The organism is Propionibacterium cyclohexanicum (genome assembly GCF_900111365.1).
GTDB lineage: Bacteria > Actinomycetota > Actinomycetes > Propionibacteriales > Propionibacteriaceae > Propionibacterium > Propionibacterium cyclohexanicum.
The window spans coordinates 57,079-114,500 of the sequence record NZ_FOGZ01000001.1 but is presented as its reverse complement, the minus strand read 5'-3'; the positions used below and the strand labels follow the sequence as shown (position 1 = coordinate 114,500).

At 68.5% G+C, this 57,422-nt stretch carries 53 protein-coding genes, 1 tRNA gene and 1 pseudogene (1 of these 55 running past the window's edge); 12 read left to right on the top strand and 43 right to left on the bottom strand.

Annotated elements, in window-relative coordinates:
• Positions 1-2 precede the first annotated feature (2 nt).
• The 3 genes from coaE to rpsA all read right to left on the bottom strand — a co-directional run bounded on the left by coaE (position 3) and on the right by rpsA (position 2,969).
• Positions 3-611 (bottom strand): dephospho-CoA kinase, encoded by a 609-nt coding sequence (coaE, locus tag BMX93_RS00520; RefSeq protein WP_091966575.1) that lies wholly within the window; start codon positions 609-611, stop codon positions 3-5.
• Positions 612-614: 3 nt separating this feature from the next.
• The gene (locus tag BMX93_RS00515) at positions 615-1,391 is read right to left on the bottom strand and encodes a nucleoside phosphorylase (RefSeq protein WP_091966573.1); all 777 of its coding nucleotides are present in this window, start codon (positions 1,389-1,391) and stop codon (positions 615-617) included.
• A gap of 129 nt (positions 1,392-1,520) precedes the next feature.
• Positions 1,521-2,969, bottom strand: coding sequence for a 30S ribosomal protein S1 (gene rpsA / locus BMX93_RS00510; protein ID WP_091966571.1), 1,449 nt, complete (start codon positions 2,967-2,969; stop codon positions 1,521-1,523).
• A gap of 286 nt (positions 2,970-3,255) precedes the next feature.
• Here rpsA and BMX93_RS00505 point away from each other — a divergent pair, with 286 nt between their 5' ends.
• Entirely contained in the window at positions 3,256-3,915 is a 660-nt protein-coding gene (locus BMX93_RS00505; RefSeq protein WP_143052763.1) for a class F sortase, read from the top strand.
• A 16-nt stretch (positions 3,916-3,931) separates the two neighbouring features.
• Here BMX93_RS00505 and BMX93_RS00500 read toward each other — a convergent pair whose 3' ends face one another.
• From BMX93_RS00500 to BMX93_RS00490, 3 genes are all read right to left on the bottom strand, one after another.
• Positions 3,932-4,282, bottom strand: coding sequence for an MGMT family protein (locus BMX93_RS00500; protein ID WP_177170000.1), 351 nt, complete (start codon positions 4,280-4,282; stop codon positions 3,932-3,934).
• A complete protein-coding gene (gene polA, locus BMX93_RS00495) occupies positions 4,266-6,950 on the bottom strand; it encodes a DNA polymerase I (protein ID WP_091966565.1) in 2,685 nt (894 codons plus the stop codon). Before polA ends, BMX93_RS00500 begins: the two co-directional genes overlap by 17 nt.
• Before the next feature lie 174 nt (positions 6,951-7,124).
• Positions 7,125-7,742 (bottom strand): ANTAR domain-containing response regulator, encoded by a 618-nt coding sequence (locus BMX93_RS00490; protein ID WP_091966564.1) that lies wholly within the window; start codon positions 7,740-7,742, stop codon positions 7,125-7,127.
• A 139-nt stretch (positions 7,743-7,881) separates the two neighbouring features.
• On the opposite strand from BMX93_RS00490, the gene BMX93_RS00485 reads away from it, so the two are divergent.
• A tRNA-Leu gene (locus BMX93_RS00485) sits at positions 7,882-7,964 on the top strand.
• A gap of 118 nt (positions 7,965-8,082) precedes the next feature.
• Here the strand turns inward: BMX93_RS00485 and pyk are convergent.
• From pyk to BMX93_RS00360, 25 genes are all read right to left on the bottom strand, one after another.
• On the bottom strand, positions 8,083-9,564 hold the full coding sequence (gene pyk / locus BMX93_RS00480) for a pyruvate kinase (protein ID WP_091966562.1): 1,482 nt from the start codon (positions 9,562-9,564) through the stop codon (positions 8,083-8,085).
• 116 nt (positions 9,565-9,680) lie between these two features.
• Positions 9,681-10,601 carry an RluA family pseudouridine synthase gene (locus tag BMX93_RS00475; RefSeq protein WP_091966560.1) on the bottom strand — a complete coding sequence of 307 codons (921 nt, stop codon included), beginning with the start codon at positions 10,599-10,601 and terminating at the stop codon, positions 9,681-9,683.
• A complete protein-coding gene (locus tag BMX93_RS00470) occupies positions 10,598-11,185 on the bottom strand; it encodes a signal peptidase II (protein WP_091966558.1) in 588 nt (195 codons plus the stop codon). Before BMX93_RS00470 ends, BMX93_RS00475 begins: the two co-directional genes overlap by 4 nt.
• Positions 11,158-11,586 (bottom strand): TraR/DksA family transcriptional regulator, encoded by a 429-nt coding sequence (locus BMX93_RS00465; protein ID WP_091966556.1) that lies wholly within the window; start codon positions 11,584-11,586, stop codon positions 11,158-11,160. The genes BMX93_RS00470 and BMX93_RS00465 overlap by 28 nt, the downstream gene beginning before the upstream one ends.
• A gap of 72 nt (positions 11,587-11,658) precedes the next feature.
• Positions 11,659-12,663: a DivIVA domain-containing protein gene (locus BMX93_RS00460; RefSeq protein WP_091966554.1), complete on the bottom strand. Its 1,005-nt coding sequence runs from the start codon at positions 12,661-12,663 to the stop codon at positions 11,659-11,661.
• A gap of 118 nt (positions 12,664-12,781) precedes the next feature.
• Entirely contained in the window at positions 12,782-13,075 is a 294-nt protein-coding gene (locus BMX93_RS00455; RefSeq protein ID WP_245725639.1) for a YggT family protein, read from the bottom strand.
• Between the two features lie 4 nt (positions 13,076-13,079).
• Positions 13,080-13,574 carry a cell division protein SepF gene (locus BMX93_RS00450; protein WP_091966849.1) on the bottom strand — a complete coding sequence of 165 codons (495 nt, stop codon included), beginning with the start codon at positions 13,572-13,574 and terminating at the stop codon, positions 13,080-13,082.
• 65 nt (positions 13,575-13,639) lie between these two features.
• Complete coding sequence (locus tag BMX93_RS00445) at positions 13,640-14,437, bottom strand: purine nucleoside phosphorylase YfiH/LACC1 family protein (RefSeq protein ID WP_091966550.1); 798 nt, start codon at positions 14,435-14,437, stop codon at positions 13,640-13,642.
• Positions 14,438-14,444: 7 nt separating this feature from the next.
• Positions 14,445-15,659 (bottom strand): cell division protein FtsZ, encoded by a 1,215-nt coding sequence (ftsZ, locus tag BMX93_RS00440; protein WP_091966847.1) that lies wholly within the window; start codon positions 15,657-15,659, stop codon positions 14,445-14,447.
• A 255-nt stretch (positions 15,660-15,914) separates the two neighbouring features.
• Positions 15,915-16,637: a cell division protein FtsQ/DivIB gene (locus BMX93_RS00435; RefSeq protein ID WP_091966548.1), complete on the bottom strand. Its 723-nt coding sequence runs from the start codon at positions 16,635-16,637 to the stop codon at positions 15,915-15,917.
• A complete protein-coding gene (gene murC / locus BMX93_RS00430) occupies positions 16,634-18,079 on the bottom strand; it encodes a UDP-N-acetylmuramate--L-alanine ligase (RefSeq protein WP_091966546.1) in 1,446 nt (481 codons plus the stop codon). Before murC ends, BMX93_RS00435 begins: the two co-directional genes overlap by 4 nt.
• Entirely contained in the window at positions 18,076-19,176 is a 1,101-nt protein-coding gene (gene murG / locus BMX93_RS00425) for an undecaprenyldiphospho-muramoylpentapeptide beta-N-acetylglucosaminyltransferase (protein WP_091966544.1), read from the bottom strand. The genes murC and murG overlap by 4 nt, the downstream gene beginning before the upstream one ends.
• Position 19,177: 1 nt before the next feature.
• On the bottom strand, positions 19,178-20,458 hold the full coding sequence (locus BMX93_RS00420) for a peptidoglycan glycosyltransferase FtsW (RefSeq protein ID WP_091966542.1): 1,281 nt from the start codon (positions 20,456-20,458) through the stop codon (positions 19,178-19,180).
• 119 nt (positions 20,459-20,577) lie between these two features.
• Positions 20,578-22,077, bottom strand: coding sequence for a UDP-N-acetylmuramoyl-L-alanine--D-glutamate ligase (murD, locus tag BMX93_RS00415; RefSeq protein ID WP_091966540.1), 1,500 nt, complete (start codon positions 22,075-22,077; stop codon positions 20,578-20,580).
• Positions 22,059-23,135 carry a phospho-N-acetylmuramoyl-pentapeptide-transferase gene (mraY, locus tag BMX93_RS00410; protein ID WP_091966538.1) on the bottom strand — a complete coding sequence of 359 codons (1,077 nt, stop codon included), beginning with the start codon at positions 23,133-23,135 and terminating at the stop codon, positions 22,059-22,061. The genes murD and mraY overlap by 19 nt, the downstream gene beginning before the upstream one ends.
• The gene (locus BMX93_RS00405; protein WP_245725657.1) at positions 23,132-24,592 is read right to left on the bottom strand and encodes a UDP-N-acetylmuramoyl-tripeptide--D-alanyl-D-alanine ligase; all 1,461 of its coding nucleotides are present in this window, start codon (positions 24,590-24,592) and stop codon (positions 23,132-23,134) included. The genes mraY and BMX93_RS00405 overlap by 4 nt, the downstream gene beginning before the upstream one ends.
• A 25-nt stretch (positions 24,593-24,617) precedes the next feature.
• Entirely contained in the window at positions 24,618-26,177 is a 1,560-nt protein-coding gene (locus tag BMX93_RS00400) for a UDP-N-acetylmuramoyl-L-alanyl-D-glutamate--2,6-diaminopimelate ligase (RefSeq protein ID WP_091966534.1), read from the bottom strand.
• Positions 26,177-27,958, bottom strand: coding sequence for a peptidoglycan D,D-transpeptidase FtsI family protein (locus tag BMX93_RS00395; protein WP_091966845.1), 1,782 nt, complete (start codon positions 27,956-27,958; stop codon positions 26,177-26,179). Before BMX93_RS00395 ends, BMX93_RS00400 begins: the two co-directional genes overlap by 1 nt.
• Positions 27,959-28,227: 269 nt before the next feature.
• Positions 28,228-28,908, bottom strand: coding sequence for a cell division protein FtsL (gene ftsL, locus BMX93_RS00390; protein ID WP_091966532.1), 681 nt, complete (start codon positions 28,906-28,908; stop codon positions 28,228-28,230).
• Positions 28,905-29,918: a 16S rRNA (cytosine(1402)-N(4))-methyltransferase RsmH gene (gene rsmH / locus BMX93_RS00385; protein ID WP_091966530.1), complete on the bottom strand. Its 1,014-nt coding sequence runs from the start codon at positions 29,916-29,918 to the stop codon at positions 28,905-28,907. Before rsmH ends, ftsL begins: the two co-directional genes overlap by 4 nt.
• Before the next feature lie 135 nt (positions 29,919-30,053).
• Positions 30,054-30,491 carry a division/cell wall cluster transcriptional repressor MraZ gene (mraZ, locus tag BMX93_RS00380; RefSeq protein WP_091966528.1) on the bottom strand — a complete coding sequence of 146 codons (438 nt, stop codon included), beginning with the start codon at positions 30,489-30,491 and terminating at the stop codon, positions 30,054-30,056.
• Positions 30,492-30,657: 166 nt separating this feature from the next.
• A complete protein-coding gene (locus BMX93_RS00375; protein WP_091966526.1) occupies positions 30,658-31,050 on the bottom strand; it encodes a DUF3040 domain-containing protein in 393 nt (130 codons plus the stop codon).
• Between the two features lie 42 nt (positions 31,051-31,092).
• Positions 31,093-32,340, bottom strand: a complete 1,248-nt coding sequence (gene dinB, locus BMX93_RS00370) for a DNA polymerase IV (protein WP_091966844.1) — start codon at positions 32,338-32,340, stop codon at positions 31,093-31,095.
• Positions 32,337-35,954, bottom strand: coding sequence for a DNA polymerase III subunit alpha (locus BMX93_RS00365; protein WP_091966524.1), 3,618 nt, complete (start codon positions 35,952-35,954; stop codon positions 32,337-32,339). The genes dinB and BMX93_RS00365 overlap by 4 nt, the downstream gene beginning before the upstream one ends.
• Position 35,955: 1 nt before the next feature.
• On the bottom strand, positions 35,956-36,243 hold the full coding sequence (locus BMX93_RS00360; protein ID WP_091966523.1) for a DUF6504 family protein: 288 nt from the start codon (positions 36,241-36,243) through the stop codon (positions 35,956-35,958).
• A gap of 240 nt (positions 36,244-36,483) precedes the next feature.
• On the opposite strand from BMX93_RS00360, the gene BMX93_RS00355 reads away from it, so the two are divergent.
• Positions 36,484-38,691 (top strand): HelD family protein, encoded by a 2,208-nt coding sequence (locus BMX93_RS00355; protein ID WP_245725637.1) that lies wholly within the window; start codon positions 36,484-36,486, stop codon positions 38,689-38,691.
• Here the strand turns inward: BMX93_RS00355 and BMX93_RS00350 are convergent.
• On the bottom strand, positions 38,648-39,586 hold the full coding sequence (locus BMX93_RS00350; RefSeq protein ID WP_342734558.1) for a methylenetetrahydrofolate reductase: 939 nt from the start codon (positions 39,584-39,586) through the stop codon (positions 38,648-38,650). The genes BMX93_RS00355 and BMX93_RS00350 overlap by 44 nt on opposite strands.
• Before the next feature lie 40 nt (positions 39,587-39,626).
• Between BMX93_RS00350 and BMX93_RS00345 the strand changes: the two genes are divergently transcribed.
• From BMX93_RS00345 to BMX93_RS00335, 4 genes and pseudogenes are all read left to right on the top strand, one after another.
• Positions 39,627-40,706, top strand: coding sequence for a polyprenyl synthetase family protein (locus tag BMX93_RS00345; RefSeq protein ID WP_177169999.1), 1,080 nt, complete (start codon positions 39,627-39,629; stop codon positions 40,704-40,706).
• Between the two features lie 155 nt (positions 40,707-40,861).
• Positions 40,862-41,931 (top strand): annotated as a pseudogene (locus tag BMX93_RS13195) (protein kinase domain-containing protein); the annotation flags it as partial.
• A 133-nt stretch (positions 41,932-42,064) separates the two neighbouring features.
• Positions 42,065-43,147 (top strand): PASTA domain-containing protein, encoded by a 1,083-nt coding sequence (locus BMX93_RS13190; RefSeq protein WP_245725655.1) that lies wholly within the window; start codon positions 42,065-42,067, stop codon positions 43,145-43,147.
• Between the two features lie 86 nt (positions 43,148-43,233).
• Positions 43,234-44,208 carry a DMT family transporter gene (locus tag BMX93_RS00335; RefSeq protein ID WP_091966516.1) on the top strand — a complete coding sequence of 325 codons (975 nt, stop codon included), beginning with the start codon at positions 43,234-43,236 and terminating at the stop codon, positions 44,206-44,208.
• Here the strand turns inward: BMX93_RS00335 and BMX93_RS00330 are convergent.
• The 4 genes from BMX93_RS00330 to BMX93_RS00315 form a co-directional block, all read right to left on the bottom strand.
• Positions 44,162-44,812: an MBL fold metallo-hydrolase gene (locus BMX93_RS00330; protein ID WP_091966514.1), complete on the bottom strand. Its 651-nt coding sequence runs from the start codon at positions 44,810-44,812 to the stop codon at positions 44,162-44,164. The two genes, BMX93_RS00335 and BMX93_RS00330, sit on opposite strands and share 47 nt — an antisense overlap.
• 18 nt (positions 44,813-44,830) lie before the next feature.
• On the bottom strand, positions 44,831-46,216 hold the full coding sequence (locus BMX93_RS00325) for a class II 3-deoxy-7-phosphoheptulonate synthase (protein WP_091966512.1): 1,386 nt from the start codon (positions 46,214-46,216) through the stop codon (positions 44,831-44,833).
• 100 nt (positions 46,217-46,316) lie between these two features.
• A complete protein-coding gene (locus tag BMX93_RS00320; RefSeq protein WP_091966509.1) occupies positions 46,317-47,183 on the bottom strand; it encodes a lysophospholipid acyltransferase family protein in 867 nt (288 codons plus the stop codon).
• Complete coding sequence (locus BMX93_RS00315) at positions 47,180-47,947, bottom strand: lysophospholipid acyltransferase family protein (RefSeq protein WP_091966507.1); 768 nt, start codon at positions 47,945-47,947, stop codon at positions 47,180-47,182. The genes BMX93_RS00320 and BMX93_RS00315 overlap by 4 nt, the downstream gene beginning before the upstream one ends.
• 85 nt (positions 47,948-48,032) lie before the next feature.
• Between BMX93_RS00315 and BMX93_RS00310 the strand changes: the two genes are divergently transcribed.
• Positions 48,033-48,302 carry an Lrp/AsnC family transcriptional regulator gene (locus tag BMX93_RS00310; RefSeq protein WP_091966505.1) on the top strand — a complete coding sequence of 90 codons (270 nt, stop codon included), beginning with the start codon at positions 48,033-48,035 and terminating at the stop codon, positions 48,300-48,302.
• Between the two features lie 40 nt (positions 48,303-48,342).
• Here BMX93_RS00310 and BMX93_RS13380 read toward each other — a convergent pair whose 3' ends face one another.
• Positions 48,343-48,465 (bottom strand): hypothetical protein, encoded by a 123-nt coding sequence (locus BMX93_RS13380; protein WP_281245624.1) that lies wholly within the window; start codon positions 48,463-48,465, stop codon positions 48,343-48,345.
• Between the two features lie 134 nt (positions 48,466-48,599).
• Positions 48,600-49,112 (bottom strand): peptidylprolyl isomerase, encoded by a 513-nt coding sequence (locus BMX93_RS00305; protein ID WP_245725636.1) that lies wholly within the window; start codon positions 49,110-49,112, stop codon positions 48,600-48,602.
• 390 nt (positions 49,113-49,502) lie between these two features.
• Between BMX93_RS00305 and BMX93_RS00300 the strand changes: the two genes are divergently transcribed.
• From BMX93_RS00300 to BMX93_RS00290, 3 genes are all read left to right on the top strand, one after another.
• Positions 49,503-50,720, top strand: coding sequence for a sunset domain-containing protein (locus BMX93_RS00300; RefSeq protein WP_091966503.1), 1,218 nt, complete (start codon positions 49,503-49,505; stop codon positions 50,718-50,720).
• Positions 50,721-50,836: 116 nt separating this feature from the next.
• Complete coding sequence (locus tag BMX93_RS00295; RefSeq protein WP_218139160.1) at positions 50,837-52,036, top strand: GNAT family N-acetyltransferase; 1,200 nt, start codon at positions 50,837-50,839, stop codon at positions 52,034-52,036.
• Between the two features lie 33 nt (positions 52,037-52,069).
• Positions 52,070-52,750: a prepilin peptidase gene (locus tag BMX93_RS00290; RefSeq protein ID WP_091966499.1), complete on the top strand. Its 681-nt coding sequence runs from the start codon at positions 52,070-52,072 to the stop codon at positions 52,748-52,750.
• Between the two features lie 70 nt (positions 52,751-52,820).
• On the opposite strand, the gene trpD is transcribed toward BMX93_RS00290, so the two are convergent.
• On the bottom strand, positions 52,821-53,870 hold the full coding sequence (gene trpD / locus BMX93_RS00285) for an anthranilate phosphoribosyltransferase (RefSeq protein WP_091966497.1): 1,050 nt from the start codon (positions 53,868-53,870) through the stop codon (positions 52,821-52,823).
• Complete coding sequence (locus tag BMX93_RS00280) at positions 53,870-54,397, bottom strand: DNA-binding transcriptional response regulator (protein WP_091966495.1); 528 nt, start codon at positions 54,395-54,397, stop codon at positions 53,870-53,872. Before BMX93_RS00280 ends, trpD begins: the two co-directional genes overlap by 1 nt.
• Positions 54,398-54,521: 124 nt before the next feature.
• Between BMX93_RS00280 and BMX93_RS00275 the strand changes: the two genes are divergently transcribed.
• Positions 54,522-55,985, top strand: a complete 1,464-nt coding sequence (locus tag BMX93_RS00275) for a GuaB1 family IMP dehydrogenase-related protein (protein ID WP_091966493.1) — start codon at positions 54,522-54,524, stop codon at positions 55,983-55,985.
• Positions 55,986-56,129: 144 nt separating this feature from the next.
• On the opposite strand, the gene BMX93_RS00270 is transcribed toward BMX93_RS00275, so the two are convergent.
• The 3 genes from BMX93_RS00270 to BMX93_RS00260 all read right to left on the bottom strand — a co-directional run.
• A complete protein-coding gene (locus tag BMX93_RS00270) occupies positions 56,130-56,480 on the bottom strand; it encodes a HesB/IscA family protein (protein WP_091966491.1) in 351 nt (116 codons plus the stop codon).
• A 159-nt stretch (positions 56,481-56,639) separates the two neighbouring features.
• A complete protein-coding gene (gene pspAA / locus BMX93_RS00265; RefSeq protein WP_091966489.1) occupies positions 56,640-56,930 on the bottom strand; it encodes a PspA-associated protein PspAA in 291 nt (96 codons plus the stop codon).
• Positions 56,931-56,932: 2 nt separating this feature from the next.
• On the bottom strand, positions 56,933-57,422 hold the 3' portion of the coding sequence (locus BMX93_RS00260) for a PspA/IM30 family protein (protein WP_091966487.1). 320 nt of this gene lie beyond the right edge of the window; only the last 490 of its 810 coding nucleotides appear in the window; its start codon lies beyond the right edge, outside the window — the gene reads right to left on this strand; the stop codon is at positions 56,933-56,935.

Genomic DNA, 57,422 nt, shown 5'->3' with positions numbered 1-57,422 from the left:
GCTCAGGTGCGGGAGGAACGGCGAACCAGGCTGTGCCACAGGGCATCGACCTGATCGCGGGTGTGCTGTCTGGTTCCCGCGTTGTCGATGACCACATCGGCAGCCGCGAGGCGGATCGGCCGGCCGACCTGGGACTCGATCCGGGCGCGGGCGCCGGCTTCGTCGAGCCCCTCACGTTCGACGAGTCGCCTCAGCTGCAGCTCTTCGGGCACGTCGACCACGACCAGCAGGTCGAAGTCGCCGGCCTGACCCGATTCGATGAGCAGTGGGATGTCGTGGACCACCACCGCATCCTCGGGCATCCGGGCCTCGGCCTCGGCGGCAGCCCGGCGCACCAGCGGATGCACGATGGCGTTGAGCTCCTCGAGCGCCGACGCATCCTCGAAGACGATCGCAGCGAGGCGGTGCCGATCCAGACTGCCATCCGCGGCGAGGACAGCTCTCCCGAAGCGCCGCACGAGCGCTGCCAGGCCGGGCGTGCCGGGCTCGACCACCTGCCGGGCCAGCACATCGTTGTCGATGACGACGGCGCCGTGAGCGCGCAACATGCCCGCCACCAGGCTCTTGCCGCAGGCGATGCCCCCGGTGAGACCGACCCGCAACGCCGGCATCGCTCAGGCAGGAATCGTGGACATCGCCGACAGGGCGAGATCGAGTGCCATGCCCCGCGACCCGCGTCCCCAATCGCGGACGTCGTGACCGGCGGGGTCCGCGAGGCTGTCGGCGGTATAGAAGAGCTGGGCGAACTGCGCACCGCGCAGCGCGGCGCAGGCCGCCATCGCGGAGCACTCCATGTCGACGATCGCGCAGCCCTCGGCACGCCGGTGGCGGATCATGGCCAAGGTCTCGCGATAGAAGGCGTCATTGGTCCACACCGGGGCGCTCGTGGCCCGGTAGCCGGCTCTGGTCACGGCGCTCACCAGATGCTCGCGCAGCTGCGCGTCGAGATCCAGCCAGCGCGATGCCTTGAGATAGTGGTAGCTGGTGCCCTCGTCGCGCAATGCCTTGGCCGGCACCAGGAGCTCCCCGGCCGGTAGATCCTGCAGGGCTCCGCACGAGCCCACAGCGATCGCCTTGGCCACTCCGTGGCGGAACAGGAAGTCGGTGACCATGACGGCTGCCGGCGCGCCGACCGGCATCATCGTCAGGGCGAAATCGCCGGCCTCATCACAGTCGCGGTACACCGGATAGATATTGCCCACGAAGTCCAAGGTGTCGATGACCGGCAGCTTGCGCCGGTGGGCGTAGTCACCGACGGCCTCGCCCAGGAAGGCGAGGAGAGCGCGGCTCGGAAACAGATCTGCCGGATATTTCTCCACCTCACCGTCGCCGATGAGATCCATCGGGTCGTCGTCCCGCTCGAGGATCGGAACGAACTGGGTGTGCAACACTGCGGGCCTCCTGGCTCGGCGCGGACGTGGATCGATGTGGGTGAAAATATCAGCAGGCCGATGCCCAGGAACGAAGGGCCCCGGACGAATACGCCCGGGGCCCTTCACTGCATGCGCTCAGCTCGCGGCTCAGTGACTTCCGGACAGCCGGTCGCGCAGGGCCTGAAGCGCCTCGTCGGAGGCCAGCGAGCCCGAGGTGGGCTCCTCGGGGGCGGCAGAGTAGCTGGCGGTCGGCTCGACCGCGGCCTGCTGATCTGCCTGCTCGGCCTCGGAGGCCTGCTTCTTCAGCGCGAGCCAGCGGGTCTGGGCCTCGGCGTACTGGGCCTCCCAGGCAGCCTGCTGCTCCTCGTAGCCCGGCTTCCACTCGTTGGTCTCCGGATCGAAGCCCTCGGGGTAGATGTAGTTGCCGTTCTCGTCGTAGTTGGCTGTCATGCCGTACAGCGAGGGATCGAAGTCCTCGGCGGCCACATCGATGCCCTCGTTGGCCTGCTTCAGCGAGAGGCTGATCCGGCGGCGTTCCAGGTCGATGTCGATGATCTTGACCATGACCTCGTCGTTGACGCTCACGACCTGCTCGGGGATCTCCACGTGGCGCTCGGCCAGCTCGGAGACGTGCACCAGGCCCTCGATACCCTCCTCGACGCGGACGAAGGCGCCGAAGGGAACGAGCTTGGTGACCTTGCCGGGCACAATCTCACCGATCTGGTGGGTGCGGGCGAAGACCTGCCAGGGATCTTCCTGAGTGGCCTTGAGGGACAGCGAGACACGCTCGCGATCCATCTCGACGTCGAGCACCTCGACGGTGACCGGCTGACCGACCTCGACGACTTCGCTCGGATGGTCGATGTGCTTCCAGGACAGCTCGGAGACGTGCACCAGGCCGTCGACGCCGCCGAGATCGACGAAGGCGCCGAAGTTGACGATGGACGAGACGACGCCCTTGCGGATCTGGCCCTTCTGCAGTTGCTGCAGGAAGTTGTGCCGGGTCTCGGACTGGGTCTGCTCCAGCCAGGCACGCCGCGAGAGCACGACATTGTTGCGGTTCTTGTCGAGCTCGATGATCTTGGCTTCGAGTTCCTGGCCCACATAGGGCTGCAGGTCGCGCACTCGGCGCATCTCGACCAGGGACGCCGGCAGGAAGCCGCGCAGGCCGATGTCGACGATCAAACCGCCCTTGACCACCTCGATGACAGTACCGGTGACGACACCGTCCTCTTCCTTGACCTTCTCGATCGCGCCCCAGGCGCGCTCGTACTGAGCGCGCTTCTTGGAGAGGATGAGCCGGCCTTCCTTGTCCTCTTTCTGCTGAACGAGAGCCTCGATCTCGTCCCCGACCTTCACGACGTCGAAGGGATCGACATCGTGCTTGATGGACAATTCCTTGGACGGAATGACGCCTTCCGTCTTGTAGCCGATGTCGAGGAGGACCTCGTCGCGATCGACCTTGACGACGGTTCCGGCAACAATGTCACCGTCGTTGAAGTACTTGATGGTGGAATCGACCGCAGCCTCGAAGGCTTCCGGGGTTCCGATGTCGTCGATTGCGACCTTGTTGGAGGCCTCAATGGAGGAGGTCATGTAGTTAGGGCTCCGATGTTGGACGAGTTGTATGGTGGCGCACAGTGCCGGCCCGGGCAGCACGAAGCCACCGTCGACGCCACATACTCCGTCCGATGTGACGAGCACAATGCCATCCAATACTAGACTTTGCGCATCGGGCTGGGCAAGCGCTCCGGGCACGGTTCCCGACTCGGGTTAGGCTGGACCCGGCCACCTCGGCCGAAGCCGGCTCGACCGAAACCGGCTGAACCGAAACCGGCAGAATGGCCCTGCCCGATCACGTCTGGTGCGGAGAGGAAGACCGTTGCGCAGATTTGTGCGTGCCGTGGCGACGCTCATCCTCATTGCTGCGCTGGGATTCGTTGCCTGGCAGGTTCACGCGATGCTGCCGAGCAGCTACGAGAAGCAGCTCCCGCTCTACACCCCGGGCGCCTCCCCTGCTGCGCCCCAGGCAGCGGCGCAGCTGAGTTCTGCGGCCGGTTGCGAAGCCGATCCTCATCCGCTCGTCGGTTCGAGGATCACCATCGACGGGCGCACTCCGGCCATGCCGATGCTCCAGCTCGGCCTGGCAGCCGATGGCTCCCCCGCCACCCCGCCGGGCAATGACAGCCACACGGTCGCGTGGTACGACCAGGGGCCCGCAGTGGGCTCGGCGACCGGGCACGTGATTCTCACGGCGCACACCTTCCGCTACGGCGGGGCGCTGGGCAACGAATTGAACAATGGTCTCCTGCACGAGGGCGACATCATCCGGATCAGCGACGGCACGGGGCACACCGTCTGCTACCGGTTCAGCCATGCACTGAAGGTCTTGGTGCAGGACTACGATCCGCGTTCCGATGTGCTCTACAGCCAGACCGGCGCCCCCCAGCTCGTGCTCGTGGTGTGCGCCGACTATCCGCTGACCGGCGGAGAGCCGAAGGCACGCGCGCTCTACTACGCCGATCTGGTGCGCTCGGCCTGATCCGAGGGCCGCGCGGTCACGATCGGGGGAGCTCGCCATGGGCCCGGTCGAAGGCATCCGCCCACTGCGCCAGCTCGGCATGATGGTCGGCGAACCGGCAGCGCGAGCCGTCAGCGGCGATACCGATGCCCTCCGCCCGCCAGTGCGGCCGGGCCTCGGAAACCGGCCCGAGCCCTCTCCGGACATCGGTGACTCGCCACCAGGGCACGTCATGGGCCCAGTGCGCCATGATCTGGCCCACCTGCCGCGGGTGGGCGCCGACCAGCTCGGAGACATCGCTGTAGCTGACCACCCGACCCGCCGGCACCAGGCTCACGGCAAGCAGCACCTCGCCGATGAGCCGGTCCCGCTCAGTGCGCGGCGGCATTCCAGCTGGGCCCATAGCCGACCGAGACGTCCAGGGGCACCTTGAGGTGCACGGCATGGGACATCTGGTCCACCACCAGCTCCTCGACACGCTCGCGCTCGCCCGGGGCGACCTCGATGACGAGCTCGTCGTGGATCTGCAGCAGCATCCGGCTCTTCAATCCGGCAGCGCGCAGCTCGTCCTCGACGCGCATCATGGCGATCTTGATGATGTCGGCAGCGCTGCCCTGGATGGGTGCATTGAGGGCCATCCGCTCGGCCATCTCGCGGCGCTGCCGGTTGGTGGAATTGAGATCGGGCAGATAACGGCGCCGTCCCAGGGTGGTCTCGGTGTAGCCCTGCCGGCGGGCCTGCTCGACCAATCCCTTGAGATAGTCGCGTACCGCCCCGAAGGTGGCGAAGTACTCGTCCATGAGGGCTTTCGCGTCGGGCACCGAGACGCCAAGACGGGTGGACAGTCCGTAGGCGGACAGCCCATAGGCAAGCCCGTAGTTCATCTGCTTGACCCCGGAGCGCTGCGCGGCGCTGACCTGCTCCGGGTCGATCTTGAAGACATGGGAGGCGGTTACGGTGTGGAAGTCGACACCGGAGTTGAAGGCCGCCACGAGCGCCTCGTCCCCCGAGACATCCGCCATCACGCGCATCTCGATCTGGGAGTAGTCGGCGCTCATGAGACCCTCGAATCCCTCGCCCACGACGAAGGCATCGCGGATCCGCCGGCCCTCCACGGTACGCACGGGGATGTTCTGCAGATTGGGTTCGGTGCTGGAGATCCGGCCCGTGCCGGCGACGGTCTGCAGATAGGTGGTGTGGATGCGCCCGTCGTCGGCGACGGCCTTGAGCAGGGTGTCGACGATCTGGCGGAGTTTGATGGCGTCGCGGTGCACCAGCAGGTGTTCGAGGAAGGGGTGCCCAGTCTTGGCGAACAGGCCTTCCAGCGCCTCCGCATCGGTCGTCCAGCCCGACTTCGTGCGCTTGGTGTGGGGCATTGCGAGTTCGTCGAACAGGACCCCCTGGAGCTGCTTGGGAGAGCCGAGATTGATCGGGTGGCCGATGCTCTCGTAGGCCTGCTGCTCGGCAGTGCTGACCTTCGCGTCGAACTCGGCCCGCAGACTCTCCAGCACCGCCAGGTCGATCGCCACCCCGCGGCGTTCCATGGTTGCCAGAACCCGCTGGAGGGGTAGCTCCACCTTCTCGAGCAGCTCATGCTGACCCGTCTTGTCGAGTTCCTCGTCGAGCGCCCCGGCCAGCTCGGCGATAGCGCGGGCCTGCACCACCAGCTGGGTCGCCGAGCTCGCTTGCCCGGCATCGAAGTCGAGCGTCTGCTGAGCTGGCACGTCCTGTCCGTCGTCGGAGCGCAACTCGCGACCCAGATGGCGCAGCGTGAGATCGGCCAGTCCATAGCTGCGCTGGTCGGGGCGCAGCAGATAGGCGGCGAGTTCGGTGTCGCTGTCGAGCCCGGCCAGATCGAGGCCGCGGGCCCACAGCGCCAGCAGCGGCCCCTTCGCGTCGTGCATGGCCTTGGGGATGGTGGCGTCGGCCAGCCAGTCGGCCAGTGCCCGCTCGTCGTCGGGGCGAAGCTGTGCCAGGTCGATCCCCAGCGCCGGTCCCTCGAGGGTGGCGAGCCCCATAGCGGTGATGTCGCCGCGTCCCGAACCCCACTGCCCCTGCGGTTGCACGCCCACCGGGCCCCGGCTGCGGTGCGCGTCGAGCCAGGCCCTCAACCCGCCGGGGGCGGGCGCGTCGATGGTCAGGTCGAAACCGCCCTGGGCCTGCTTCTCCTCGCCGGTGGCGAGCGTCGCGAACAGGCGCTCGCGCAGGGTGCGGAATTCGAGAGCATCGAACAGGGTGTGCACCGCCTCGCGGTCGATCTCACCGCGCACCAGGTCGTCGACACCCAGCTCGAGCGGCAGGTCGGTGACGAGGCGGTTGAGGCGACGGTTTCGCCGCACATCGTCGAGATGTTCCCGCAGGCTCTCGCCGGCCTTGCCGCGCACCTGGTCGGCATGGGCCAGCAGATTGTCCAGGCCGTCGTACTGCCCGAGCCACTTCGCAGCGGTCTTGGGCCCGACCCCGGGCACGCCGGGCAGATTGTCGCTCGTCTCGCCCACGAGCGCGGCGATTTCGGGATAGCGCTGTGGCGGCACTCCATACTTGTCCTGGATCGCCTGGGGGGTCATCCGGGCCAGATCGGAGACCCCGCGGTGGGGATACAGGACGGTGGTGTTCTCGTCGACGAGCTGGAAGCTGTCACGATCCCCCGAGACGACGAGGTCCTGCCATCCTCGCTCGTCGCTCTGGCGTGACCAGCTGGCGAGGATGTCGTCACCCTCGTAGTCCTCCAGCTCGGTGTGAGCGATGCCCATCGCGTCGAGGACCTGCTTGATGAGCGCGATCTGGCCGGCGAACTCCGGTGGCGTGGCGGCGCGGGTCGCCTTGTAGTCCTCGTACGAAGCGGTCCGGAAGGTGCGGTGGCCGACGTCGAAGGCGACTCCGACATGGCTGGGCTGTTCGTCGCGCAGCAGATTGATGAGCATCGAGGTGAAGCCGTAGACGGCATTGGTGTGCTGGCCCGTGGAGGTCGAGAAGCTCTCGGCAGGCAGGGCGAAGAAGGCCCTGAATGCCATGGAATGACCGTCGATGAGCAGCAGCCGCGCGTTCTGGTTCACGCCACGAGCCTAGGGCGTGCGGCCCGGCGCGTCATCTGGAACCGGCGAGACCGGCGCGGGGCAGCCGCGCATTGCCGCGCGGCCTGCAGATCGCGTGGCTCGGGAGCTGCTGGGCTGGGGAACTTCTGTCCCGGTGGCTTACCAGATCACGGGACTTGGCGGAGCGGGGCGGCCTCAGTTCTTCTTCACTCGCTCGTGGTCGACGACGCCCTCGGCCACCTCGCGCATCGACTTGCGAAGATCCATCGCGGTCTTCTGAATCCAGCGGAAGGCCTCGGGTTCGGTCATCCCCAGGCTGTCCTGGAGGATGCCCTTCGCCTGGTCGACGACCTTGCGGGAGGCCAGCCTGTCCTCGAGGTTGGCCACCTCGTCGTCGAGGGCCACGATCTCCTGGAAGCGGGCCACGGCGAGCTCGATCGCCGGCACGACGTCCGAGGCGTCGAAGGGCTTCACGACATAGGCCATCGCACCGGCCTCGCGGGCCTGCTCCACCAGATCGCGCTGACTGAAGGCGGTGAGCATGACGACGGCAGCGAGACGTTCCCCGGCGATCTGTTCGGCTGCAGTGATCCCGTCCATGACAGGCATCTTCACGTCGAGGACGACGACATCGGGTTCCAGCTCCTTCGCAAGCTGGACCGCCGCCTGGCCGTCGCCGGCCTGACCCACCACCTCGTAGCCCTCGTCACCGAGCAGCTCCACCAGGTCGAGGCGGATCAGCGCCTCATCTTCTGCAACGACAACGCGCAGCTTCTTCGCAGCGCCCACGTTGTCGGACTTCCCTGTCACCATGTCTGTTTCCCATCTGCCTTCTCCGGTGGGCCCATGACCACACGCGGGTTGGAGTTTACCGCCCTGGGGAACCCGCTCGCCTCCTGCGAACCGTGGCAGCTGGGAAACGGCTCGTGGTTGTGCCAGAATATTCCCCGCAGCCCGAGTGGCGGAATGGTAGACGCGGCGCACTCAAAATGCGCTGTCCTTGCGGGCATAGGGGTTCGACTCCCCTCTCGGGTACTCGGAGGTGGGTACGACCCCACTCGCAGGCATCGATCGCAGGCATCGATTGGGTTCACAACGTGATTCGGCGGCAGCAGCCGCTGGGCCACTACCGCCGAACCGGATCGAGCCAGTGTCAGCGCCGGTCGTTCGCGACGATCGACTTGTTCTCGTCGGCCTTCGTCGTTTCGAGCTTTTCTTCCCAATCCTGTGACTTCAGGCGGTGGATGCGCATGGTGTTGGTCTTGCCCACCATGCCGATCGGGGAACCGAAGACGATGACGACGACATCGCCGGGCGCAGCGAGGCCGAGTTCCTGGAGCGAACGGTTGACGGCGGTGACCATCTCCTCGTTGCTCTTGTAGTCCGGGGTGGTGAACACGCGCGCGCCCCAGCACAGCGTCAGCCATGCTGCTGTCTTCACCTCAGGGGTGAAGGCGAGCAACGGGATATCGCTGCGCAGCCGCGACATCCGGCGGGCGGTGTCGCCGGACTGCGTGAAGGCCACGATGTACTTCGCACCCAGCTGGGCACCGGAGGTGGCGGCAGCCAGGGCGATGACGCCGCCGGTGGTGTGCGGATCCCACTTGATCTTGGAGATATCGGACAGTCCGTGGGCCTCGGTGTTCTCGACGATCTTCGCCATCGTCTTCACCGTGATCACCGGGTAGGCGCCGACCGAGGTCTCGCCGGAGAGCATCACCGCGTCCGCGCCATCGAGGATGGCGTTGGCGACGTCGGAGGCCTCGGCGCGGGTGGGGCGCGGGGAGCTGATCATCGAGTCGAGCATCTGGGTGGCCACGATGACCGGCTTCGCCCACTTGCGGGCCTTGCGCACGATGGTCTTCTGGATGAGCGGGACCTCTTCGAGGGGGATCTCCACGCCCAGATCGCCACGGGCGACCATGAAGCCGTCGAAGGCGTCGATGATCTCGTCGAGGTTCTCGATGGCCTGGGGCTTCTCGAGCTTGGCGATCACCGGCAGGTGGACACCGGCCTCATCCATGATCTCGTGGACGCGGGTGATGTCGGCGCCACGGCGCACGAAGGACAGTGCGATCATGTCGAAATCGTTGGCGAGGGCCCAGCGCAGATCGTCCTCGTCCTTGGCGGACAGCGCGGGAACCCGCACGGCCACGCCGGGCAGGTTGATGCCCTTGTGGTTGCTCACCGGCCCGGGGACGGTGACCTTGGTCACCACATCGGTGTCCGTCACCTCGACGGCTTCGAGACCAATGTTGCCATCGTCGATGAGGATCGTGTCACCGGGCTTGACATCGCCGGGCAGACCCTTGTACGTGGTGGACGCGCGGTGGGCGTCGCCGGAGATGTCGTCGATGGTGATGGTGAAGGTCTGGCCCAATGTGAGCTCGACCTGGCCCTCGGCGAAAGTCCCCAGCCGAATCTTGGGGCCCTGGAGATCGGCAAGCAGACCGACGCGCTTGCCGACGGCCTTCATCGCAGCGCGGGTGTCGGCGAGGTTGGTCGCGTGTTCGGCATGGTCGCCGTGGCTCATGTTGAACCGGGCCACGTCCAGGCCCGCTCGAATCATTTCTTCCATTCGCTCTTGGGTCGCCGTGGCGGGCCCGAGCGTACAAATAATCTTGGCTCTACGCACGCCCTCACCCTACCGGAGGCCACGGACGTGTCCACACCTGAGTCAGCGTCAATCGCCCAAGCGATCGGGCGGATCCCCGATGGACGCACGCCCGACACGAGCTGCCCCTGAGCGGCTCACTGCGCGCGCAGGGTCTGCAATGCGGTGTCGAGGTCGTCGGGAAGCGGCGAGCAGAACTCCATGTACTGCCCGCTGTCGGGATGCACGAAGCCGAGCCGGGCCGCATGCAGCCACTGGCGGTCCAGGTGCAGCGCATGCGCGAGGCCAGGGTCGGCACCGTAGAGCGGGTCGCCGACGCAGGGATGGTGCAGGGCCGAGAAGTGCACCCTGATCTGGTGGGTGCGCCCGGTCTCCAGGTGCACCTCCAGCAGGCTGGCCCGGCGCATCATCTCCACGGTCTCGTAGTGGGTGACGCTCGCCCGGCCCCCGGCCACCACTGCGAACTTCCACTGCGATCCCGGGTGACGCGCGATCGGCGCCTCGACGGTGCCGCGCAGGGGATCCATCTGACCCTGGACCACCGCCAGGTAGACCTTCGTCACCGTACGGTCGCGGAAGGCCTGCTTGAGCACGGTGTAGGCATGTTCGGACTTCGCCACCACCATGAGCCCGCTGGTTCCCACGTCGAGGCGGTGCACGACGCCCTGACGCTCCGGCGCGCCGGAGGTGGAGATCCGCAATCCCGCACCTGCCAGGCCACTCACCACATCGGGCCCCTCCCAGCCCAGCGAGGGGTGGGCGGCGACCCCGGCGGGCTTGTCGACAACCACGACGTCGGCATCCTCGTGGACGATCCGCATCCCCTCCACCACCCTTGGGGTGACGCGGGCCAGGCGCACCGGTTCGGAAAGGTCTACGTCGAGCAGCTGTCCCCCGCTCACCCTGGTGGCCGCCTTGTGCACCACATCCGAGCCGAGCAGCACCCGCCCCTCGTCGATGAGCTCGCTGACCCGTGACCGGGTGAGCCCGGTCATCCGCGAGACGGCCGAGTCGACACGCTCACCGTCGAGCCCATCGGGCACCAGCAGCGCGCTCACGGCTGCCCTCCGGCCACAGAGCCCTGCGGGCTGGCTGGGGCATCCGAGGGTTCCTCGTCTCGCCCCGAGACGAGGACATAGATCACGAACAGCACCGCAGCAGTGGAGATGAACATGTCGGCCACGTTGAACACCGCGAAATGCTGCACCGCAATGAAGTCGACCACATGCCCGCGCAACACCCCAGGCGGACGAAGCAGGCGATCGGCGAGATTGCCGCCGATACCGGCCACCAGCACTCCGGCGCACACGCTGGCCAGCCAGCCCCTGGCACGCGGCCAGACCCATACCAGCATGAAGGCGAGAGCCATGAGCGCCAGCACGCTGAAGACGATGGTGGCCGAGGACCCCATACTGAACGCCGCACCCGAGTTGAACAGCAGCTCGAGACTCACCCAGCCCCCGGCGAATGTCGCACTGGGGGTGTTCTCCTGAAGGTGGGCCAGCGCCCAGCTCTTGGTGATCCGGTCGAGCGCGAAGCCGAGCACCGCCACCGCGATCATGACGGCGCGGGTAAGCCCCAACCTGGTCCGCTCGCGCGCGACGCGAGAGCTGCTCAGCGCCGTTCCAGCCGCTGCTTGCATTTCACGCACATCGTTGCTTTCGGGAAGGCCTGCAGCCGGGCCTTCCCGATCGGGTTTCCGCAGTTCTCGCACAGACCGAACTTCCCATCGTCGAGCCGGCGCAACGCCGACTCGTTCTGGTCGAGCAGTTCGCGGGCGTTCGCGTTGATGCTGAGCTCCTGATCGCGCTCGAAATTCGAGGATCCCACATCGGCAGGATCCTTCCCCGCACCATCGCTGCCCTCGCCCATCAGGCGGGCCAGCTCGGCATCGGAGACCTCCAGCGCCTTACGCATCCGCGCGACCTCGGCCACGAGCTCCGCACGGACTTCGGTGACCTCGTCGGCGGTCCAGGGATCCTCCCCGGGCAGAACGGGCAGATCGATCGCGGTGCGAGCCACTGCGTTGCCATCCACTGCCATCAGTTCCAACTCTCTGTCTCGGAATATAGCTGATGGCCGACGATACACCGACTGTCAAGCCCCCACGGGCTCTCAGTCCTTGTTGTCGGCCAACAACGCATCGATCCGTGGAGTGTTGGCGTCGTCCTCGGGGGACAGGTGCAGATCCTTGAGCGTGTTGAGCTGGTTCTCGAGGTGGGTCGTGATGCTGCTGCGGTAGTTGCTCTCGAAATTGCGCAACTGCGAGAGCCTCTTGGCCAGCGAATCGCGTTCGCTCTCGAGTGCCGCGAACAGCTCCTTGCGCTTGGCGGCCACCTGGCTGTCGAGCGCATCGGCACGCTGCTGGGCCTCGCGCGTCACCCGATCGGCATTGTTGCGCGACTCGTAGTCCAGGCGCGCCGCCTTCTGGGTGGCGTCCTCGACGAGATTGTCGGCCTGGACCTTCGCCTCGGCGCGCTGCTGCTCGGTCTCGCTTTGCACCTGGCGACGCAACTCGTCGGCGTGCTGCTTGGCCTCGGCGACCAGCTGGTCGGCCTCCTTGGTGGACATCTCAAGCAGTCGTGCCGCCCACGGGCCGGCCTCGTCGGCCGCTGTGACGACCACATGCTGGGTGCCATTGGCGATGGTGCCCTGCCCCGAGGCAGCATTCGCGCTCTGCACGTTCTGGAGCTGGGCACGCACCTGGGCGGCCTCGCGCTGGGCTGCCTCCAGCTGGCTGCGCAGCTGGTCAACGGTGGCGCGCAGCTGCTCATTCTCGCGGCTGAGCTGCTGGGTGGCAGCCGAGCTCTTGTTCCCGGTGGAGCGCAGTTCGTCGAGCTGCCCGCGCAGGTGCTGGTTCTCCGTGCCGAGACGATCCACCTCGGAGCTCAGGCGGCTCCGTTCGGCGCTCAGCTCGGCGAGCTGAGGATCCTCGGCGCCCGCCTTGGGGGCCGACCCCTGGTTCTTGGCCAGCTTCTCGTTCTCCTCGACCAGCTGGGCATAGCTGATCTCGAGCTCGTCCATGAACTTGTCGACAGAACTGGCGCGGTAGCCATCCTCATTCGGCTTTCGCGCCATGGGGAAGCGGATACTGCGAACCTCGTCGATGGACAGCGTCATTGTGCGCTCCAAACCTCGCTGCTATGAATCGATCCTGCCCGCACATGCGGGGTCTTCGGATGAGATTACCCTGAACCGGCTTGCTCGAGTAACACCGCAGCCCACGGACCGCGCCATGTCAGAAGACATACCAGACCAGCCGCTGCGCAATGATCACCGCGAAGACGACGACCAGGAAGCCGATGTCGAGCCCGATCGATCCGATACGCACCGGCTTGATGAACCGGCCGACGAATTTCAGCGGCGGGTCGGTGAGCGTGTAAATGGTCTCGAAGACGACCAGGACGAGCCCCTTGGGCCGCCAATCGGGAGCCAGCAGCGGCACCCAGGACAGCACCATCCGGGCGAACAGCACGTAGAGATAGATGTTCAGCGCGATGAGCAGGATTTCGCCGATGATGTAGAGATCCACGGGCTCAACTCTGGTTGAAGAAGCTGGAGGTTGCCAATCGCTGCCGGTCCTCGGCCGTGACATGCACATTGTGCGGAGTGAGCAGGAAGACCTTGCTGGTGACCCGGTCGATGGATCCGTGCAACCCGAAGATGAGCCCGGCGGCGAAGTCGACGAGCCGCTTGGCATCGGAGTCATCCATATCGGACAGGTTCATGATGACCGGGGTACCGTCGCGGAAGTTCTCGCCGATCGTTCGGGCCTCGTTGTAGGTGCGCGGGCGCACGCTGATGATCCGTGCCAGATCGGCGGTCTGGGTGACCTGCTGGCGCACCGGGGGTTCTCCGGCAGCCGGTGCCGCGTAGATCTCCTGGGGCCTGGCGGCATCGACCTGGGGTGCGTCGCGGCTGTCGACGTAGACCGACTCGCTGTACTCCTCCTGCGCCGCCTGGTCCTCGTCGAAACGGTCATCGCCGACCAAGCCGAGCCATACAGCGGCCTTCTTCATCAACTCCGGCATGACGAGCCCCTTCTCAGTCGCGACATGGGCACCTGCGAGCCCACGGCACACAAGAGGTTACCCGTTCATCCCGCGGCGGCGGGCCCGACGTGCCCGGCAACGCGCCAAATGAGGCCGATCTGATTCCCGGTGCGCCCGTGGTCGCCGCGGTGACTGAAGAACCTGGCATCGGTACGGGTGCAGGGATCGAGTCGGTGCACCTGCACGGCCTCGCGCTCGAGGACATCCTGGGCACCCGCGCCCAGGTCGAGCGAGGGGGTGCCCCAGCTGGTCGTTGCCCGCAGCGCAGGGATGACAGCGCAGGCCTGCTCCTGCATCGCGGCGGGCACCTCGTAGCACCGTCCGCAGATGTGCGGCCCCACCCATGCCACCAACGTGCGGGCCCCGTGAGCCCTCATCGCGCCCACTGCCGCCTGCAGGACACCGCTGAGCAGACCGACCCGCCCGGCATGGACGGCAGCAATGGCATGCGTCGCCTCATCGGCCAGCAGCACCGGGACACAATCGGCCACCCTGACCGCCAGGGCCACTGCTCCACTGGTGCTCACCTGGGCATCGGCTCGCGCGAGGGGAGCCAGGCCCTCGACGCGATCCCCCAGCCAGGCGTCCTCGCTCGCTGCGAGCGCGGCACCGGCATCGATCGTGCGGATCGTGGTCCCGTGCACCTGCTTGACGACACAGACCGGGCCGATGCCGAGACGCTCGCGCAGCCGGTGCATATTGGTCCGCAGTGCGCTCAGCTCGTCCTCGTCCGTGTGCCCCAGGTTGAAGGAGGTGAACTGGCCCCGCGAGGCACCCCCCAGTCGATCGGTGAAGGCGATGCCGATCCCCTCGACGCCCGGCTCGTTCAGATAGGCGAACAAGCCGGTGTCACTTCAGGAAATCGGGTACGTCCAGTTCGTCCTCGTCGGGCGGCGGGGTGTAGCGCGGCGCCACCTGGGGGCGCTGGGTGTGGCGAGTGGGCTCGTCGGCATCGGCAGCGGGGCTCTCGCGGATCGCGGTGCGCGTCGGCTCCGGCGGTTGCGCCGCGTCCGTGTCCCGCGTGGCGCGCTGGGTCTGGTTCGCCGGTGCGGGAACCTGCTTCTGGGCGGGCGCCGCGGACTGCCTGCGGGCAGTTGCGTGGTTCTGCGGACCCTGGTCGCCCTCGAAGCCGGCAGCGATCACAGTGACCCGAACCTCATCGCCCAGCGCATCGTCGATGACCGTACCGAAGATGATGTTGGCGTCATCGGCGGCGGCCTGCTCAATGAGATTGGCTGCCTCGCTCACCTCGAACAGGCCCAGGTCCGAGCCGCCGGCAATGGACAACAGCACGCCCTTGGCGCCGTCGATGGTGGCTTCCAGCAGGGGGCTGTTGATCGCCTCCTCGGCAGCTGTCTTGGCCCGGTCCTCGCCGCGCGCCGAGCCGATGCCCATGAGCGCCGAGCCCGCATTGCTCATGACCGACTTCACGTCCGCGAAATCGAGATTGATCAGGCCCGGTGTGGTGATGAGATCGGTGATCCCGGACACGCCTTGCATGAGGACCTGGTCGGCCTGCTTGAAGGCATCGAGGATCGCCATCTGACGATCGGTCATCTCGAGCAGCTTGTCGTTGGGGATGACGATGAGTGTGTCGACTTCCTCGGAGAGCTTGTCGACCCCGCTGTCGGCCTGGTTGGCCCTGCGCCGGCCCTCGAAGCTGAAGGGCCGGGTGACCACGCCGATCGTCAGTGCTCCGAGGCTACGAGCGATCTTGGCGACCACCGGCGCACCACCGGTCCCGGTGCCACCGCCCTCGCCGGCCGTGACGAAGACCATGTCGGCGCCCTTGAGGGTCTCCTCGATCTCGTCGGAGTGATCCTCGGCGGCCTGCTGGCCCTTCTCAGGATCGGCACCCGCTCCGAGCCCGCGGGTCAGTTCACGGCCGATGTCGAGCTTCACATCGGCATCGCTCATGAGCAGCGCCTGGGCATCGGTGTTCACCGCAATGAACTCGACCCCCTTGAGGCCTTCCTCGATCATCCGGTTCACCGCGTTGACGCCGCCCCCGCCGACGCCCACCACTTTGATGACCGCCAGGTAGTTCTGCGACGCTGTTGCCACGGGATTCCGCCTCTTCCTCTTGATCCGGTCTGCCCCGACCACAGCGGCGATCACTCTCGACGATCATCCTGGCTGGTGCAACCACCCGCCAGCGGGTACAGGCGGGCCTCGGAGCTCAAGGCTATGAGAGCCATTGGGGGGTGTCCAACACATCACGCCGTGGCCGGGCTGAGCCTCAACCCGTGGTCGAGAGATTGCGCCCCGCCCGGCTCACCCCGCGCAGGGCCGGGCAGCAGACCGCAGATGACGGCCCGATCACTTGATCGCCGGAGCCGAGGGGGACGACAGGTCGATGGCGTGGCCGGGCTGGGCCAGCAGCACCGGCAGCAGCGCGGCCTTCTGCCCGGACTCGTCCGCGCTGCCCCAGAAGACGCTCTGATCGCGGTCAAGGACGATGAGGATGTTGTTGCGCGAGCTTGCCTGGATCGACTGGACGCGGGCCCGCACGTCAGCAGGCAGATGCGAGACGACGGTGGCCACATCGGCCAGCAGAGACCGGTCATCGGTGCTGGGCAGATTCGCGAGCGGCACCTGCTGGCGCTGCGCAGTGGTGTGGAAGACGATCCCGGCCGAATCGATCCACTGGTAGCCCTGGGCATCCGCCCGCTGGTAGACGAGGGTGCGCTCCGTGACGGCGATGACCACCGAGTGCGGCCACGAACGCGTCACACGGACCCTCGCCACGGCGGGCAGGCTCTCGACCCGGTGAGCGATGGCGTCGGTGTCGAGCTGGGCAAGGGGCGTGCCCACCGGCACCTCGGCGGCCTCCACGACCTCTGCCTGACTGGTGAGCACCGTGCCGCGCACCAGTATTGTCCGCACGGCGAAGGCGGTTGACCAGCCGACCAGCCAGACGAGCACCGCGAGGATCGTCGCCCCGATCCCGGCGACGATCAGCCGGTTGCGCCGGCGCCGTCGCCTCACCTGGGCGCGGATCGCCAGATCTGGCGCGCCATCGGGGGCCACTGGGACGCTCATCGCCGCGAACCCGCGACGAATCCGCCCAGCTGACGCACCAGCATCGGCCCGACGAGCGTGATATCGCCGGCGCCGAGCGTCATGAGCAGGTCTTTGCCGCGCACGAGCCGCGCCAGTTCGGCCGGCAACCGGGTCTTGTCGGCCACATAGTGGGTCTCGATGCCCGCCGCCCTCGCCGCATCGGCCACCAGCTGTCCGGTCACGCCCGGCAGCGGATCCTCCCGGGCGCCGTAGACATCGGTCACGACGGCGAGGTCGGCGAGCGCCAGGGCCCGGCCGAACTCCTGGGCGAACTCCTGCGTGCGGCTGTACAGATGGGGCTGGAAGCACGCCACGAGCCGTCCCCCCCTCACTGCCCGCCGGGCCGCGGAGAGCGCTGCGCGGATCTCGGTGGGGTGATGCGCATAGTCATCGAAGACTGACAGCCGACCATCGGGCAGCTGCACATGCCCGACGGGCTGGAAACGCCGCAGATTCCCGGTGAAGGCCGAAGCGCCGCGCAGCAGGTCCTCGGCCGGCAGGCCGAGCAGACGGCCGGCAGCGAAGGCCCCGGCGGCGTTCCAGAGATTGTGGCGTCCGGGCACAGTGAGGTGCAGTTCGTGCGTGCGGCCCTCGAAGTCGAGCTGGGCGCTGGCGTGCATCCCCTCAACCACGATCTGCCGCAGCCGAACATCGGCCCGTGGGTTCTCGCCGTAGCTGATGACCGTCCTCCCCCGGGCCGGCGAATCCCTCAACCGCTCCGCCAGTTCCTGGGCGCCGGGATCGTCGGCGTCGATGACGACGGCCTCCACGTCACCCGATTTCGCGAAGCGCTCGAAGCCCTCGGCATAGCGGCTGGCAGTGCCCCAGTTGTCCAGGTGATCAGCCTCGATGTTCGTGATGACGGCGATCCGGGTGGGGTACTGCAAGAAGCTGCCATCCGACTCGTCGGCCTCGACGACGAAGGGCCGGCCCGTCCCGATGTGGGCGCTCTGGCCGGTGCTGGCCAGCGGCGAGCCGATGACATAGCTCGGCTCGGCCCCGGCGACGGTGGCCATCGTGGCGATCATCGAGGTGGTGGTCGTCTTGCCGTGGGTGCCGGCCACCGAGACCGTGTCGTGGCCGAGCATGAGGGCGGCCAACGCCGCGCTTCGATGCCAGACCCGCAACCCCCTGCGCCGCGCCTCGGCGAGTTCGACATTGTCGTGGCGGATCGCGCTGGAGACCACCACGGTGTCGACCGACTGGAGATGGGCCGCGTCGTGGCCGGTCCAGCTCAAGATCCCCTCGGCACCCAGCTGACGCAAGGTGGGCGAGTCCACCTGGTCGCAGCCGCTCACCGGCACACCGCGCTCGTGGTAGGCCAGCGCGACCCCGCTCATGCCCGAGCCGCCCATCGCGAGGAAGTGCACCGCACCGAGCCGCTCGGGGACGACCAGCGGGACAGGTTCGAGCAATGTCATCGCCGAGCCTCTTCTACGACGATGCGGGCCACCCGCTGGGCGGCGCCCGGCGGCATCACCCGCTGGGCGGCGGCGCCCATCGCCTGCAGCCTGGCTGCATCGGTGATGAGGGGCACGACTTCGGTCACCAGGCGCCGTCCGGTGAGCTCACGGTCCTCGACGACGATGCCCGCCTGGGCCTCGACGAGTGGCCGGGCATTGCGGGCCTGTTCGCCGTTGCCGATCGGCAGCGGGACCAGGATCGCCGGGAGGCCGACGACGGCAGTTTCGACGACCGTCCCGGCGCCGCTGCGGGCCAGCATGAGATCGGCTGCGGCATAGGCGAGATCCATCTCGTCGAGATAGCCCAGCGGGTGGTAGCCGGCGCCCGTCGCGGGGTCGGTGACTGCGGGATCGTCGTGGAAGTTCTTGAGCCCCAGCACGTGGAGGATCTGGATGCCCTGGGCCAGCAGCTCATCGCGGGCCTCGCAGGTGGCCGTGTTGAGCGAGCGGGCGCCGGACGAACCGCCACTGACCAGCAGCACCGGTTGATCGCTGCGCAGGCCGAAGTGTTCGCGGGCCCGGGCCCGCAGCGAGGCACGGCCCTGCTCGGCGAGTCCGGCGATGGCGGCGCGCACCGGCAGGCCGACCTGGCGGGCCGACCTCAGGGGCGTGTCGGGGAAGCTGGTGAGCACGGCGGCCGCAAAGTGCGAGGCGACCCGGTTGGCCACGCCGGGAAGGGCATTCTGCTCGTGCAGGACCACCGGTATGCGCGCGCTCCAGGCGGCCAGATAGACCGGCATCGAGACATAGCCGCCGAAGCCGACGACGACATCGGCGTGCGCCTCGTGCAACAGCGCGCGGGCCTGCCGCACGGCCCCGAGCAGGCGCCCCGGCACGCTGAGCAGTGCCCTGCCGGGCTTGCGCGGCAGGGGCACCGCGGGGATGAGGCGCAGCTCGAGCCCGGCCTCGGGGATGACCCTCTTCTCCAGGCCTTTCGGAGTTCCCACGCACAGCAGCGAGACATGCGGGTCGAGTCGGCGCAATTGCTCGGCGGTGGCGATGAGGGGCGAGGTGTGACCGGCAGTCCCTCCGCCTGCCAGGACAACGCTGACCATTTCATCCCTTCCTGTCGATGACGGTGCTGATCCGCACCGGTGCCGCAGTGCGGCCCGAACTCTTGAGGGCCTGTCGGGCGGCCGGCTCGTGGCGAGCTGCGGCCAGCAGGACCCCGACGGCGACGAGGTCGGCCAGCAGGGCCGAGCCTCCATAGCTGATGAAGGGCAGGGGCACCCCGACCACCGGCAGCAGCTTCATCGCCATGGCGATGTTCATGCAGGCCTGGGCCATGAGCCAGGCCGTGGTGGCGGCCGATGCGAGGCGCCAGAATGGCCGATCGCTGTTGAGCGCTATCCGCAGTCCCGCCACGCCGAGCACGAGGAAGAGCCCGATGACGGTCAGCGTACCGAGCAGCCCCAGCTCCTCGCCGAGCACGGCGAAGACATAGTCATTGAGGGCGCCGTCGTACAGGCCGCCCCACTTGGCCCTCGAGGCACCAAGCCCTACTCCCCACCAGCCGCCGGTGGCCAGCGCGTAGATCGCATTGAGCGGCTGCTCGGAGGATCCGACCGTGGCCGAGCCGGACAGATAGGCCTCGACGCGTTGCAGGCGGGTCGGCCTCGAGACGATCATCGCCGCCACCCCGGCGGCGCCCACCGCGACCATCCCCAGCAGCGTCCAGACCGGGGCTCCGGCGAACCACAGGAGACTGAGCATGATGATCGCGATGATGATCGAGGTGCCAAGGTCACCGCCCAGCAGGACCAGGGCGAGGACGAGGCCGAAACCGAGTAGGAAGGGCATGAACAGGCGTTTGGGCTCGTTGAGGGTCCGGGTTCGATTGGCCAGGACGCCGGCCGCCCACAGGATGAGGGCGAGCTTGGCGAACTCGGAGGGCTGGATGCTCTGCCCGCCGATATAGAGCCAGTTGCGGTTCCCCTTGTTCGAGATGCCTGCGCGCGGTGTGCCCAGGGGGGTGAACAGCACAAGGGCTTCTGCGACGACGACACCGCCGAGCAAGAGCCAGCCCGCGAGCTTGAGGAACTCCTCGCCGCGCCGCGAGATCCAGATGGTGACGGGAATGCCGACACCCAGCCAGACGATCTGGCGGACGAAGAAGTAGTAGGGATCGCCCTGGTTGACCGCTGCATAGACCGACGATGAGCTGAGCACCATGAGGGCGCCCAAGGCCACGAGCAGCCCGGCCGAGGCGATGACGAGATAGTAGTTCGTCAGTGGCAGCGAAAGGGCTCGCTTCAGGCTGCCATCGCCAAGCGCACCCTCAGGCCCCGGCGCCACGCCGGCGGCATCGGGCCCATCGAGATCGTCCCGAGTCGACATCGCTTCCCCCCTGCCGGTGGCCCCTCGTTCTCGGCCCTGTGCCCATCGTTGTCCTGCGGCGCCGTGCCCATCGTTGTCCTGCGGCAACGTGCCCGTCATCTCCGCCCAACCCTCGATGATCACCCGTCCTGCCGACCGGTCACCTCTCGCACCGCTGCCACGAAGTCATCGCCCCTGGCGGCATATCCGGGCCAGATGTCCTTACTCGCGCATCCGGGTGCCATGAGCACGGTGTCACCCGGATGGGCCAGGCGCGCTGCCTCGCGCACCGCCTCGCCCATCACCGAGGGATCGGATCTGTCAAGTACGATGACCGGCACCTGGGGGGCGTGACGGCGCAGCGCATCGGCAACCACCCCACGGTCGACGCCCAGCAGCACGGCGGCCCGCAATCTGTCCTCGTGCCGGGTCACCAGCTCGTCGAAGGTCGTGCCCTTGGCCTGCCCTCCGGCAATCCAGACGATGTGCTCGAAGGCGCGCATCGAGGAATTGGCGGCGTGCGGATTGGTGGCCTTGGAGTCGTCGACCCAGCGCACTCCCTGGGCCTGCGCGACCGTCTCGATCCGGTGCCCGCCGAGGTGCAGATCGAGCAGGCCCTGTTTCACGGCCGAGGGGGGCACCCCGAAGCTGCGCACCAGGGCCGCGGCGGCCAACGCATTCTCCACATTGTGGGGCGCGAAGGGATGCACATCGTGCACATCGGCCAGTGGCAGCGCCGAGGTCTGGCGTTGCTGGACGAAGGCGCGGTCGACGATGAGATCGTCCACGATCCCGATGTTCGCGACCTGCGGTATGCCGGAGGTGAAGCCGATCGCCCGGGCCCCTTCGACGACATCGGCCTGCTCGACCATCTCGCGGGTCGCGGGCTCGGCAATGTTGTAGACGCAACTGTGCTGGACCCGATGGAAGATCTTGGCCTTGTCATGGCCATAGGCGGCCATCGCGGCGGCGGGGTCACCGGCGTAGGCGTACCACTCCAGGTGATCGGGGTGCAGATTGAGGACGGCCGCTGAGTGCAGGCTCAGCGAGTCCGACCAGTGCAGCTGGAAGCTGGACAGCTCCACGGCCAGCACCTCGTAGCCGACCGGGTCGTTGAGGGCCTCGATGATCGGACGGCCGATGTTTCCCACCGCAGCGGACCGAAGGCCCGCTGCCCGCAGCATCGAGTCGACCATCTGGGTGGTGGTCGTCTTGCCGTTGGTGCCGGTGATGCCGATCCAGGGCACCACATGGTCGGGGAACATGAGGCGCCACGCCAGTTCCGGTTCCCCCCAGATGGGCGTACCCGCGGCGCTGGCCGCCGCGAGCAGTGGCCAATCGGGCCGCCAGCCCGGCGAGGTGACCACGACATCGGTGGCCGCCGGCAGCTTCGCACTGGCCCCTGGCCCGAGTCGCACGGTGGCGCCCAGGGTTTCCAGCAGCGTTGCCCTCTCGTCCAGTGTCTTCGAGCGGCCGTCGTCGAGGACCGTGACCTTCGCCCCCAACTCCAGCATGGCATCGGCGGCCGCGAAGCCCGAACTGCCCAGGCCTGCCACCACGACGTGCCCGCGCTGCCACGGCGACAACCGATTCGCCGCAGCGATCCAATCCTGCTGAGAATTCACCAACCCCACACCCATGCGCCATAGAAGATACCGAGTGCCATGGCGACCGACACTCCGCAGATGATCCAGAAGCGAACGACCACGGTCGTCTCGGCCCAGCCGAGCAGTTCGAAGTGATGGTGCAGCGGCGCCATCTTAAAGACTCGCTTGCCCCCGGAGTATTTGAAGTAGCCGACCTGGATCATCACCGAGAGGGTCTCGATGACGAACAGCAGGCCGAGCACGACGAGCAGGATCTCGGTGCGGCTGAATATCGCCAGGCCGGCCATCGCGGCGCCGAGTCCCAGCGAGCCGGTGTCGCCGAGGAAGATCTTCGCCGGTTTCGCGTTCCACCACAGGAAGCCGAAACAGGCCGCTGCCAGCGCAATGGACACCACCGCCAGATCGGAGGGGTCGCGCACGTCATAGCAGCGGGCCAGGCGGGCCCCGGTGAGACACCACTGGTTCGAGGCGAAGATGCCCATGAGGGCGAAGGCGCCGAAGACCATGGTCGACGCACCGGTGGCCAGCCCGTCGAGTCCGTCGGTGAGGTTCACCGCATTGGAGAAGCCGGTAATGAGCAGGGTCATCCAGAAGATGGCGAGAACGACGGGAAGCCGCAGCCATTCGATGTCGTGCACGATCGAGATGTAGACGCTCGCAGGGCGGGCACCGACATTGCCGCTGGCGGCGGGGAAGAGCAGCGCCGCCCCGGAGAAGGCGACGCCCACCAGGACCTGACCGATGAGCTTGCCCCGCGGCGTCAGGCCGAGCGAGCGCTGCTTGGAGATCTTCGTCCAGTCATCCAGGAATCCGATGAAACCCGTAGCCGCGAGCAGGCCCAGGATGAGCAGCCCGGAGGCGGTGATTCGCGAACTGCTGATCAGGTGGGCGAGCAGATAGGCGGCCACGGTTGCCGCGATCACCACGGCACCACCCATCGTCGGGGTACCCCGCTTCGTGCGATGCGTGGTGGGACCGTCGTCGCGGATGAACTGGCCATAGCCCCGGTGGACGAGGAAGACGATGAGGTACTTCGTGCCGATCAGGGTGGCGACCAGCGAGATGACGCCTGCGGCGAGGATCGTGATCATCTGTGGATCCTCCCTTCAGCGCCACCGGCAGCGCGATCGAGCAACTGATCGGTGATCTCCTCGAGCTTCAGCACCCGGCTCGCCTTGACGAGCACGACATCACCGGGACACAACTCTATGAGACCTGCGACCTCCTGCTTGGCGGCGCGCCGCGCCCGGGCACCGGCGGACTGCGCCGCCCGGGCCACGATCTCACCGAACTCGCCGACGCCGATGACCTCGTCGATGCCCAGCTCGCCGGCCCGGGAGCCGACCGCGGCATGCAGAGCAGCTGACTGGGAGCCGAGCTCGGCCATATCGCCCAGGACAGCGATCGTCCGTGCTCCCGGGTGACTCCGGCGCCGTGCCCGGCCAATATCGGCCAGGGCACCCAGGGCGGCCTCGACCGACTCGGGGTTGGCGTTGTAGCAGTCATTGATGATCGCCGCGCCGCCCGCTGTCTCGTGGAGCTCCATGCGCAGCGGCGAACGCGTCGTGGCGTGGCTCAGCGCATCGGCCACCGCATCAAGACCGAGCCCTGCAGCCAGCGCCATCGTCGCTGCTGCCACCGCATTGGGCAGCTGGTGGGCGCCGATGAGGCCGAGTCGCACGCGCTGGCTGCTCTCCTCGTCCTCGGTGCGGGCATGCAGGGTGAAGCTGGCCCTGTCCAGGTCGTCGAAGGCGATCTGGGAGGCGCTCACGACAAGCTCGGCGCGCACCCGGCGCACATCCTGCTCGGACCCTCCCGGAGCCGCACACCAGCGGGCGATCCTGGCCCGGGTGCGGGCCTCCATGGCGTCGACGCGAGGATCGCCGGCGTTGAGGACGGCCCAGCCGTCCGGCGGGAGGGCCTCGAGGATCTCGCCCTTCGCCCGGGCTATCGCGTCGCGACTGCCGAACTCCCCGAGGTGGGCGGTGCCCACGTTGAGCACGGTGGAGATCGTCGGTGGCACGATGCGGCACAGCGCGGCGATGTGCCCGATTCCGCGGGCACCCATCTCGCTCACCAGAAAACGGGTCGTGTCGTCGAGGGCACAGGCGGTGAGCGGCACGCCGATCTCGTTGTTGTGGTTGCCCACCGGGCTCACCGTCGGTGCACTTGCCGCCAGCACCTGGGCGAGCAGGTCCTTGGTGGAGGTCTTGCCCGCCGAGCCTGTGATGGCGAAGGTCACGAGGCCGCGGCGGCGCTGCTCGTCGACCAGGCCGCGGGCAAGGGCGCTCAGGCCGGCAGCGGCCTGGGGGCTCACGAGGCAGGGCAGATCGGCGTCCACCGGGTGGCCGACCAGCGCTGCGCCGGCACCGGCCCTGCCTGCCGCCGGGGCAAGATCCGCACCATCCACGTGCTCCCCCGGCAGCCCGACGAACAGGGCGCCCGGGCTGACCTGGCGGGTGTCGATGACGACCTCGGGCCCGACCCGGACTGCGGGGTCGCCCTCGATCCTGCAGGGGCAGCCCTGGTCCTCGATCAGTCGGGCGATCTCGCCCACGGTTCGGCTGAGCACGTCAGTGTCCCTTCGATTCTGGGTGCATCCGTCCCCACAGCTGGGTGATGACCGCGACGTCGTCGAAGGGGTGGAGCACGCCCTCGATCTCCTGGGTCTTCTCATGTCCCTTGCCCAGGACGGCGAGCGCATCGCCTGGCTGGGCCATCGCCAGCGCCAGCTCGAGGGCATGCTGTCGATCCTGCCCGTCCAGCACCTGGACACCGCGGTGACCCTGCGCGCCCGCCAGCACCTGGGCGCGGATCGCCGCGGGGTCCTCGCTGCGGGGATTGTCGTCGGTGACGATGACCACATCGGCGTGCTCGGCGGCGACCCGGCCCATCGGCTCGCGCTTGGCCCGGTCCCGGTCGCCGCCGGCCCCCAGGACGACGATGCGGCGTCCGGGCAGGGCGGCCAGCGCCGATTCGACGGCCTGGGGGGTGTGCGCGAAGTCCACATAGACCCGTGGCGCCTGTGGGCCGAGATCGACGTGCTGCATACGCCCGGGCACCTGGGCCCGGGCCAGCCCTGGCAGGGCGGCGTCGAGGTCGATGCCCGCGCGATCGAGGATTGCCACACAGGTGGCGGCGTTCGCCACGTTGTAGCGTCCGGGCAGCGCGATATCGAAGCTCAGCGGGCGCCCGGCGGCGTCCATCTCGATGTGCTCGCCTCCACCGGGAGTGGGTCGCCAGGCGAGCACCCGGTAGTTGCGGGCGGGGTCGAAACCCGTGCTCACGAACGGAGGCCGGCCTGCGCGCCCGGCTCGCCCGGCAAGGATCCGGCCCCATGGGTCGTCGGTATTGATGACCGCCTGCCGGCACATCGCGGCGGTGAACAGGGTGGCCTTCGCCTCGAAATAGGCTTCCTGGGTCTTGTGGAAGTCGAGGTGGTCACGGCCCAGATTGGTGAATGCGGCTATATCGAAACGCAGCCCGTCGACCCTCTTCTGGGCCAGCGCCACCGAGCTGGCCTCCATGACAACGGCATCGGCACCGCCCTGGCGCATGACGGCGAACAGGGCATGCAGATCGCTGGACTCCGGTGTGGTGATCGTGGTGCGCGCGCTGGGCAATGGCTGCCCGCCGAGGCGGAAGCCGATGGTGCCGATGGTGCCGACCCGGTGCCCAGCAGCGGCGAGCGCGGCCTCCACGAGGAAGGCGGTCGTGGTCTTCCCGTTCGTCCCGGTCAGGCCGATCATGAGCATCTCGCGCGCGGGGTGGCCGAACAGCCGGGCGGCGATCACGGCCATCGCATGGCGCGGGTCAGGGGCAACAGCCAGTGGCAGCTTCTCTCCGCTCACCAGCCCTGCCCCGACCGGATCGGTGAGGACGGCGACTGCGCCGTGTGCCACTGCCTGCGCGGCGAACCGTGCCCCGTGGGTGCGGGTGCCGGGCAGGGCGATGTACAGCGTCCCGGGCCCGGCGGCGCGAGAATCGAGCTCGACATCGCCGACCAGGGCCTGCAGGGCCCCGGGGCTGAGCGTGACATCCAGGCCAGCGCACAGCTCGTTGAGCGGACGGGCGGGCAGACCGACCGGGCGCAGGGCGCGGTTGATGGGCGTGGGGTTATCGGTGCTGTTCATCACGGCTCGTAGGTGAGGGGTTCGGTGTCGACGGGGACGTTTGCCTGCGGGAGCACGCCATATCTCGGCAGCGCCAGCTCCATGAGTTCCCGCGAGACCGGCCCAGCGGCGGTGGCGCCGTACTGGCCGTGCACATTGATCACTGTGTACACGAGAATCTGGGGATCCTCGAGGGGCGCGACAGTGACATAGGAGGACATGTACAGGTCATTATCATAACGGCCGGTCGCGGAGTCGATTGTCTGCGCGGTGCCGGACTTGCCGCCCATCCGGTATCCCGGGATCATTCTCGAGGCCTGCCCGGTGCCTCCGGCCGTGACCGCCTCCATGGCCTCGCGCACCTCGGCACTCGCCTGTTCGGAGATCACCCGGTGCGAGCTGGTGGCTGGCAGGCCCACTGGGTGGCCCGAGCCGTCGGTGGCCGATTTGAGCAGTGTCGGGGAGTGGTACACCCCGCCATTCGTCACTGCTGCCAGGCCTGCCGCCATCTGCACGGCCGTGACCGAAAGCCCTTGCCCGAAGGCGATCTGGTCCCTCGTGTAATCGGCCATATCGGGCGGCGGCAGGTACCCGGAGCCCTCACCGGGCTGCTGGATGCCACTGGGAGAGCCCAGCCCGAAGCTCGCCAGGTAGCGGCGCAGCTCGGCCTTGTCCATCTGGCGGGCAAGCAGCGCAGCACCGATGTTGGACGAGTAGTACATGACCCCGCGCACGGTCAGGTCGGCGCTGTGCACCGAGGCGTCATTGATGGTGCCCCCTCCCGAGCTGAGCGTGCCGGGGACCTGGACCTTCGTGCCGGGGGTGATGATGCCGGCGTCCATGAGCGCTGCAATGGTGAAGACCTTTTGGACCGAGCCTGGCTCATAGGCATCGGTGACCGCGCGGTTGCCCAGGTTCGCCGCGGAGGCGGCACCGGGGTTGTTGGAGTCATAGCTCGGAGTGGTCGCCAGGGCGAGCAGCTCGCCGGTCTTGACGTTCATGACGATCGTGGTGCCCGACAGCCCCTTGGTCTTCGCAACCTGAGCGTTCAGCAGCTGCTGGGCCTGGTACTGCAGTCCCGCATCGAGCGTGAGCTCATAGCTGGTACCGTTCTGCGCGGCCTTAAGGGTGGAGTGGCCCAGGGGGATCCGGCCGTACTGACCCGACTCGAACTGCTCGGAGCCGGGAAGGCCGGCCAGGCTGGTGTTGAGGTAGTACTCCAGGCCCGCTGCGCCCTGGCCCTCGGAGTTGACGAAGCCCACGACATTGGACGCGAGCGTGCCCGAAGGATAGACGCGGATCGGGTCGTCTTCCTTGGAGATGCCGTTGAGTCCCCCCTCGTCGCCCAGAGCATCCTTGACCGACGCCAGTCCCGCCTGCAACTGGAGATAGGTGTCGGCGGGCACGTTGACGGCGAGTACCTCATAGCGGTCGGGTGTGCCATCGGGCTGGCTCGTCCTGCGAAGGCTCGGCAAGTAGTCCGAGACCGAGCCACCGAGATATCTGACCAGCACTGTGGCGATCTGGCGTGGCGTCTGTTCGCCGAGGCGCGCCTTCTCCTCGGCGTCGAGGGAGATGGGGTTGAGCCCATTCGTGGCGATCGAGACCGGGTCCGCGACGACCTTGACCGCCGGCTGCGTGCCGGCGAGCACTTCGCCGTTGCGATCCGTGATCGAGCCGCGGGTGGGGGCGAGCACCCGCTTCTGGGTCATCTTTTCCGCAGCGGCGGCGGCATTCGCCGCTGAATCGAAACCTTGGAGGGTGACCGCCCGGCCGGCGATCAGCGTGACGACGATCGCCATCGCCAGCAGGAAGATCCGGATTCGCAGGCTCGTCGAGCCGAGATGCAGCCGCCACGGTCTCTTCTCGGACTTCGGCCTGCGGCGGGTGCGCGGGGCAGCGGTGGCCGCTCTAGCACGCGCGCTTGCGGCGCGCTGGCGCGCCTGGTCGTGGGGGCGCTGGCGCGCCTGGTCATGGGGGTGCTGCCCGGTGGCCGGGCGCCCGCCCGAAGGAGTCTGCTGTTTCGGCGTGTGGCGCTGGCCTCGCGGGCCATGGTTCTGGGAGCCGGCCATCAGGGCGTCCCGGTGGTGCTCGCGCCGCTCGGAGCGTCCGACGATCCGGGCCGGGACCCCGCAGCTGCGCCTGGCGTCGCAGTATTCGTGGCGCCCGCCGGCGTGGTATTGGTAGCGCCCGCCGGCGCGGTATTCGTCGCGCCCGCCGACGCAGTGGACATGGCGCCCGCCGACGCCGAGCTCGTCGGGGTGCTGGATGGCGCCGCGCCGCTCTCAGCAGTTGGCTGGGTGGCAGCCGGCTCGCCGCTGTCCACGATCGAGATCTCGGAGCTCGGCGAGGGCACGGCGGACGCCACCGCCACGCCGGGCATCTCGGTGCCCGTGGCCGGCGTGGGTGTGCCGTGGACCTGGCCCGAGGGCATCTGGATGATCACCGGGTTGGGATTGGGCACCATGCCCAGGTTCGCTGCCTTGGCGGCGAGCACGGTGGTCGTACCGAGCTGGTCGACCTCCCCCTGCAACAGGTCCTGGTGGTAGCCGGCGGCCTGGGCGGAAGCACGCAGGTCTTCCAGGGTGGATTCCTGCTGCTGGATGGAGGTGTTGACGATGAGGATGGCGGCCATCCCCAGCCCGAGGATGACCAGCAGCAGGAGGGCGAAGGGGATACCCGCCAGCGTGGTGCGATGCGGGGCGGCCGGCCCCCGGGAACCGCTGCGCCGGTCGTCGGTGTCGGAACTCATCGCCGTCCTCCGGTGCTCTCGGCGCGGATCCGGCGCAGCACGCGGAGTCGCGCCGAGGCAGATCGCGGATTGGCCGCCAGCTCCTCGGCCGAGGGCCGCTGGGCACCGTGGGTGACGAGGGCGAAGCGGGCGGCGAGCTCGTCGGGCACGACGGGCAGGCCCGCGGGGGCACTGTCCTGGCTCGCCTTCGCGAAGACCTGCTTGACGATGCGGTCCTCCAGGGAGTGATAGGCCAAGACGGCGAGGCGCGCGCCCACTGTCATGCGCGCAAGTACATGTGGCAGCACGGCCTGCAAGACTTTCAGTTCCCCGTTCACCTCGATGCGCAGGGCCTGGAAGGTGCGTCGGGCGGGGTGCCCGCTGGACCTCGCCCGGACGGCTGCCGGGATGGCGGACTCGATGACGCGCACGAGCCGCGCGGAGTTCTCGAAGGGAGCCTTCTCGCGTTCGGCGACGATGGCACGCACGATCCGGGCAGCCTGTCGTTCCTCGCCGTACTCGCGGAGCACGCCGACCAGCCTGCCCGGCTCGTAGTCATTGAGCACCCGGGCGGCGGTGAGTTCGTTGCGATCGTCCATCCGCATGTCGAGTGGTGCATCGGTTCGGTAGGCGAAGCCGCGCTCCGGGCGATCGATCTGCAGACTCGACAGACCAAGGTCGAGCAGCATCGCGTCGAGGCTGTGCACGCCCAGGTCATCGAGCACCCGGGGCAGCTCGTCGAAGCGGGCCCGGACCAGATGTGCGCGCCCTCCGAAGCGGTCCAGTCGACGTGCCGCCAGGGCCAGGGCGTCACCATCCTGGTCGATGCCGATCAGCCGGGCTCTCGGGTTGGCCTGCAGGATGAGGCTCGCATGCCCGGCCAAGCCCACAGTCCCGTCGACGTAGACGGCACCCTCGTGGTCCAGGGCAGGTGAGAGGAGTTCGACGACCTGTTCGGACATCACCGGGATGTGGATGGCGGATGGGTCGGGATGGGCCGCAGCTGTCGTGGGAGGTATGGACTGCGCCATTGCCTCTCCTCCCTGACTCGACACGTCCCCGACCCGGCACTGCGGCATCCGGTTCCAACCCGGACCTGTCAGGTCACCTGGTGCCGGGGAAGGTGCACCAGGGGGCCAGGCCCGGGCTGAAGCCGCATGCCGCAGTCAGCGACCGGCGTCGTTTGTGAGGATCTCCTCGTTCATGGCGGCGAAGGCGTCCTCCTGCGCGGCGGAGTAGGCCTGCCAACCGGCGGCATCCCAGACCTCGACCCGATTGATGGCACCGGCCACCACGATGTCCTTGTCCAAGGCTGCGTACGCGCGCAGCATTGGAGGGATCGTGACCCGCCCCTGCTTGTCCGGGATCTCGTCGCTGGCCCCGGCTGCCAGCATGCGCTGGTAGTCGCGGACCTGCTTGAGGGTCGCGGGTGCGGTGCTCACCGGTTGGGTCATGGTGACGAAGGTTGCCATCGGGTAGATGGCCAGACAGCGGTCCTGGGACCGCGTGATGACCAGACCCTCGGCGAGCTCGTCGCGAAACTTTGCCGGAAGGAAGAACCGGCCCTTCTCATCGAGCTTGGGGGTGTACGTGCCCAAAAACATTGGGTCCCCCTCGCTCCCCGATCAGGGTCAAGTGCTCCACTACGCGCCACGTTACTCCACTTTCCTCCACCAGGCGACCAGAACGCTCCCCTCGAGGGCACGTCCCGCGGGCACGAAAAACCCCCGGGCGGGCACCCGGGGGTTGCAGGGGAATCAGGGACAGGGCTCAGGGCTCCTCGCCGTTTTGGCGGCGGCGCCAGCGGTCCTCCATCTTGTTCATGAAGGCTCCCGAGGAGGGGGGCTGCTTCTTCGGGCTTCTCGGGCCTTTGGAGCCCCTCGCAGGGACATGACTGGCCCGGTGCCAGGCGCCCAGTGCGAGGACCGCGCACCCGAGCATGACGACGAAGCCGATGACGCTGATCACCCACATGGTCTGGATGCCTGCCACCAGCAGGACCAGGCCCACGAGAAACCCCAAGCCGGCTAGACCGGCGCGGCGGCCGTGGACCTGACGCGGCGACCGCGAGCTGCCCAGGGTGTGTGCCAAGCGCGGATCGTCTGCCACAAGCGATGCTTCAAGTTCTTTGAGCATCCTCTGCTCTTCATCGGACAGGGGCATCACACGCCTCCTTCATCGGCGTTGATCTTCAATGTCACCATTCTATGGCGCGGGAGGAAGGAAAGGTGCGTCAACGGGTTTCGCTGTCAGACTTGCCCTCTGCACGGCCCGGGGGCCGAACTTGGCGATCACCGAGTCGGCAGCCAGCTCGGCCTCGCGCATCCCGCGCTCGGGCTCGTCCAGGGTGGGCTGCCGGTAGGCCGACCCGCTGGGCACCAGCCGGCTCACCCGCACCCCCACTCTCCTCACTCGGGCCCGTTGCAAGCCCAGCGCCTCGAAGAGCCGACAGGAGCGGGCGTAGATCTCGTCGGTGACGTCGCTGGGCTCGCCCAGGCCGCTGCTGCGGGTGAGCGTCGTGAAGTCCGCGAAACGCACATCGACGGTGACGGTCCGTCCGCAGGCCCCCGCCCCTCGCAGCCGGGTTGCCACCCTGGACGACAGGCGCAGCAGTTCCGTGCGCACCAGCCCGGGATCGTCGGTGTCGCGGGGGAAGGTGGTCTGGGCGCCGATGCTCTGCTCGGGGACCTGCTCGATGACAGGATCGTCGTCGCGCCCCCAGGCCAGCTCGGACAACCACTGCCCAGTCCGGTCGCCGAAGGCCCGGCGAAGCGTGGCCAGCGGAGTGTGCGCAAGGTGGCCCACGGTCTTCAGGCCGAGCCGGTGCAGTCTCTCGGTCATGACCGGGCCTACGCCGATCAGCTGCTCGACAGGCAAAGGGTGCAGAAAGGCGACCACCTCTTCGGCGCCGATCAGGAGCAGGCCGTCGGGCTTGGCACGGGTGCTGGCCATCTTGGCGAGCATCTTGCTCGGGGCGATACCGACCGAGCAGGTGATGGACTGCTCGTCGAAAACTTTGGCCCGCACCATCTCGCCGATCAGCCTCGGCGGACCCAGGCGACGCCGGGAACCGCCGATATCGAGGAAGGCCTCGTCGATGCTCGCCGCCTCCACCTTCCGCGTGATGGTGCCGAACAGCGCGAAGACGCTGGCCGAGACGGCGGCGTAGTGATCGAAGTCAGGAGGGACGACGACGCCGCGCGGGCACAACCGCAGGGCACGCCCCGAGGGCATTCCGCCTGACACCCCATGGCTGCGGGCCAGATAGTTCGCGCTCAGCACCACCCCCCGCTCCGCGCCGCCCACCCAGAAGGGCACATCCGCCAGCTCCGGGCGGCGCACCTGCTCCACGGAGGCATAGAAGGCATCCATGTCGACGTGCATGATGATCGAGGGAGATCCTGCCGATGCGCCCGCCGAGTGGCCACCCGGCGGGGCAGCTGGCGCGCTCATGGGCCCGAACTCCCCGGGCTGGCGTGCCATAGCTTGCGCGGGGCCGCTGCCGGTGAGTCGCCGGCTACCGCGATGTCGGCATAGGGAGACTGGACGAACCCGCTGGGATGGAGAAGCATACGCCGCGCTCCGGCGGACTGCCCGGACGCCCCGGGCGTCCACGCCAGCCGGGCGCGAACTGCCTCCATGGCGCCCGCCCGACCACGGTCGGCCAGCACCCGGCAGTAGCCCTCGTAGATCTCAGCCAGGTCCCAGGCGCCGCTGCCGGTGAGAGAGATGCCACGCGGGCCGGTGCGCCGGATCTCACCGCGTGCCAGCAGCAGCCACGAGCTGAAGACCGTGCCGGCATAGGGGTCCTGCGCGTCCTCGAAGAAGGTGACATCGCACGGCCCGGTGCCATCGTCGAGGCTGAGGAAGACGACACGGCGACCCGAGCGCACCGGCGGTGTCTGGGTGGCGATCTTGACCCCGGCGACAAGGACCTCGTCGCGGTTGCGGCGATCGAACAGCCGGCTGGCCGGCACCACGCCGAGGGCGTCGAGCAGCTCGCGGTAGAACTCGACGATGTGGCGGCTCACGTCCATGCCGAGCACGGCGATCTCTGCCCGGGTGCGCTCTGCCCGTGACATCTCGGGCAGCCCGCTGGGCACCACATCGCCCGGCTGACCAGCTCTCGGGCCGGCTGTCCCGCCGTCTCGCGAGGTGAAGTCGAAGCTGGGCTGGCCCGCCGAGGGGACATGCGCGCGGCGCGAGGCCCTGGCCTCACGATTCAGCTCGGCCAGCGCCAGCAACAGGTCACGGCGGGTGGTGCCGCCCCACCGTTGGCTGTCGGGGTCGATACCGTAGAGGGCGTCAAATCCGCCGACGAGGATGAGGTTCTCGGTCACCGGTGCGCTCACCGCGGCGCGGGTGACGAAGTCCGACAGCCCGGTGTAGGGCTGGCCGGCGACGATCCGCATGATCTCTTCGTCGCTGATGTCCTTGACATCGGCCAGCGCCAGCCGGATCGCCCAGCCCCTCGCATCGGGCAGCCCGCAGGCGACCGCGGGGGCGCCGGGATCGGGAGCCACTCGCAGGGCGTGGAAGACGCCATCGCAGGCATTCACGTCGATCCCGAGAATCTCGATGTTCATCCGCCGCGCCTCCTCGAGAAGCAGGCGCTTGGGATACATGCCCGGATCGTGGGTGAGGATTCCGGCAAGAAAGGGTGCCGGCCAGTGGCATTTCAGCCAGGCCGACTGATAGGTGGGCAGTGCAAAGGCTGCGGCATGAGCCTTGCAGAAACCGAAGGACGCGAAGGAGGCGAGCACCTGCCAGATCCGCTCGGCATCACGGGCTTCGTAGCCCTGTACGCGCGCCCGGGACAGGAACCAGTCGCGGGTGCGTTGCTGCCCCTCGGGGCTGCCGAGCGCCCGGCGGACCTCATCGGCCAGGGCCAGGGTGACACCGGTAAGGGCCGCGATGATCTTGATGACCTGCTCGTGGAAGACGACCACGCCATAGGTCTCCTCGAGGATGGGGCGCAACCGCTCGTGCAGCCAGCGCGGTGGCGACCAGCCGGCCCTGGCGTCGAGGAAGGGGATGACCATGTCCGATTTCACCGGGCCGGGGCGAAACAATGAGATGTCGATGATGATGTCATTGAAATCGCTGGGCCCGAACTTGCCGACGAGCTCGCGCTGGCCAGGCGACTCGATCTGGAAACAGCCCAGGGTCTGGGAATGGGCGATGAGTTCGTAGACCTCGGGGTCGTCGAAGGGTTCCAGTTCGTCGATTCGCGGTACCTCTTCGGGACCTTCGATGCAGCCGATCTCGTCGAGGGTGTGCGCCATGGCCGACTGCATCCGCACGCCGAGGATGTCGAGCTTGAGCAGGCCGATGGCCTCGACCTCGTCCTTGGCGAACTGGCTCATCGGGAAACCGCTGGCACTGGTCTGCACCGGGGTGCGGTCGAGCAAACGCTGGTCGGAGATGATCACACCGCAGGGATGCAGCGCCAGATGACGGGGCAGCCCGTCCAATCCCTCGACGAGATCGAAGACCATGCCCAGTCTTTCCTCGGTGAGCCCCGAGCGGCGCAGCTCGGGCAGCTCGCGCACGGCATGGCGCACGTCACGGGCACGGATGTGCGGGAAGGCCTTCGCCAGCGCATCGATCTCGCCGGGCGACATGCTCAGCGCCGCTGCGACATCGCGCAGCGCATGGCGCACCCGGTAGGTCTCGACCATTGCGACACAGGCAACTCTGTCGTGCCCGAAGCGTTCGAGCACCATGCGATAGATGTCGGTGCGCCGCGCCGATTCCACATCGAGATCGATATCGGGCAGCGCGCTGCGCAGGGGTGACAGAAAACGTTCCATGACCAGGCCGTAGGCCATCGGCTCGATTCCCGAGATGCCCAGCAGGTAGTCGACCAGGCTGCCCACCCCCGAGCCCCTGGCCGTGCACCGCAGGCCCGCGCCGTGCACCATATCGACGACCTGGGCAATGGTGAGGAAGTAGGACGAGAAGCCGAGCCCCTCGATCACCTCGAGCTCGCTGCGCAGCCTGTCGGCCGCACTCGGATCGGCTCCGTAGCGCTGCGCCAGCCCCACCCGGCAGCGTTCGCGCAGGATGGCCTCGGCGCCCGGAACCGGCGGAAGGTGGATCTCGCCAAGCCCGATGTCGGCCACCGGGTCGAGCATGCATTCCCTGGCCAGCGCGCCAGTCATGGCGAGCAGCCCCTGTCCTGCGTCATCGCGCCCAGCAAGAGCGCTGATCCTGGCCGCCAGCCCGGACATCCGGGCCCCGTCCTTGAGCCAGTCCTCCCCGGTGCGCTGCGCAGTGCTGCGGACACTGAGCGGTGTGAGCCGGCGCGCGGCGTCGAGCACATCGCACAGCGGAGCCTGGCCGGGTCGGGTCATCCTCACGTGGTTGGTGAGCACGCAGCCCAGGTGGTGGGCGTCCGCGAAGCGCAGCATGGCTGCTGCCGCCATCTCGCAGTACGCCCCGGAGCCGGCGAGCAGATCGGCCACCGCGATGGTGATCCGCTCGTGGGGCACGGCCTCACGCCAGCGGGCCAGCTCGCGCTCGGCACCGGCCTCGTCGCCCCGGATGAGCAGCCGCCCGATGCCCGAGTCGGGGCCGAGCAGCACGCTGAGCTGGCCAGCTGCGGCCCATTGCCCGACCACTGCGGCGCTGACCAGCGGCTTGCCGCGTTCCCCAGCGCCGTGGGCGGCGCTGACCAGCCGGCACAGCGCCGCCCAGCCCTGCCGCGAGCGGGCCAGCACAACCACCCGTGGTAGCTGCTCATCGCGCAGGCGCCCGCCCTTGGCCGGGTTCGCCCGGCGCGACGCCGCTACGCCCGCCTCGGCGCCCGGCACTGCCAGGTCGACCCCGATCACCGGGGCGATACCGGCATCGCGACATGCCTGGGCGAAGCCGACGGCTCCGTACAGACCATCGCGGTCGGTGAGTCCCAGCGCATCCATCCCCATCGAGGCGGCTGCCTCGACCAGTTCAGCCGGCTGGCTGGCGCCGTACTGCAGGGAGAAGGCCGAGGCGACGCGCAGGTGGACGAACGGCGTGCCCTCCCCCTGGGCTCCGGCTCCCCTCGCGCTCCTGCTGCCAGGCATCTCAGTCCACCGCCGCGACGAGCGTCCAGGAGTCGCGCCAGCAGGCCAGCTCGTAGACCCCGTGGTAGGGCCCCGAGCTGGCATCGACTCGCCACAACCGGCGCTGCAGGGGGCCCGTGGCGATGCGGTCCGTGGGACCATCGCCGCGGGGGGCAACCAGCCACCACGGCATCGTCTCCACCCACTCACGCTGGACCGACTCCACCCGCCAGATCCGCGAGCGCCACACGAAACGGGTAGGACAGCCGTCGACCGGCTCGCACGCAATGGTCTGCTCGTAGCTGCGCATGCTGTCCCCTCACCCGAACGTCATTGCCAACCCACGGGCATCCCTCGCCCGAGGGGCCCGATGGCCAGCCCTCACCGGAGATGCTATTCGAACACACATTCGAGGCTAGGGGCAGGGTCAAGGCCGTGCAAGTCCGTGGACAGCGCCGTGCCCGGGAGATTCTGCGATCTGGCCGGCCCCTCCCGGCCGATTCGGAGCCGGAGTAAAGTTGACCGACCCGTGGAACAGGAACCTGAGACTGTGAATGAACCCGTACCACAAGACGATGCCGCCGTCCTCCGTCACGAGCTGGCCGTCGAACAACACCATGTGAATCACGTCTACGAACGTCTCGCGGTGGCTGCCGTCGAGGCGCGCAATGTGGAGGCAGAGAGCCGGGCCCGGTTCACCAGTGACCGCGGCGACTGGCTGCGCGAGGAGAGCGGCACTGCGCTGTTCGAACGCGATGCCTTCGCCTACCAGGCCGCCAAGCGCCTGGCGGTGCTGGACGAGGAGCACGAGGGCCTCGTCTTCGGCCGCCTCGATCTCAATCGCGACGACGAGACCCGCTATATCGGCCGCCTCGGAGTACGCGACGAGGACTACGAGCCCCTGGTCATCGACTGGCGAGCCCCCGCCGCCGAGCCCTTCTACCGCGCCACCCCCACCAATCCGATGGGAGTGGTGCGCCGGCGCGTCCTGCGCTGCCGCGATGACAAGGTGATCAGCCTCGAGGACGATCTGCTCGACACCGACTCGCAGACCGATCTGACGATCATCGGCGAGGGGGCGCTGATGGCCTCGCTGAGCCGGGCCCGCGGCGCGCACATGCGCAGCATCGTGGCCACCATCCAGGCCGAGCAGGACGAGGCGATCCGCGCCCCCTATCAGGGCATCACGACCATCGCCGGAGGCCCTGGCACCGGCAAGACGGTCGTTGCTCTGCACCGGGCCGCCTATCTGCTGTACACCCACCGCAAGCGCCTGGAGCGCGGCGGCGTGCTCGTGGTGGGGCCCTCCGATCTGTTCATGAACTACATCGAACGCGTGCTGCCCGGGCTGGGCGAGGACGCCGTGACGCTGCGCAGCATCGGCCGCGTCGCCGAGGACGTCCTCGGTATCGGATCAGAACGCCAGGACGAGGCAGCCGCCGCGATCCTCAAGGGATCGCCATCGATGGTGAAGCTGCTGCGCCGGCTCGTGAACGCCCCTGTGGTCGCCGAACCTGCCCAGCTGCTGAGGGTGAGCATCAAGGGCGAGATCCTCCATGTGGACGCCAAGACCCTGGCAGGACTACGCAACCAGGTACTCGCCAGCCGGAAGGTGAACCAGGCCCGCGAGCTGGCCGAACGAGTCCTGCTCGACAACCTCCATGCGCGCCTTCCCGAGTCGATCGCCGATATCGAACGCGACGAGTTCGACGAGCAGATCACCTCCCAGGCGAGCTGGCGGATGTTCATGCACGCCTGGTGGCCCACCCTCTCCGCCGAGCAGGCTCTCGCCCGGCTGGCGGAGCCCGCAGTGCTGGCCACGGTGGCCGAGGGCATCCTCGACCCCGACGCGCAGGAGCTGCTGGCGGGATCATTGCAGCATGCCCGCGGCTACATTCCCGACGCCGGCCGGCCCCGCCCGCAGTGGACGGTCAGTGACATCGCGTTGCTCGACGAGCTGGCCGATATCCTCGGGCCAGTTCCCGCCCCTGTCGAGGAGGAGCCCTCGCTGTTCGTCGATTCGAGCCGGGCGGAGCTCGTGACCACCGCCGATCTGCTCAGCGACCGGCGCGAACCCGACGAGGACATGCACAACTACTACTCGCACGTGCTCGTCGACGAGGCCCAGGACATCACGCCGATGCAGTGGCGGATGATACGGCGTCGCGGACCGCAGGCGAGCTGGACGATCGTCGGCGACCCGGCGCAGAGTTCCTATCCCGATACGAAGCAGACGGAGAATGCGCTGCGCGAGCTGGCCGGACGCGCCCCCCAGCGCACCTTCCGGCTCGCCACGAACTACCGCAGCCCCGCCGAGGTGATGGATCTGGCGGGTCGCTATATCCGCTCCCACCTGCCCTCGGCCGAGTTGCCGAACGCCGTGCGCAGCACCGGAATCGAGCCGGAGCTGCTGTCCACCGACGAAGCGGGGTTGACCGCCCGGGTCGAGGAGCTGGTCACCCGGCTGATCGGCCAGGTGGAGGGCACTGTGGGGGTCATCGTCCCAGCGAGCCGTCTGGACGCCATCGGGGCACTCGACCTGGACGCCGGCACCGGGCGTGTCTCGGTGATCAGCCCCTTGCAGGCGAAGGGCCTGGAATACGATGCGGTGCTCGTGGTGAGCCCCGACGACATCGTGGCCGAGGCGCCGGGGGGCCCGCGGGTGCTCTACGTGGCGCTGACCCGACCGACCCAACGTCTCGTGACGCTCGACCTCAGTGGCGCGAAGCCAGGAGCCTGGCGAGAATCTCTCGGGTAGCCACTGAGCGGTTCTGGGTAAAGAAGTGCAGCCCGGGCACGCCGTCGCCGAGCAGCTCGGTGGCGAGTTCGGCGCAGATCTGGGAGCCGACCTGACGCACCCGCTCGGGGTCCGATGCAACGGCCCCCAGCCTGGTGCGCAGGTGCTCGGGCAGCGGCGCACCGGACAGTTCGGCGAACTTGTCGAGCTGGCGGATGGTGGTCACCGGCATGACACCGGCAAGCACGGGCAGAGTGCAGCCGGCCGCCCGCATCCGGGAGACGAGCTCGCGGTAGCTGCCGGGGCGGAAGAACAGCTGGGTGATGGCGAACTCGGCCCCGGCCGCCTGCTTGGCGCACAGCGCCGCCACATCGTCGCCGGGAGTCGAGCCCGGGTGGATGTCGGGGAATGCGGCCACGCCCACGCAGAAGTCGCCCCGGCTCTTCACCAGTTCCACCAGTTCGGTGGCATTGCGCAGGCCGTGTGGATGGGGCTGCCAGCAGGCCAGCGGGCCGCCGGGCATGTCACCGCGCAGGGCCAGGATATGGCGGACTCCCAGCTCGCCGTAGGTGTCGATCACCTCTTCGAGCTGGGTGACGCTCTGGGCGGTACAGGTGAGATGGCCCACCACGCGCAGCCCGGTGGACTCCACGATGTCGCGCACTGCGCCAAGGGTGCGTTCGCGGCTCGAGCCGTTGGCACCGTAGGTCACCGAGACGAAATCGGGGTGCAGGGGTTCGAGTTCGCGGATCGCGCGGTGCAGCACCACCGCCCCGGCATCATCGCGCGGAGGGAAGAACTCGACGCTGAAGGTGGGGCGGGTCACCCTCATGAGCAACCCGGCGAAGTTCTCCTCGCGTCGGTGGTCGTCGCGGTGCCTGGCGTCCATCGCACTCGGGCGGAAACTGGTCTCCACGCGCAACAGGCTATGCCAGCAGCCGGTTAGGCTTCGCCTCGTGTCCATTCGTGGCTTCTCCCCCGATGACCCTGCCGGTGCTGCCTTCCGCGCCGCCATCGCCCGGCATATCGAGCTGTTCGGCGCCCGGATGCAGGCGCGGCTGCACCAGATCAGTCCGCTGCTGGAACCGCTGGCGGAGCTCACCGGTAGTTTTCTCGCCGGCGGCAAGAGGCTGCGGCCGGCCTTCGGATATTGGGGGCACGCCGCGGTGGCCGGGCAGCCGGACGATCCGGCGCCGCTGCTGGACGCGCTGGCCAGCTTCGAGTTGCTGCACGCCTCGGCGCTCGTGCACGACGACGTGATCGACGACTCCGACACACGCCGTGGACAGCCATCCGCGCATCGTCGTCTGGAGAGCTGGCACCGCAGCCACCGAGGCTGCGGCGATGCAGCCGGTTTCGGGCGTGCCGGCGCGATCCTGCTGGGGGACCTGCTCGCCGCATGGTCGGTGGAGTGCGTCGAGACGAGCGGTCTGGGCCCCCAGGCTCTGGCGCGCGCCCGTCCTCTCCTCGATTCGGTGCGCACGGAGGTGAACGCCGGCCAGTTCCTCGACATGGTGGCCGAGGCCGGGCTCGACGCAGGCCGCGACGCAGTCGCGATCGCCCAGCAGGTCGTGGAGTTCAAGACGGCGCGCTACACGGTGACCCGCCCCCTTCAGTTCGGGGCGGCCCTCGCCGGCGCCGGACCTGAGCTGCTGGAGGGGCTCGCGGCACTGGGTTCGCCGCTCGGCCGGGCCTTCCAGTTCCGCGATGACCTGCTGGGTGTCTTCGGCGATGAGCAGCGCACCGGCAAACCCGCCGGGGACGATCTGCGGGAGGGCAAGCGCACCGTCTTGGTGGCCGAGGGGATCGCCCGGCGACCCGAGCTCGCCGGGCTGCTGGGACATCCCCTGGATCGGGCGCAATTGGATCGGGCACGTGCGCTGCTCATCGGCTCCGGGGCCGTCGAGGCGGTGGAGACCCGTATCGGCCAGGACGCTGCACAGGCGCGTGCGGTGCTGGGCAGGCTCGAGATCACCGACGACGGCCGGCGGGCGCTGGGCGGGCTCATCGAGGCCTGCGTGACTCGGGACGCCTGAGCCGGCTCGGGCCACCGCCTCGCCCGCCGCTGGCCCGGGCCCGGCGCGCCGACGCCAGCGCTCACCGAAGAGGCGTCTGACTACCCCGGCCCTGTCTAGACTGGTCCTAGGCTGACACGGCCTCCCTTCCCCCGACCGTGTTTTGGAGTGCACCTGTGACCAGATCGAGCACGGCCGACCCCTTGGTCGGCGATGTCTTGGGCGGTCGCTACGAGATCGTGGCACGGTTGGCTCGTGGCGGCATGGCCACTGTCTACCGCGCCCAGGATCACCGTCTCGATCGGGTCGTGGCGGTCAAGGTCATGCACGACAATCTCGGCGATGACACCGATTTCGCCCAGCGCTTCGATCGCGAGGCCCGGGCTGCGGCGCGGTTGTCCGACCCCCACGTCGTCGGTGTCTTCGACCAGGGCCAGGAGCACGGCCGGCCCTACATCGTCATGGAGTACGTGCGCGGGTGCACGCTGCGCAATCTCATCACCCGCGAGGCACCATTCGACCCGGCCCGTGCGCTGGCGCTCATCGAGCCGGTGGCGGCGGCCCTGGCAGCAGCCCACGAGTGCGGGCTGGTACATCGCGATGTCAAGCCCGAGAATGTGCTGATCAGCGGGAATGGTCAGATCAAGGTGGCCGATTTCGGGCTGGCCAGAGCGGTGAGCTCGCAGACCGTCACCACACCGCGGGGTCTGGTGATCGGCACCGTGAGCTATATGCCCCCGGAGGTGGTCACCACCGGCACGGCGGACATGCGCTCCGACGTCTACTCCACCGGCATCGTGCTCTACGAGATGCTCACCGGGGAGAAACCCCACTCGGGCAGTTCGGCCATCCAGGTGGCCTATGCCCACGTCACCAAGTCGGTGCCACCGCCCTCGCAGAGCTTGCGCGACCACAACCATGCCCCGCTTCCCGACTATCTCGATGCCCTCGTGGTGGCCTGTACCCGCCGCGATGCGAGCATGCGGCCTCGTGACGGACGCGACCTGCTGACCCGGGTACGCCGAGCGCGGTCGGCGATCATGGCCGGCGTCGAGAACGACGAGGCGATCAGCGCCATCATGAATCCGGCGGCCTACCGGGCAGGGCGCACCTGGCCCCAGCAGTCGGCACCGAGCCACCCTCGAGGTGCGGCCCAGACCACCGCGTCGGCTCCCCCGCTGGCAACCCTGGCCCCTGCGCCGGCCACTGCCCGTGCTGCCAGGAATGCCCGCCCGGTCGCCGGCCGCAGTACTCCTGCACCTGACCCGGCACCGCGAACCAGCGATCGCGGTCACGCCGGCACCACCCCCGCTGCCCGTACGGCAACCTCTGCCCGTACGGCAACCTCTGCCCGCCCGGGCAGTTCATCGCCGGCCAGGATGGAGCGGCGCGTCTCGCAACCCGCACGTCCGGCGACCAGCCGCTGGCGCCCGGTCGGTGGCCAGCCGCCGGTGCGCACCCCGCTGAGCCCGGTGGACATACGCGTCGCGCGTCCCAGCCGGAACGGCACACGCCCGGGCCCCACGAGCCAGCGGACCCCGCGCTTCCCCGTGATCTCGAACGACCGGGTACACCGCCGGCGCAGAAGCGTCGTAGGAGTGCTCCTGGTGCTGCTGCTGGCAACCATCGCGGGCTTCGGCTCGTGGTGGCTGACTGCCGGACGTTTCGTCACCGCTCCCGCAGTGATCGGCCTGAGCGAGCCGCAGGCGCTGGAGGCCGCGCAGCAGGCGGGGGTGAAGATCAGCTTCGAGCAGCAGCACAGCGCATCGGTTCCCGCGGGCATCGTCATCGGAACCGAGCCCGCGGCCGGTGCGCGGGTCGGGCGGGGTTCCCAGCTGCACGCCCGGTTGTCAGTCGGGCCCCAGACCTTCCCGATGCCCACGGTGGTGGGTCTCGACAAGGACTCCGCGATCAAGGCCCTCACCGGGGCCCAGCTGTCCGTGGGATCTGTGGACGAGCAGTTCGACGCAACCCATCCGGTCGGCACCGTGACAGGGGCGAGTGCGAAACCGGGAACCCAGGTGGCGGGCGGCACTGCCGTCAATCTCACTGTCTCCAAGGGCCCGGCACCGGTCACCGTGAACGACTACACGGGCCAACCGGCCGACAGCGCCAAGGCAGAGCTGGGTGCTAGCGGACTGAACGTTGCGCTCGTCGAGCGCACCTCCGATTCGGTGCCGGCAGGCCAGGTGATCTCGCAGACCCCGGCAAGCGGCCAGCTGCCGCCGGGGTCCACGGTGTCCCTGGTGGTCTCCAGCGGACCCCAGCTCATTTCAGTGCCCGATGTCCGCGCCCGCAGCACCGCCGATGCCCAGGACATCTTGCAGAAGGCAGGCTTCACCGTCCAGGTGGTGACCGTCGACCCCGACGCCATCATCCACCTGGGCCGCGTCCAGCGCACCGATCCGGGACGCGATGCCAAGGCACCCAAGGGTTCCACAGTGAGCATCTACATCATCTGAGCAGCGGAATCATCTGAGCGACCCCGCCCGGTGACCGCAGAGAGCACGCGGCACGGAACTGTGGCGCGGGGGCCTAGCATGGCCGGGTGAGTCGGCTCCGCTCAGTCCCCACGCCCGTCAGCGTCCCGGCGTCGGGGGCACTGGTCCTCATGTCGATGCTGTGGGGCTCGACCTTCTTCATGAACAAGGAACTGGTGGCCACCATGCCGCCGGGCGATCTGACGGCGCTGCGATTCGGCATCGCAGCGCTCGTACTGATGGCACTGGCACACCGGCAGCTGGCGATGAGCGCGGCAACGCTGGGCAAGGGCCTGGTCATCGGCTCGGTCTTCGCCGTCTCCCAGCTGCTGCAGACCTTCGGCCTGGTCCGCACCAGCGCGTCGATCTCGGGATTCCTCACCGGTCTGTACGTCGTACTGACGCCCTTGGGCTCAGCCCTGCTGATGCGACGGCGGCTGCCGCTGTCGCTGGCCGGCTCGGTCTGTCTGGCTGCCCTGGCGCTCGGCGTGCTCACGCTGGGACACGGTGGCCCGGGTGGTGGCTTCGGGATCGGAGAGTTCCTCACGATCGGTTGCGCGGTGGGCTTCGCCTGCCACATCCTGGTGACCGGCGCATGGGTGCGCCCCGAGAACGTCATGCAGATCACCGTCGTCCAAACGGCGACGGTGGCGCTGTGGTCACTGCCGGCTGCCCTGCCCGGCGGCCTGGCGATCCCCCACGGGGCGGTGCAGTGGGCGGCGGTGGGCTATCTCGCGGTGCTGTGCAGCTGCCTGACGATGTTCCTCCAGTCCTGGGCGCAGGCCCGCACCGATGAGACCCGGGCCGCGGTCATCATGAGTGCCGAGCCGGCCTGGTCTGCGGTGTTCGCCATTCTCGCTGGTCAGGAAGCCCTTCGCGCTCGTACCGTGCTGGGTGGTCTGCTGATGCTGGCGGCGATGTGGCTGGCCATCGCGGCACCCGCGCTGCCCCGGTGGCGCACCCACCGGCGAGCTGGCCGGGTGCCCGGCCGGACGTTCAGCGCTCGAAGCGCGGAGTCCACGGCCGGGAGTCGCGGACACTGACGATCTGGCTCCTGGTCAACCGGGTCAGATGCCCGGTGAGCATCTCCAGGCCCCGCTCGTTGAGCAGCCCATCGTGGATGGGCATCACCTGAGGGGCATCCACCGCCCGGACGAAATCGATGGTCTCGCCCACCTTCTCCCATGGCGCCATGAGCGGCACCAGGAGCACATCGACACCGTCGGGAGTCACATCGAGGCAGTCGCCGGGATGGAAGACCGTCGGTTCCTCGGGCGCGCTGATCACCAGGCCGAGATTGCCGACCCGCGGGATATCGGGATGGATCACCGCATGGTTCCCGCCCACCACCCAGACCCGCAATGACTTGACGGCAACCGTCTCGTCCACCGTGAGCAGATGGGCATCGGCCAGTTCGACCTGGCTGGGAACCGAGCGCTCCACGTAGAAGGGCAGCTGAGGATGCGCGGCAGCGAACGGCGGCAGAGCCACCGGGTCGGCATGGTCAGCGTGCTGGTGCGTGACGAAGACGGCGTCCAGATCGTCCAGTTGCGACCATCCTGACGAGAAGCAACCCGGATCGATGAGGACACGCGCCCCGCCGGCCTCGACGAGAACACAGGAATGGCCCAGATGAGTGATCTCCATGCTCCCACTATGCCCGGGTCAGTCGTTCCAGTCAGGAGTCAGGGGCGCAGGAGCGTACTTCGACCGGTAGTGGTTGAGCCGCTCGGCGATCATGAAGGCCAGCTCGAGGCTCTGATTACGGTTGAGCCGAGGGTCACAGGTCGTCTCGTAGCGGCTCTCGAGATCTTCCTCGCTGAGCCGGAAGGCGCCACCAAGGCACTCCGTGACATCGTCACCGGTCAATTCGACGTGCACCCCGCCCGGCCAGGTGCCCAGCTGCTCGTGCACATCGAAGAAGCCGTTCAGTTCCTCGACGACCGCCGCGTACTCGCGCGTCTTGAATCCCTTGGACGTCTCGAAGGTGTTGCCGTGCATCGGATCGCAGACCCAGGCCACCTTGCGCCCGGAGGCCTCGACCTCCTCGATAAGCGGCGGCAGCTTCTCGCGGACCGCCTGGGCGCCCATCCTCGTGATGAAGGTAATCCGTCCGGGGATCCGGGTGGGATCGAGCCGATCGGCGATCTCCAGTGCCACCTTGCCCGTCGTGCTCGGACCGAGCTTGATGCCGAGGGGATTGTGCACCGAGCGCAGCAGCTCCACCTGGGCGCCATGCGGCTGGCGCGTGCGTTCCCCGATCCAGACCATATGGGCCGAGGTGTCGTAGGGCTCGTGACTGCGCGAGTCGATGCGCGTCATGGCGTACTCGTAGTCGAGCAGCAGCGCCTCATGGCTGGCGTAGAAATCAACGGTGCGCATCGTCTCGCCGTCCACTCCGCAGGCCTCCATGAAGCCCAGCGCCCGCTCGATCTCACCGGCGAGCTGCTCGTAGCGCTTCTCCACGTGGGTGTCGCGCACGAAGCTGGCGTTCCAGGCGTGCAGCTGACGCAGATCGGCGAAACCGCCCTTGACGAAGGCCCTCACGAGATTGAGGGTGGCCGCCGAGGCGTTGTACATCCGCACGAGCCGCTCCGGATCGGGGCGGCGGGCCTGCTCGGTGAACTCGAAGCCGTTGACGGCGTCACCGCGGTAGGCCGGCAATGTCACCCCGTCACGCACCTCGTCGTCCTTGCTGCGCGGCTTGGCGTACTGTCCGGCGATCCGCCCGATCTTGACGACCGGCACCTGCGCCGCATAGGTGAGCACGACGCTCATCGCCAGCAGCACCCGCAGCTTTGCCTTGATGGCATCGGCACGCACGCCGTCGAAGGTCTCGGCGCAGTCGCCGCCTTGCAGGATGAAGGCCCGTCCGGTGGCGACCTGGGCGATCTTGCCCCTCAGCTCGTCGCACTCACCCGCAAACACCAGGGGCGGGAGGCGGCGCAGCGTGTCGATCGCCCGCTGTCGTGCAGCCTGGTCGGGATAACTCGGCTGTTGCACCTGAGGTAGGGCTCGCAGGGTCGACAGGGCTGGGATCAGTTCAGGCACGCGCTCAAGGATAGTGGCCCGGGCACGTCGTCCTCATCCACTGACCAGGCGGCAGCCAGGCCGGCGGCGCTGCTGCGCGGGGCGAGTGCTCCTGCCGCTTTCAACGGCGCGGATCCTCGCCATCCCGCGTGGCCCGGGCAGTCACCCTGGCGCGGGCCTCCTCGGCGGCCCGCGCCAGATCCTGCTGGTCCTTGAGGCGCAGCTGCTCTCGCAACTGCGCCTCGCGACGGCGTTCCTCCGACAGCGTCGGATAGGCCTTGGCGCGGGCCTTGCGCTCCTCCCGGCGCTCCTCGGCGAGCCGGACGCGGGCCTGCTGAGGGGTGTCGTCGCGGTAGAGCTGTCCGGACAGTTCCGCGATGGCCGCCATGATCTCGTCGGTGCATCCGCGCAAGAGGATCCCGTCGAGAACATCGCTGATCGCCGGGGTGGTCCAGTAGCGGCTGAAGTCGAGGGGCTCGCCAATGCGCACCGTGGGTCCCAGGAGGGCAGACACCATCTCCCCCACCGGGCCCTCGGCCGGCGGCGGCACGATGTCCACCGGGTGGACGGGCACCCGGGCGGTGAGCGCCAGCCAGGCGACGTCCGGGCTGCCGCGATGCAGATCGCCGTCGGGACTGCGTTCGGTCTCCGGCTGGATCATGACGAGTTCCCCGGCGCGTAGCAGCGCCCGGGCATCCGGGCGCGAGTCGTCGTCGCGTCCGTCCACCGGCACCTGACGGCGGGCGAACCGGCGTGGGTGCGCGACTGCCAGGAAGACGGGGCGATCGAATGCGGAGAACAGCCGGGTGATGTCGCCGAACCAGCGGTGATTCGCAGCGAGGATCGCCCCGCCGTCCACGAGCCGGTCAGCACCTTCGACATCCACCTGGAAGGCGTCCCTGCTGCGCGCGAACAGCCGGCCGACCCCCTGGCGGGGGTGCGCGCTCATCTGGGCGCCAGCCCGGGAACCGGCACCGTGGGAGTTCATCGCTGCTCACCTCCCAGTTGGGCATCGCTGGGGGGGCGCTCGACTCCGGTAGTGGGAGCGGGCTTGAGATAGCGGCTCAGATCTGCACCGCGCAGATTCCCCCGCTTCACGCGACTGGCATAGACATCGACGTAGTCCTGCCCGCTCAGCTCCTGGATACGGGCCATCACGTCATCGGTGACCCAGCGCAAGACCCGGCTGTCCTCCTCCTGGCCTCGCCATGGCGAGTAATCCACCGGCTCACCGATGACGATCCGGGCATTCCTCATGGTGGGCAGGCCGATTCGACGACGCATCACCTGGGTGCTGATCATGGCCACGGGCACCACCGGCGCGCCACTGGTGAGAGCCAGCCTGGCCACCCCGGTGTGGCCCCGGTACATCCGGCCGTCGGGCGAACGGGTGCCCTCGGGGAAGATTCCCACCAGGCTGCCCCTGGCGAGCACTTCCTCGATCGATCCCAGGACGCCGGCGCTGGCGCGGCCGCCCGAGCGGTCGAGCGGCACCATGCCGACGCGCGTCAGGAACCACGCCACGATACGACCCGAGATGGTGCGCCCCTCGAACAGCTCCTTCTTGGCGGGGAAGATCAGCGTGCGATCGATCAGTGCCGGCAAGCAGTAGGTGTCCGCAGCGCCGATGTGATTGGCCGCCAGCACCGCGGCACCGGTACGGGGCACATTGGCGCCTCCCTCGAACTTCGGCCGCAGGAGGAATCTGACCATGGGCCGGAAGAGCACATGCTTGAAGAACTGGTACCACACACTCGCCTCCTAGACCCTGTAACCCTAGAGGCCGCCGCACGGCGGGGGAAACCGCCGGGGGGAAGCCTCCAACTAGGATGCTGCCATGATCACAGCGATTGTCTTCGTTCAGGTCGACAACGACCGGATCCCCGAGGTGGCGGAGCAGATCGCCGGCCTCGATCACATCAGCGAGGTCTACTCGGTCACCGGCGACATCGACCTCATCGCCATGGTGCGGGTGGGTGACTACGAGGAGATCTCGCAGGTGATCACCGACAAGCTCACTCGGATACCGGGGGTGCTGAGCACCGACACCCACCTCGCCTTCCGTGCCTACAGCGAGCACGATCTGGAAGCGACCTTCTCCCTCTAGGACGGTCGCCGCGCCGAATACCCATGTCGTTGCGAAGCCCCTACTCGCCGATGTCGATGACCTCTCCGTTGCGCGGGAGGGCGCCCCGGAAGGTGAGGGGCACGGCCCATTCTCCGCTGAGCCGCGACCGCCGGCTCGGTGTCGTCTCGATGCCGAAGGCCACCCGCACCCCCTAGGCTCGTCGCCCGCATGGGAGGCCGGCGGCCTTGCACTGCCGCTGGGCGCCGGTCGAGCGTGGGGGCAACACGTCCGACGCGCGTCCGGGCGCCCCAGCGCAGCGGCACCCGGACGCCGGAATCACTGCTTGATCTCGACGGACTCGATGACGACGTCCTCACGGGGACGATCGGAGCGGTCGGTGTCGACAGCGGCGATCTCGTCGACGACCTTCTTCGAGGCCTCGTCGGTCACCTCGCCGAAGATGGTGTGGCGGTGGTTGAGGTGCGGGGTCGGCGCCACCGTGATGAAGAACTGCGAGCCGTTGGTCCCGGGCCCGGCATTGGCCATGGCCAGCAGATAGGGCTTGCCGAAGTTCAGGTCGGGGTGGAACTCGTCGGCGAAGGTATAGCCGGGGCCCCCACGGCCGGTGCCGGTAGGATCGCCTCCCTGGATCATGAAGCCTTCGATGATCCGATGGAAGATCGTGCCATCGTAGTAGGGGCCGGTGGCCCTCTTGTTCGTTCGCAGGTCGAGGTATTCGCGCTTGCCGCTGGCAAGTTCGATGAAGTTGGTCACGGTCTTGGGAGCGAAGTCGTCGAACAGCTCGAGCACGATGTCGCCGTGGTTGGTGTGCAGAATGGCTTGGCTCACGGGAGTCCTCTCTTGGCCCGTTGCGCAGAGTTGGCTCCGGGCCGTGAATCGATGTCCGTCCCATCCTTGCAGACCTCGCCGACAAGCCAAGCCGGCTCCGATCCACCGCGCCCGCGAGCCCGGCCGAATACTCCCCGGCCGATGGACATCACATCGGCACCGTGTTGCATCGGCACCGTGTCGCATCGGCACCGTGTTCGCGGCGTCCCTGTTCGCCGCATTCCCGAACTCCATGAGGTCCGCCCCGTACGCCGCTGTGCCACCACGGTCGTCAATCCCAACGGCCCTTCCCCAAGAAGGCATGGCGGGGCCCCTCTCCGGGTAGCGTGAAGTAAGGCTCGATCACGAGCACGCTCGACCACGAGCACACATCGAGGATCGGAGGACATCGTGTCCCAGAAGGACCACAAGCAGTCCGCTGCGGCCGCCGGCGAGCACGCCCGCGGAGCGCTCAACGAGGGGGCTGCCACCATCGAGCAACTGGTGGGTGCGGCGGCTGACTATCTCACTCCCAAGGTCAAGGACGCCCGCGAAAGAGTCGTCCCGCTGGTGTCCGATGCCTACGAAAAGATCACCCCTCACCTGGCGAACGCCCAGGAGAAGGTGGCGCCCTATGTCGAGAAGACCAAGGGCAAGGTCACCGAGAGCTACGAGAGTCTTGCGCCCCGGATCCAGGAGCTGCTCGACAAGCCTGCCGACAGCGACTACGCGGCCAAGGCCGCAAAGCTGGCCGATTCCGCCTCCACCGGTGCCCAGACGGCGGCATCGAAGATCGCCGGAAACGCCCAGGGCACCACCCTCAAGGCCGCCGCAGCGACGAAGGCCACCACGAAGAAGGGCAGGAAGGCCAAGAAGGCGGCGAAGAGAGCGGCCAAGGCCGCGGCTGCCGCGCAGCTGACTCGCGGGGTGACGAAGACGAAGAAGAAAAAGCACCGCGGACGCAATCGGTTCTTCACGATCCTCGGCGTCCTTGCCGTCGTCGGTGCCCTGGTGATGGCCGTACGCCAGCTGCTCATGCCTCGCGATGACGGCTGGACACCGCGCGAGCCGAGCAATGACTTCGACGACGACGACGTGACCACGCAGTTCAGCGGCGATCGGGTGGACCACCTCACGAGCCCGGCGACTGATCAGACCAGCGCCGAGGCACAGGTGCACGAGACCCCGGATTCCAGCGCCCACGGCGAGGATCGGGACGCACCGGTGATCTCGGAGGACGCCCACATCGCCTCATCGGCCGAGCCGCGACCCGCCGACGAGGCTGAGCGCGGCCCAGAAACCCCTGCCGAGCCCGATGCCAGCGGGGCTGGCGCGGTCCCGCCCACCGAGCCGGATGTCGAGACCACTGCGGCGCAGACCCTCGACGAAGCCGAGGAGGTATGGGCCGGCGAGGGCGGCCAGGTCCATGGCACCGGCGAGCCCAAGGACTTCGGCCCCGATTCCTACGTCGGGGAGAACCCGCCGGAGGGATTCACCATCAAGGGCAACCAGCGCTCCATGAAGTACCACACCCCCGACGGCGCGGGCTTCGCCCGCACCAATGCCGATGTCTGGTTCTCCAGTGAGGAGGCCGCCGAGGCCGCAGGTTTCACGAAAGCCTCACGCTGAAGGCATAGCCCTCATCGGGCGGGCAGGGCAATGAGTGGCGGTCGGTGTCCCCAGGGGGCGCCGGCCGCCGTTGCATGGACCCTGGCTTCGCCATCTCCGAAGCTAGGCTTCTCGCCGTGCACGCTTTCACCATCGATGCCCCTGGCCTGTTCCTGTCCCCACCTGTCCCCGAGGATGTCGACGCCGTCACCTCTGCCTGCCAGGACCCGCAGATCGCGCGCTGGACGACCGTCCCCTCGCCCTACACCCGCGAGGACGCGCAGGCCTTCTGCTCCTTCCTGGCACCGAACGGGTGGCAGACCGGCACCCAGCTCACCTGGGCAGTACGCCGCAGCGAGCAGGCCGAGCCGATAGCGATGATCTCGCTGTCGAGCAAGCCGGCCAACAGCTGGGACATCGGCTTCTGGACGGCACGGCAGGCCCGCGGACAAGGAGTCATGACGCGGGCGGCAGCCGCCGTCATCGAGCAGGCATTCGACCCGCGCGGTCCGATCTGCGCCCAGCGGCTGGAGTGGCGTTGCGAGTTCGACGGCGAGCTCCCGAACTGGGCGAGCTGGCGGGTCGCCTGGCGACTGGGCTTCCACAAGCAGGCCAGACTGCGAGCGGCCACCGCGCACCGGGGCGTGCGCCGCGATATGTGGCTGGCCGATCTGCTGCCCGGCGAGCCTCGTGAACCCGAGCGTCCCTGGGACGGGCCGGTGGCCTGTCCCACGAGCAAGGGGCACGGGCCGGTGGCCTGTCCCACGAGCAAGGGGCACGGGCCGGTGGCCCGTCCCATGGACAACGCCTTCGAGGTCCCAGCCACGCCCAGCGACGACGACTCGAGCCGGGAAGGTGACAGGCCGGAGGGCCTGGTGCGACGCTTCCACCGGGTCTACGGCCTCCCGGTTGCCGAGGACGCCCCGAGCCTGGACCGGGACCGCGTCGGCCTGCGGATGGACTTGATCGCCGAGGAGTTCGGCGAGCTGTTCGGGGCGGTCTACGGCCCTGAGGCGCGGCGCATCGTCGACGACGCGGCACGCAGCGCGAAGCAGGCCGACGATCGCAACCGCGATCTCGTGGGCGCCGCCGACGCGCTCGCCGATCTGGTCTACGTGATCTACGGCATGGCCTTGGAGACCGGCATCGACCTTCCGGCGGTGCTGTGTGAGGTGCAGCGCTCCAATATGTCGAAGCTTGGGGCCGACGGCAGGCCGATCTACCGGGCGGACGGGAAGGTGCTCAAAGGTCCGGACTATCGCCCGCCGAATCTCGCTGCGGTGCTGGCCCGCACCGGCACCACGGGTGCTTTGGGGCCGGTTCGTCCACAGAGCTGATTTCTGCCTCGAGCCCGGCCTAGTCTCGTGGCCATGACTGGCCCGACGAGTGGCCTGCTGTGGGCCATGGACTGCGCAGTGGCGGCGCTGCTGGTGGTATGGCATGCCCGGGGACTGCTGCCCCGCCAACCCGAGCCCGACCCGGCAAGCCCGGGAGCCGACTCGAAGCCGCCCTATTCGAAGCTGGCCACATGGCCCTTCACCGCATCGTGCGTGCTGCTCGCTGCGTTGTGCCAGCTGGCGGGTGTGGTGGGTGTCCCGGCGCATCGGCCCTTGTGGATCTCGTGGGGTTCGGCGGTGCTCGTGCTCGTGGCGGTCGACGCCCGGACAACCTGGCTCCCCCGGCGCCTCACCTGGTGGTGTCTTGGGCAAGTGGGCGTGGCCATCGGACTCGCTGCCTGGTGGGCGCGCGATCCGGGCGCGCTGGCCGGCGCCGCTCTCGGTGGGGCGGCCACCGGCGCGCTGTTCTGGCTGGTGTGGCGCCTGGGAGCCGGCCTCGGCTTCGGGGACGTCCGCCTCGCCCTCGGGCTGGGCGCACTGTCAGGTGCCGTGTCGGCCGAGTTCTGGTTCGCGTCGCTGCTCGGCGCCTCGGTGGTCGGCGCGCTGTGGGGGCTGATCTGGACGGCCCTGCGCGGGCGCGGCGCGCCCTTCGCTTATGGTCCGGCGTTGTGGTCGGGCCCCTGGCTGGCTCAACTGTGGACCGTATTCGGCTGACCGGAGGCGGCGCCGGGAGCCGGCCAGCAGACCGCAGGCGCATGCCGGGCGCGCCAGCCGACGTGTCGGATCAGGCTTGCGCGAGCTCGCGCGTCACGTCGATCCAGCGATCCAGGAAGCTGCTGGCCCGTCCCTCGGCGATCGTGGCGCGAGCCTCGACCAGCCGGGGCGCCAACTGTTCCTCGATGGGCACGCTGGGCTGCGGGCCGTCGAAAGCGAGCATTGCTGCGGCGGCGTTGAGCGCCACGATGTCGTGGATCGGGCCCTGCTCGCCTGCGAAGAGGGCCCGCACGACGCCGGCATTGTGCTGGGGATCACCACCCACCAGTTCGGCCGGCTCGGCCGGGTGAAGGCCCAGCAGCTCCGGGTCGAGGCTGGTGCGGTGCACCTCGCCCTGCGAGATCAACCAGATCTCCGAGGGGCTGGTGGTGGTGAGCTCGTCGAGCCCGTCGTCGCCGTGGAAGACCATGCCCCGGTTGCCACGACCGGCCAGTACGCCGGCGATGAGACCGGCCATCCGCAGATCTGCCACCCCGATCGCCTGCGCAATGGGCCGCGCCGGATTCGTCAGCGGGCCGAGGAAGTTGAAGACCGTCTGAATGCCCAGCTCCTTGCGGGCCGGCGCCGCGAAACGCAGCGATGCGTGATACAGAGGTGCGAACAAGAATGAGATCTGGGCCCGGCGGAAGACCTCGGGCTGGAGTTGCGGGGCGAGGTCGATGACGACTCCCAGCTGCTCCAGGCAGTCGGCGGTGCCGCACATCGAGCTCGCCGCCCGGTTCCCGTGCTTGACGACCGGGCGTCCGCTCGCGGCGGCGACGATCGCCGCCATCGTCGAGATGTTCACCGTGTTCGCACGATCGCCGCCGGTGCCCACCACGTCCACCGCATCGTGCGGCAGATCCACGGTGGTTGCCTTGCCGCGCATGACCTCCGCCAGGCTGCTGACCTCGCCGACCGTCTCGCCCTTGCCCCGCAGCGCCACCACGAAACCAGCCACCTGCACCGGGGTGGCATTGTTCGACAGGATCTGCTCCATTGCCCACGCCGCCTCGGTGGCTTCGAGGTCGTGGCCCTGCAACAGAGCAGTGAGCAGTGCCGGCCAGGTCAGCTCGGACATCAGCGAATCATCTCCTGTGGCACGTCGTGACCATCGTCAGCGCCGTGCCGGCTCGATTGTCCCGGGGCCGGGAAGACCTCGGGTGACAGCTGAGTGGCTCGCCCCTCGCGAATGCGGTGCAGCACCTCGGCGACCGTCTGAGGCAGCCGCACCGGGTCGACGGGATAGGGCGAGATAGCCTCGGCGTTCGACCAGGCGGCCAGCCAGGCATCGGCGGTGCGCGCCACGAGCAGGACGACCGCCGGCGGGTCGGCCACCTCGTCCTTGAGCTGGTGAGCCACCCCCATTCCCCCGGCAGGGACAGCCTCCGCGTCCATCACCGCGAGATCGAAGTGCTCGCGATCCACGGCGGCCATGAGCGCCGGCTGGGTGGCAAACTCGGTGACCTCCAGCGGGGGGAGATCGCTGGCGACCTTTCGTCCGAGCGCGAGCCGGACAGCGGCGCGCACCGTGCGGTCGTCGGAATAGACGATCACCTTGACAGGCTGCTCATCTCGTGCGGGATCGGAGCCGGCAACAGTGCTCATCGAACCGTCCTCACAGGCAGTGAAAGCTTCTGAACGCCGTCATGCTATCGCGACGCGCAGTCCGGCACGCCGCAGCGCCAGTCCTCGTCGCGCCGCCGGTTGGAGCGCCCTGCACAATTGGGACGTGCGTTTTCTCAATCAGCAGCCTGCCCACGACCTGACCTATAACGACGTCTTCATGGCACCCAGCAGGTCATCGGTGACCTCCCGGCTCGACGTGGACCTGACGAGCAGGGACGGCCTCGGTCTGCCCTTGCCGCTCGTGGTGGCGAATATGACTGCCATCTCGGGACGCCGGATGGCCGAGACCGTGGCCCGCCGGGGCGGGATCGCCATCCTGCCCCAGGACATCCCGGTTGACATCGTCGTCGAGGCGATCGCACGGGTGAAGCGCGCCCCGGTGCAGTTCGAGACACCCGTTGTCGTCGACCCCACGATGCCGGTAGGCGATGCCATGAATCTGGTGCCCAAGCGGGCCCATGGGGTTGCCGTGGTCGTCGACACACAGCACCATCCGATCGGCCAGGTGAGCCCTGCACAGGCAGAGGGCGTCGACCGGTTTCTCCAGGTGCACGACATCATGAGCACCGAGCTGACAATCGTCGAGGCCACGACCAGCCCGAAAGAGGTCTTCGACATCCTCGACCGCACCCGCCACCGCATCGCCATCGCCGTCGACGAGCAGGGCGCGCTTGTCGGTGTCATGACCTCGAAGGGCGCGGTGCGCTGCGGCATCTACGATCCCGCCGTCGACGCGCAGGGCAGGCTGCGCATCGGCACGGCCATCGGCATCAGCGGCTCCGCGGCACAGCGGGCGCAGGCGCTGCTCGACGCGCATACCGACGTGCTCGTGATGGACACCGCACACGGCCACCAGGAACGCATGATCGAGGCCCTCCAGGCGGTACGCCCGATCCGCGATCGCCACGCCGACGCCACAGGCGTCCGCGTGCCGATCGTGGCCGGCAATGTGGTGACCGCCCAGGGCACCCTCGATCTCATCGAGGCCGGAGCAGATGTCGTGAAGGTGGGGGTAGGGCCCGGTGCGATGTGCACCACACGGATGCAGACCGGCGTCGGTCGGCCTCAGTTCTCCGCAGTGCTCGAATGCGCGCAGGCAGCCGCCAGCGCCTCCGGGGCGATCTGGGCGGACGGTGGGGTGCGCCACCCACGCGACGTGGCCCTCGCGCTGGCCGGCGGTGCCGGAGCGGTGATGATCGGCTCCTGGTTCGCGGGCACCTACGAATCCACCGGCGATCTGCTGTCAGCCCCCGATGGGCGCCGCTACAAGGAGAGTTTCGGGATGGCCTCGGCGCGCGCGGTGCGCAATCGCACTCGCAGCAGCTCCGCCTTCGAGCGGGCCCGGGCCGCGCTGTTCGAGGAGGGCATCTCTTCGTCGCGGATGTATCTCGACCCGGCACGCCCGGGAGTGGAGGATCTGCTGGACTTCATCTCCAGCGGGGTGCGTTCCTCGTGCACCTATGCCGGTTCACGGAATCTGGCGGAATTCCAGGACAAGGCCGTCGTGGGCATCCAGTCATTGGCCGGTTTCGAGGAGGGCCGCCCGCTGCCCACCAGCTGGGCCTGAGCCGGACACCCTCGGGCGCCCGCCCGGGCAGCCGGCTGACCTGGCAGGTCCTCAGCACACGTGCCCTCTCACACATGCCCCGCACACACAACAGCCGCCCAGCCCGACACGGGCTGGGCGGCTGTTCGTCGATCGGGGCGAGGCTCAGTGGAAGGAGTCGCCGCATGCACAGGTGCTGGTGGCGTTGGGGTTGTCGATCGTAAAGCCCTGCTTGTCGATGCTGTCGGCGTAATCGATGGTGGCCCCGCCGAGATAGGGCGCGCTCATCCTGTCGACCACGAGATCGATGCCGTCGTAGGAGTCGACGAGATCATCGGCTGCCCGCGAGTCATCGAACCACAGGCGGTAGCGCAGACCCGAGCAGCCGCCAGGCTGCACCTCGAGACGCAAGGCCAGATCATCGCGTCCCTCGCCGCTCAACAGAGCACTGGCCTTCGCCACCGCAGCCGGCGTGAGAGTGATCCCGGTGGTCGACTCCCGGAGAGTTTCCGTCATGTCTGCTTCCCTTCTAGGGCGTTCAAGAATTGTGTGTGACGACGCCGGCCCGGCGTCGCCTCCTGGTGCCGGCGAGCAGGGCAACCGCTCATTTCCCCAGTGTGCACGCCCTCGTGCCCAGCGCAAGCCCGCTGGCCAGCTGGTGGCCCACTCCCCGTCTCAGCCCGGGATGAGCCCTTCGCCTGCGCCATTGTCCTGGAGCAGATCTGCCACCTCGTCGAGAGTGGCATCGGGGCCGGGAATGATGAGGTCCGAACTGCGCAACTCGTCGTCGGCGAGCGCCGTGCCGACAGCCTCGAGTTCGTCGTGCAGCTGGCGCAGGCTGGCGGACAGCGCTGCCTGATCACGGCCGGCCACTGCCGAGGCCACCTGGTCGTCGATGGCATTGAGATGGCCCACCTCCTCGTCGGGGACCTCCCACTGCCCCTGCCCCAGAATGCGCACGATCATGGTCACTGACCTCCCTGCTTCGGTGCGGAGTCGCCTTCGTCGAGTTGGGGAAGCGGCTGGGTGGCCGCGGTGCCGACGGCCGGCGGGGCCGAGCCGGCCGGGCCCCCAGCGATCCCGAGCTGGTTCTTCATGGCGGCAAGCTCATTCTCCACGCCCGAGGCCGAGGCCATCTGGTCGAGCTCACGCGTGATGTCGTCCTTGTAGCTGCCCGAGGGGTCCTCGAGAGCGCCCGAGGCGAGCAACTCGTCGACCGCACCGGCCCTGGCCTGCATCTGCTGGGTCTTGTCCTCGGCGCGCTCAATGGCGCGGCCCACGTCGCCCATCTCCTCCGAGAGGCCGGAGAAGGCATCGTTGACGCGGGTCTGCGCCTCGGCCGCCGAGTACTGGGCCTTGATGGTCTCCTTCTTGGTGCGGAATGCCTCGACCTTGGCCTGCAGGCGGGTGCTGGCGCGCACCAGCTTCTCCTCCTCCTCGGCCAGCGCGTCGTGCTGG

Coding starts and splice junctions, on each gene's coding strand:
- coaE (WP_091966575.1), bottom strand. CDS start 611: ATGCCGGCGTTGCGGGTCGGTCTCACCGGGGGCATCGCCTGCGGCAAG.
- rpsA (WP_091966571.1), bottom strand. CDS start 2,969: ATGACCTCCTCCATTGAGGCCTCCAACAAGGTCGCAATCGACGACATC.
- BMX93_RS00500 (WP_177170000.1), bottom strand. CDS start 4,282: ATGCCGCCGCGCACTGAGCGGGACCGGCTCATCGGCGAGGTGCTGCTT.
- BMX93_RS00490 (WP_091966564.1), bottom strand. CDS start 7,742: ATGGTGACAGGGAAGTCCGACAACGTGGGCGCTGCGAAGAAGCTGCGC.
- BMX93_RS00470 (WP_091966558.1), bottom strand. CDS start 11,185: ATGCAAGCAGCGGCTGGAACGGCGCTGAGCAGCTCTCGCGTCGCGCGC.
- BMX93_RS00465 (WP_091966556.1), bottom strand. CDS start 11,586: ATGGCAGTGGATGGCAACGCAGTGGCTCGCACCGCGATCGATCTGCCC.
- BMX93_RS00460 (WP_091966554.1), bottom strand. CDS start 12,663: ATGACGCTGTCCATCGACGAGGTTCGCAGTATCCGCTTCCCCATGGCG.
- BMX93_RS00450 (WP_091966849.1), bottom strand. CDS start 13,574: ATGCCGGAGTTGATGAAGAAGGCCGCTGTATGGCTCGGCTTGGTCGGC.
- BMX93_RS00435 (WP_091966548.1), bottom strand. CDS start 16,637: ATGAGCGTCCCAGTGGCCCCCGATGGCGCGCCAGATCTGGCGATCCGC.
- murC (WP_091966546.1), bottom strand. CDS start 18,079: ATGACATTGCTCGAACCTGTCCCGCTGGTCGTCCCCGAGCGGCTCGGT.
- murG (WP_091966544.1), bottom strand. CDS start 19,176: ATGGTCAGCGTTGTCCTGGCAGGCGGAGGGACTGCCGGTCACACCTCG.
- BMX93_RS00420 (WP_091966542.1), bottom strand. CDS start 20,458: ATGTCGACTCGGGACGATCTCGATGGGCCCGATGCCGCCGGCGTGGCG.
- murD (WP_091966540.1), bottom strand. CDS start 22,077: ATGGGTGTGGGGTTGGTGAATTCTCAGCAGGATTGGATCGCTGCGGCG.
- mraY (WP_091966538.1), bottom strand. CDS start 23,135: ATGATCACGATCCTCGCCGCAGGCGTCATCTCGCTGGTCGCCACCCTG.
- BMX93_RS00400 (WP_091966534.1), bottom strand. CDS start 26,177: ATGAACAGCACCGATAACCCCACGCCCATCAACCGCGCCCTGCGCCCG.
- BMX93_RS00395 (WP_091966845.1), bottom strand. CDS start 27,958: ATGGCGATCGTCGTCACGCTGATCGCCGGCCGGGCGGTCACCCTCCAA.
- ftsL (WP_091966532.1), bottom strand. CDS start 28,908: ATGAGTTCCGACACCGACGACCGGCGCAGCGGTTCCCGGGGGCCGGCC.
- rsmH (WP_091966530.1), bottom strand. CDS start 29,918: ATGGCGCAGTCCATACCTCCCACGACAGCTGCGGCCCATCCCGACCCA.
- mraZ (WP_091966528.1), bottom strand. CDS start 30,491: ATGTTTTTGGGCACGTACACCCCCAAGCTCGATGAGAAGGGCCGGTTC.
- BMX93_RS00375 (WP_091966526.1), bottom strand. CDS start 31,050: ATGCCCCTGTCCGATGAAGAGCAGAGGATGCTCAAAGAACTTGAAGCA.
- dinB (WP_091966844.1), bottom strand. CDS start 32,340: ATGAGCGCGCCAGCTGCCCCGCCGGGTGGCCACTCGGCGGGCGCATCG.
- BMX93_RS00365 (WP_091966524.1), bottom strand. CDS start 35,954: ATGCCTGGCAGCAGGAGCGCGAGGGGAGCCGGAGCCCAGGGGGAGGGC.
- BMX93_RS00360 (WP_091966523.1), bottom strand. CDS start 36,243: ATGCGCAGCTACGAGCAGACCATTGCGTGCGAGCCGGTCGACGGCTGT.
- BMX93_RS13190 (WP_245725655.1), top strand. CDS start 42,065: ATGGAGCGGCGCGTCTCGCAACCCGCACGTCCGGCGACCAGCCGCTGG.
- BMX93_RS00330 (WP_091966514.1), bottom strand. CDS start 44,812: ATGGAGATCACTCATCTGGGCCATTCCTGTGTTCTCGTCGAGGCCGGC.
- BMX93_RS00320 (WP_091966509.1), bottom strand. CDS start 47,183: ATGAACTCCCACGGTGCCGGTTCCCGGGCTGGCGCCCAGATGAGCGCG.
- BMX93_RS00310 (WP_091966505.1), top strand. CDS start 48,033: ATGATCACAGCGATTGTCTTCGTTCAGGTCGACAACGACCGGATCCCC.
- BMX93_RS00290 (WP_091966499.1), top strand. CDS start 52,070: ATGACTGGCCCGACGAGTGGCCTGCTGTGGGCCATGGACTGCGCAGTG.
- trpD (WP_091966497.1), bottom strand. CDS start 53,870: ATGTCCGAGCTGACCTGGCCGGCACTGCTCACTGCTCTGTTGCAGGGC.
- BMX93_RS00280 (WP_091966495.1), bottom strand. CDS start 54,397: ATGAGCACTGTTGCCGGCTCCGATCCCGCACGAGATGAGCAGCCTGTC.
- BMX93_RS00270 (WP_091966491.1), bottom strand. CDS start 56,480: ATGACGGAAACTCTCCGGGAGTCGACCACCGGGATCACTCTCACGCCG.
- pspAA (WP_091966489.1), bottom strand. CDS start 56,930: ATGATCGTGCGCATTCTGGGGCAGGGGCAGTGGGAGGTCCCCGACGAG.